Genomic DNA, 57671 nt, shown 5'->3' on the forward strand with positions numbered 1-57671 from the left:
AGCTGATCAGCACGTTCAACCTGGACGCGACCCGCTATTGCGGGACCGAATGCGGCGCGCAGTCCAGCCGCGTGCTCGAAGAAGTCTCGTCCGCTTATGCGATGGCCGCGTTCGATCTGGGCGATCGGCTCGGCGGTATCGGCATTCGCGGCGACGCGGGCGTGCGCTACGTGCATACCGACCAGCTGTCGTCGGGCTTCATCTCCGTCGCGCTCGCGGGCTCGCCAACCGGCGTGACCGGTCGGTTCGCCACTGCGAACAAGCGTTACAGCGACTGGCTGCCATCGGGGAATCTGGTGATCGAGCCGATCGACGACCTGCTGTTCCGCTTCTCGGGGGCCAAGGTGCTCGCCCGTCCTGAGCTGGGCGTGCTCACGCCGACCAGCGGCGTCAATGCGGTCACCCGCAACGGCAGCATCCAGAACCCGCAGCTCGATCCGATCCGCGCCAACACCTTCGATGCGGCGATCGAATGGTATTTCCGGCCCGGCGCGCTGCTGTCTGCCGCGTTCTTCTACAAGGACCTGAAAACCTACGTGCAGAGCGTCAACACGCTCGTACCGTTCAGCGATCTCGGCCTGCCGAACGAACTGCTCGCCGGCACCAACACGCTGCCGAGCGAGCTGTTCACGATCACCCAGCCGCTCAACACGCCGGGCGGCCCGCTAAAGGGTGTCGAGGTCAATGCGCAGGTGCCGTTCACCTTCCTGCCGGGGTTCCTCAAGAACTTCGGCGCGCTGGCGAACTTTACGCACGTCACCTCGCGGATCGATTACGTTCTTGCCAGCGTCAACGGCGTGCCGACCGTCACGACCACCGCCAACCTGATCGGCCTGTCGAAGAACACCGCGTCGGGCACGCTCTATTACGAAGACAGCAAGTTCAGCATTCGCGGCACCGCCAACTTCCGCGACGGCTTCATCCGCGGCATCCCCGCCTCGCCGGGCAGCGATCTGCAGGGCAACGACAGCACGCTGTTCGTCGACGCCTCCGCCTCGTTCGCGGTCACGGACAACGTGAAGCTGATCGTCGAAGGCACCAACCTCACCGACGAGCAGAACCGGCTCTACACCGACAGTAACCGCCAGGACACGCTGTTCCAGACGCGGATCGGGCGGACGGTGACGTTCGGCGTCAACTTCAAGCTCTAGGGGCGCCAGCATAGCGCCCGGGATCGCTGCTGCCCCCCGCTAATTCACTATGCGGCGGGCAGTGATCCTTGAAATCTCAAAGACTTGCACCATCTTCCGGTCATCGTAGCAACAACTGGAAGGAGGTGGTCGAATGTCTCATTGTCTCACGCCGCAGATGGCGAACCTTATGAGTGCGACCCCCATTCGTGGAGCGGTCCAGCTCTAAGGACGAAGCCATGACTGGCTGACAATGGAAAGGCCGCCCGGCGACGGGCGGCCTTTTGCATGTCGCGAATGCAGGCGAGCGCTCTGCACGCCAAAAACGGATCGCCGCGGGCGACGATACGAATCAGGTTCCGTTCAAGGCCAACGCTGCCGATCGCAGCGCGAAGATGCGCTCGCAGGCCTCGGCGGGAAGTTCGCCCCACGAGAACGCGGATCGATGCGCAGCGACGTCGCGCCAGATCCGCGCGGCGAGCGCGGTGAGTTGCCCGTCCGAGGGGGATGCCCCGGTCGACACGCACGTGACCAATTCCTCCGGCACGATAAAATGGTCGTTATTGTCCATCACACACCTCCGATGATCGCACTGCTTTGCACCACGTACGTTTCCGTGCCGTGACACACCGCGACGCTCGTCCCGCATACGCGCGCCTTCGCCGCAGATGTCTCCTCGGTCAGGCCTTCAGGACCGTGATGATCGCCTTGTGCAGGTCGTGCTTGCCGTATGGTTTGCGCACGATCACCGTGCCGGCAAGCTCGGGCGTGAGGCCCGCATCGTCGCCGTACCCGCTGGCGAAGAAGAACGGGATCGACGCCGCACGCAGGCGCATCGCCAGTTCCAGGCTCGTCTCTTCTCCGAGATTGATATCGAGGATGGCAAATTCGACGACCTCACGGTTCATGATCTCGGTCGCGCTGTCGATATGCGACGCGGTCAGAACCTGTAGCGCGCCCAAGTCCTCGAGCAGGTTTTCCACTGTCAGCGCGACGATCATGTTGTCTTCGAGCAAAAGCACGCGGCGGCCGTGCAAGGGCTGCGTGATCGGGTCCGACTGCCCCTCCTCCGGCGACGTGCCATGTTCCGGCGAAGGCGCTGCCGGCCGTGCGGCATAGCCGGCAAGGTGCCGCGCCGGGATGAAGAAGTCGGCCTCGAACCCTTCGGGGGGAAACCGCACGACCGCCGTCCCCCGCAGGTCGAAGGGGATGGTACGCTCGACGATGACCGTCCCGAAGCCCACGCGGGTCGGCGGCGATACCGGCGGCCCCCCGATCTCGCGCCACGTCACGAACAGGCCGTCGCCATCGCGGTGGTCGATCACCACTTCGACCGACCCGCTATCCGACAAAGCACCGTATTTCATGCTGTTGGTGACGAGTTCGTGCACCACCAGCGCCATCGACGAGAACGCGCCGGGTCGCAGCAGGATCGGAGGACCGACGATCCGGAACCGGTCGTGTCGATCGGGCATGAACGCCGCGATCTCGGCCTCGAACAACGTCACGAGCGGGGCCGGCGACCAGTTCTGCAACGTGACCTGGTCGTGCGCGCGAGCCAGCGCCTGAACCCTGCCGCCCAGCGCCTCGACATAGCCAGCGGTGGTGATGCCGGGCGTGTCGGTCTGCGTGATCAGGCCGCGTATCAGCGCCAGGATGTTGCGCACGCGGTGATTGAGTTCGGCGATCAACACTTCCTGTTGCTCGGTCGCTCGGTGTCGCTCGCCGACGGTCTGTTCCGACAGTCGCAGGATCGCCTCGATCAGCGCGGTGCGGATGGTTTCCCCGACGCGGCGATCCCGCGCGGTGAACGGCGCGGAACGGTTGCGGATGGTCTGCTTGAACGTCTCGAAGCTCTTGCGGGGGCCGATCCGTGCGCCGTCTCCGCCGCTGACGGACTTGTCGGGATCACCCCCCAGCCGATCGTCTCGATGCGCTCGCGCCGAAACAGCATGACATAGTCGCGCGGCGTGCGGGAAATCGGGATCGCCATCAGCCCGGCGGACGTGTCGCTCACCCCGTGGCCGCCCGTCTCGATCGAGCTGATCGTGTCGGTGTCGAACACGCGGCTCGCCGGCATCGTGTCGAGGTATCGCGTGATCTCCATCAGGTGCGCGTGATCCGGCGTGACGCCGCCGGCATTTAGTTCGCCGCGAAGATACACCGCGACGCCGTCGCAATCGATCACGTCTCCGATCGTGTCGATCAGCCAGTTCGGGTCGGACAACAGCGCGGCATTGCTGGCGACGGTCAGGATCATCCGGTCGGCAAAACTGCGCGCGCGTTCGTCGTCGGCGACCGCGAGCGTGCGCAACCGGCTTTCCAGCGTGAGCGAGAACATCGCGCCGAACAGTTCGGCTGCACTGCGCATGACGAAGCTCGGGATCCGCGGCGTCTCGTGGTGGCAGGCGATCAGCCCCCATAGCCGGCCCTCGACGATGATCGAGATCGACAGCGAGGCACCGACACCCATGTTGCGCAGATATTCGATGTGCATCGGCGACACCGCGCGCGTGATCGCCAGCGACAGGTCGAGCGGCCGCACCGACGCCCCCCTCGGCAGGATCGCGACGGTCGGCGCGTGCACGTCGGCGATGATCCGAAACGGATTGCGAAGGTACAGCGCCCGCGCCTGCACCGGGATATCGGAGGCGGGATAATGAAGCCCCAGCAACGGGTTTGCCGACGACCGTGCCGCTTCGGCGATCACTTCGCCGACGCCATCGTCGTGAAAGCGGTAGATCATCGCCCGGTCGAATCCGGTGATCGCGCGAACCTGTCGCACGGCATCGCGAAGAAGCGCCGGCATCGTCGCCTGCGCCTGCAACCGTACCATCATCGATCGCACCAGCGTGGCGGCTTCGGTGGGTTGATCCGGCCCGCAGGGTTCTCCCTCGATGATCAGCACGTCGCCCGCGTAATGCAGCGCCAGATCGAACAGACGCCGATCCGTCGTCAGCCTGACGCCGTACAGCCGCTCCGTACCGCTGTCGCCGGTCAGCCCGGCCAGCCGATTGCGCACGTCGTGCAGCGCCGCCTGCGCGATCAACCGATCCGCCGTCATGCCGATCGCGTCGGCAGCCTCGGTCCCGAGAAACGCGCTGAGGTTGGCCGACGCGCGCACGATCGTCCAATCGTTCGCCAGACCGATCAGAAAGCCGAAGCTCTGGATATGATCGAGGAACGCAATCGGTTCGCGCGCGCACTGGTCGAGATCGATCGAAGCGACATTATCGCGCATTGGCATGGCCTTAACCCAAGACAAGGCGTCCACCGGCATGGGCTACCACCGAATGAAAGTAGCGCTACGCTTACTTACTGGTAAATCATAAGCCGCAACGACCTGTCGCATCATTATTATCGGCGCGTCAACTATTCACACGAGGTACTTAATTCTTATTTTACGGTGCCATAGTCTGAATACTGATATACTATATTAATCTATGCGATAACAATTTCGGAACCGAGCCCATTATTCTCCTCCGGAGGACATGGGTGCCGAAAAAAATACCGGGAACAGCGCTTTACCGCGTGCCGCACCACGGATCGCAATTGCGCATCGCCGTCGGTTGCGCCTAGCTTCGCGGCAACGTCTCCGGAGCCATTCCCATGCACATCAAACTCGCTTTACCTGCCGCAATCGCGCTCGCGTCGATCACGCTCGCTACCACCCCAGCATTTGCGCAGGACAAGACCGCGCCGGTCGGTGGCGACATCCCCGCCAAGTTCGTGCCGCCGACGACCGCCCGCGATTATGTGAAGCGCGAGGTGATGATCCCGATGCGCGACGGGACCAAGCTGTACACCGTCATCGTCTATCCCAAGGGCGCGACGAACGCGCCGATCGTCCTGACCCGCACGCCCTATGATGCGAAAAGCCGCGCCAATCGCTCCGACAGTTCGAGCATCCTCGCGACGTTGCCGCTCGCCGACGAGATGTTCGTGAAGGCGGGCTATATCCGCGTCTATCAGGACATTCGCGGCAAATACGGATCCGAAGGCGACTATGTCGTGACCCGGCCCGTCATCGGCCCGCTCAACCCGACCAAGGTCGACCACGTCACCGACGCCTATGACACGATCGACTGGCTGGTGAACAAGGCGAACCTGCCGGAGAGCAATGGCCGCGTCGGCATGATCGGCTCGTCCTACGAAGGCTTTACCGTCGCGATGGCGCTGCTCGCCCCGCACCCTGCGCTGAAGGTCGCCGCGCCCGAGAGCCCGATGATCGACGGCTGGATGGGCGACGACTGGTTCCACTACGGCGCCTTCCGCCTCGCCAACATCGCCTGGCTCGGTAGCCAGACCGGCTACAAGGGCGCGGGCAAGGCCCCGCCGACCGGCGGCTATGACGATTACGACAATTTCCGCGAGGTCGGCTCGGCCGGCGACTGGGCGAAGAAGTCGGGCTACGACCAGCTTCCATACTGGCAGCGGATGGTGTCGCACCCGGCCTATGACGGCTTCTGGCAGGGCCAGGCGCTCGACAAGCTGCTCGCCGCCAACCCGTCGAACGTACCAACGGTCTGGGAACAGGGCCTGTGGGACCAGGAGGACATGTACGGCACGATCACTGCGTGGGAGGCGCTTAAAGCCAAGGGCAAGCTCGGCAACAACCACCTCGTCATGGGTCCATGGCGGCACAGCCAGATCAACCGAGAGGGCCGCAGCCTCGGGCCGTTCCAGTGGAATGGCGACACCGCACAGCAATTCCGCGAGGACATGCTGCTCCCCTATTTCAACCAGTATCTGAAGGATGGCCCGGCCGTCACGCTACCCGCCGCGGCGATCTACAACACTGGCGAGAACCACTGGGACAAGTTCGCGACGTGGCCGCTCGCCTGCGAAACCGGATGCACGTCGCCGTTGAAGCCGATCTACCTGCAGGAAGGTGGTGCGCTCGGCTTCGGCAAGGCGACGACCGGCGGTGACAGCTACGTCTCCGATCCGTCGAAGCCCGTGCCGCATCTGCCGCGCCCGGTGAACTTCGGCGACGGTCGCTGGGGCGACTGGCTGGTCAGCGACCAGCGCGGCGTCGATGGGCGACCCGACGTGATGACCTACACCACCGAAGCGCTGACCACGCCGGTGCGCGTGTCGGGTGCGCCGATCGCCGACATCTTTGCGAAGACGACCGGCACCGACGGCGATTTCGTCGTCAAAGTGATCGACGTCTACCCGGCCGAGAACGCGACCGATCCGAAGATGGGCGGCTACGAGCTGCCGATCAGCCTCGACATCTTCCGCGGCCGCTATCGCCAGAGCTTCGCCAAGCCGACCGCGATCCCGGCGGGCAAGGTGCAGGAATACAAGTTCCGCCTGCCGACCGTGAACCATGTGTTCCAGCCGGGCCACAAGATCATGATCCAGGTCCAGTCGAGCCTGTTCCCGCTCTACGATCGCAACCCACAGACTTTCGTCCCCAACATCTTCCTCGCGAAAAAGGCGGACTATAAGGCGGCGACGGTGACGATCGTTCGCGGCGGCGCGTCGGCAAGCGCGGTGTGGCTGCCAGTCGTCCCGCTTGATCAATCCGCGGCACTGACGAAATAGGGCGGACGTCTACCCCACCGCGAAAAGCACTGCATCCCGTGCTTTTCGCGGTGGGTATGCACGACCGCATGCCTGCCGCCCACGTTCAGGCGCCATCACCCAAACAGCGTAAAAAAGAGGCGGAACCAAGCGCTTACAGCGAAGTTTATGCCTCCGGTCCATTTGCGGCCACCGCTTCGGCGGTCAGGCGTCAACTGGGGCAGAGTATGGAATACGCATTCGCAGTCGCGGGGCCGCGGCGCCGTCGCCGGACGGTATTCTCATGCCAGCTTCACCTTTTAGCGATGGTCGAGACGGTCGGGTTCGCATCGATCGCATCCCTCGTTTCGTGATGGCGCCGACCCATGACGAGAAGCGCGCGCTGCGCATGGCGATCCTTCGTGCCCTGCAGCTTGCCGACCGGCAGAACGATCATCTGGTCGCCGCGCTGTTGGCGCAGGCGCTCGAAGCGGCCGAGCGCGACGTGCCCGCTTGAACCTATCGGCATCAGGGTAGCGGCGTCCGCCAATCCACTGGCTTGGCTGACAGCGCCAAGCCTGCGATGGCGTATCGCATGACGACCGCTAAATCCCTGCTCGAGACCGGCCGCAATTGCTGGCGCATCGAAACCGCCGCCCAAGCGACCGTGATCGTCGACGCCGACGATTATTTCAAAGCCGCACGCGCGGTGATGATGAAAGCCAAGAAGCAGATCCTGCTTGTCGGCTGGGACTTCGATGCGCGTATCCGGTTCGGCGGCGATGTCGACGATGGCGGCCCGGAGCGGGTCGGCGAATTCGTGAGCTGGCTGGCCGAGCGCACGCCCGGTCTGAACATCCATATCCTCCGCTGGGATACTGGCGCGATCAAGACGCTGTTCCACGGCCGGACGCTGTTGCGGATCGCCAAGTGGATCAAGGACCCGCAGGTCCATCTGCGGCTCGACGGCCATCATCCGCCGGCAGGCTCGCATCACCAGAAAGTGGTGGTGATCGACGACGACGTCGCGTTCTGCGGCGGGATCGACATGACCGTCGATCGCTGGGACACGCGCGACCATGCCGATGACGAGCCGCGACGCGTCGAACCCGACGGCTCGCCCTATGGGCCGTGGCACGACGCGACGACCATGCTGCAAGGCCCGGTGGCACGCGCCCTCGGCGACATGTGCCGCGGTCGCTGGCACGTGTCCGGCGGCGATGTACTGGAACCCGTATCCGACGGTGCCGATTGCTGGCCCGATCATGTGATCGCCGATTTCACCGACGTCGAAGTCGGCATCGCGCTGACCATCCCGGAGATGGCCGAGCAGGAGCCGCGGCACGAGATCGAAGCGCTGTACGTCGACCTGATCGCCCGAACGAAGCGTTTCTTCTACGCCGAGAGCCAGTATTTCGCGTCGCGCAAGGTGGCGGAAGCGATCGGCAAGCGGCTGCGGGAGCCGGACGGACCCGAGTTCGTGATCGTCCACCCGACCACCGCCGAGGGCTGGCTGGAACCGATCGCGATGGATTCGGCGCGCGCCCGCCTGGTCGAGGCGCTGCACGAACAGGACCCGCACAAGCGGCTGCGCCTGTATCACCCGTTCACCGCCGGCGGTCAGCCGATCTACGTCCATGCCAAGGTCACGGTGATCGATGACGAGGTGCTGCGCGTCGGATCGTCCAACTTCAACAACCGCTCGCTGCGGCTCGATACCGAGTGCGACGTCGTCATCGATGCCGCCCGGGCGCGTAACGCCGACGCGCGCGGCACGATCGCCAGCATCCGCAATGCGTTGCTGGCGGAGCATCTCGACAGCGACTGCGACACCATCGCGGCGACGATCGCGGAGATCGGATCGATCATCGAGACGATCGAACGGCTGCGCGGCGAGGGCCGGTCGCTTCGGCCCTACGAGGTGCCGGAACTGGATTCGGTGCGCGAGTGGGTCGCGGACAACAAGATTCTCGATCCCGAAGGTCCCGGCGAGATGTTCGAGGGACTGTCGGGTCGCAAGCCGCTCCTGAAGAACCTGCGTCCGCACCTGCACCGCGTGGACGGCACCGTGTCGCCGGTTATGGCCGCGGTCGCCGTCGGCGGTGCGACGGCCGGCATCGCGCTGGTTGCCGCATTGCTGTGGAGCCGCCGAAGCAAGACGTAGCCGGGTTGGATCGCCGGCGCGCTCAGGTCTCGAACGCGCGCACGATCCTCCGGTCGGGGATCAGCCAGAGGGCGATCACGGCGAGGTACAACGCGACCGCCAGCCAGCGGCTGACGAACGCCAGCGGCACCGCCAACGCGTAGAACGCGATGCTGCCCCACCCCTTCCAGTCCGATCCGATCGCGCGCGCGACGGCGGACTGCTTGCCGTTGCAGGCTATGATCGCGCGTTCGGTGAGCGAATACCCGACCGCTGACAGCCCGAGCACGATTCCATAGGCGGCCGTAGCCCCCGCCGCGAACTGGCTGTCGTCGAGCCACCGGATCACGAAGGGTACGAGGCTGAGCCAGAACAACAGGAACAGGTTCGCCCACAAGACTCGCCCGTCGACCCGCTCGACCGCGGAGAACATGTGGTGGTGATTGTTCCAGTACAGTCCCACGTTCACGAAGCTCAGGAGATAGGCGAGCAGGACCGGTGCGCTTCCCGCAAGTCCCTGGAGGTCACCGGTTTGCGGAACTTTCAGTTCCAGGACCATGATCGTGATGATGATCGCGACCACGCCGTCAGTAAACGCTTCGAGTCGTGCCGGTCCGGTTCGACGTCCACTCATATCTACTCCCTGCCTGCCTGAATAGTATGGCTGATGTCCCCGGCATCCGGGAAGACAGGATCAACCGTGTCTTCTCAAGATGATACGGCAGGTCCGTCCGTATATCGGCCTGCACCCTGTCCTATCAGCTATTACCGGCATTCCCAGCCACTGCTTGATGTTGCGGCGCAATATGTCATTCCTGCGCAAGTTTCGTCCTTGTTTGCCAATAATCGCGCAGCACGGAAGCGCAATCGAGAGCGCAAGACGGCCTGAGGGAAGCTATGATATGAACAGGTGGATCGCTTGCGCGACGAGCGTGGCCGCGGTGCTCGTGCCGTTCGTCGGGGTGCAGGCCCAGCAAAAGGCGCCGCGCCCGACGATCGTCCTCGTCCACGGCGCGTTTGCGGAATCGGGTTCGTGGAACGGCGTCATCGCGCGGCTTCGAAGCGATGGCTACACGGTTATCGCAGCGTCGAACCCGCTGCGCGGCGTGGCGAGCGATGCGGCCTCGGTCGCGGGCGTCGTCGGTGCGGTGAAGGCGCCGGTGGTACTGGTCGGCCACTCCTATGGCGGGCCGGTCATCACCGAGGCGGCGGCGCATGCCGGCAACGTCAAGGCGCTGGTCTATGTCGCGGCGTTCGCACCGGATACCGGCGAGAGCGCGATCGACCTGACGGGCAAGTTTCCCGGCGCCACGCTGGGCGCCGCGCTGGCGCCTCCGGTCGTGCTGCCCGACGGCACGAAGGATCTCTACATCGATCGCGACAAGTTCGCCAAGCAGTTCGCCGCCGACGTACCGCCCGCGCAAGCTGCGCTGATGGCCGCGACCCAGCGCCCGGTCGCCGAGGCCGCGCTGAACGAAAAGGCGGTTACGCCGTCGTGGAAGACGATCCCGTCCTGGTTCATCTACGGTAGCGCCGACCTGAACATTCCACCGGCGGTGCAGGCGTTCATGGCAAAGCGCGCCGGCGCGAGGAAGACCATCGTCGTTCCGGGCGCGTCGCATGTCGTGATGACATCCAATCCAAAAGCGGTCGCCGCGCTGATCGAAGAGGCGGCGACCGCGCAATAACCCCGCCCTTCCGACGGCGTCGCACCGGTGCCGCCGCCAACCATCAGGACACCGATATGCCGATCATCACGCGCGAACTGTCCCGGCGAGCCGTCGTCATCGCGTCTGCCGCCGCAGCCGCGACGACGTTGCTGCCGGTCGTGACGTTCGCCTCACCCCTTCCCCCCCACCCAGACGGAGTATCCAGAATGAGCAGCGGTTTCATCACGACCAAGGACGGCGTCGACATCTTCTACAAGGACTGGGGTCGCAAGGATGCCCAGCCGATCGTGTTCCATCACGGCTGGCCGCTGTCGTCGGACGACTGGGATACGCAGATGCTGTTCTTCCTCGGCGAAGGCTACCGCGTCGTCGCGCATGACCGTCGCGGGCATGGCCGCTCGTCGCAGGCGGATACCGGCAACGACATGGATCATTACGCCGCCGATGCGTCGGCCGTGGTCGAGCATCTCGATCTGAAGAACGCGGTGCACATCGGCCACTCGACCGGCGGCGGTGAAGTCGCGCGCTATGTCGCAAAGTTCGGCCAGCCGCAGGGCCGCGTCGCCAAGGTCGTGCTGGTCAGCTCGGTGCCGCCGCTGATGGTCAAGACCGCGAGCAACCCCGGCGGCCTGCCGATGTCGGTGTTCGACGGCCTGCGCAAGGCGCTCGCCGACAACCGCGCGCAATTCTACCTCGATCTCGCCGCGGGGCCATTCTACGGCTTCAACCGTCCGGCCGAAAAGCTCTCGCAGGGGGTGGTCGACAATTGGTGGCGCCAGGGCATGATGGGCGGCGCGCTCGCGCATTACGACGGCATCAAGGCGTTCTCGGAGACCGACCAGACCGCGGATCTGAAGGCGATCACCGTGCCGACGCTCGTCCTGCAGGGCGACGACGACCAGATCGTGCCGTTCGCCAATGCCGCGATCCTGCAAGCCAAGCTGCTCAAGAACGCCACGCTGAAGATCTACAAGGGCTTTCCGCACGGCATGCTGACGACGCACGCGGACGTCATCAACCCGGACCTGCTCGCCTTCGTGAAAACCTGACCGGTCGGTCGATGCGGGCGGGGGGACGCGGTATCCGCCCGCCCGCATCGACGATTACCTGTAAGCGATCCGCGCCGGAATGCTGATCCGGATCTCCGTGCCGCTGCTCGCGTCCGAATGGATCGCCAGCGTGCCGCCGAGCCGGTCCGCGCGCTCGCGCATGCCCACCAGCCCGTAATGTCCGGGGCGGTGTCCCGCTTCCTGAACCTGCGACGGCAGTCCGATCCCGTCATCGGACACGATGATCGCGAGCGTATCGGCGGCCGACCGGATGTCGATGGTGAGATGACGGGCGCTGGCATGACGCACCGCATTGGCCAGCGCTTCGCCGACGATCTGCGCGACCTCGTCGGCGACCGGCGCGCAGATCAGGCGCGCGGGGCCTTGCACGATGATGTCCCAGGTCAACGGCGGCAGGACGACGTTCCGCGCGACCGAGGTCAGCAGGGCCTGCAACGCGACCGGCTCGACATCCTCGCGCAGGACCCTGACCCGCTCCCGACCATCGAGCAGGATATCGTCGGCTCGCTCCAGTGCACTTTCCAGGCTCGCCCGAGCGCGGTCGCCACGCGGGAGCTGCTCGACTACCGACTGGAAGCGGAGCATCAGCCCCTGGAATCCCTGCAACAGCGTGTCGTGGAGCTCGCGGGCGATCCGCTCGCGTTCCGCCAACTGGACCTCGAACCGGTTGCGCGTGCGCTCGGCGAGGACGCGGAGCCGAAGGCGGTACAGCAGCCATAACAGCGCGACGACGACCGCCAGGCAGAACGCCATGAAGACATAGGTCTGGTAGAATCTCGGCGCGATCGTGAACGTCAGCGCGGCGCCCTGCCGGTTCCAGACTCCGTCGTTGTTCGCGGCGAGAACCCTGAACCGGTACGTCCCGGGGCCGAGGTTGGTATACAGCGCCTCGCGCGCGTCGCCGGCCTCGATCCAGTTCGTGTCGACCCCGTCCATGCGGTAGCGGAAGCGGTTGGCGACCGCATCGGTCAGGCTCAACGCGGTGTAGCGGATCTGCACGTTGTTGGTGCCGACCGGCAGTTCGATGCGACCGCGCCGCGTCATCCGCTCGGTGCCGCCGGCGATGAGCGAGTGGATATGGACCGCCGGGGGTACGGCATTGCGCGAGAGGTGGTGCGGATCGATCGTCGCCAGACCGCGGTTGGTGGCGAACCACAGGCGTCCGGCCGCGTCCTGGCCGATGTCGTTCGCTTCGACCAGATTGGACCGGGCGCGAAAATCCTCCTGATAGCCGAACCGTTCATGCGGCAGCGCGAGGCCGGGGTGCGCGAACGCCGCGTCCAGCGCCCGCGTCGACATGCGGAAAATGCCGGTCGCGCCGATCACCCAGCTCGAACCGTCCGCCGTCTGCACGAGCCCGGTCAGCCCGGCGAGAAACGGGTAATGCCGATCAGTCAGCGACGCGAGCCGATGCCCATCGTAGCGCGCCAGCCCCTGGTCGCCGACGACCAGCAGGTCGCGACGGCGTGCCACCAGCGTCAGCGTCCGCCCCACGGCCCGCTGTGCGCTCGACCACAGCAGCGTCTCCACGCCGTCGCGGATCCGCGAGACGCCTTGCCCGATACGGCTGAACACGACGCCCCCGGCATCATCGGCGCGGATCCGCGTCACGGTTGCCCCCGATAAGCCTGCGGGACCACCGACCGGCAGCAACCGGTTGCCGACGACGCGGTAGACGCGGTCCATCCCGGTCCAGAACACGCCCTTCGTATCCACCGCGCACGTCAGGGACAGCGGCCCGGCGATCGGCGTCGACCGGGAGACATTGCCGGCCGGATCGATGTCGAGAAGGTATTTGCCGTGCATCCCGATCGCCAGCACCCGACTGGCATTGCCGCACAGGACGCCGATGTCGGTCTCGGGAAAGATCAACACGGGCTTTCCCGATCGATCGATCCGGTAGACCCCGGACAGTCCGGCGACGAAGATCGTCCCCGACCCCGCATCCCCGACGAAGCCCGACACGATCGCCTCGGTCTGACGCGGCTGGACGATGTTGCTGGGCGAGAACCGGTCGAGACCCGATTCGGTCCCGATCCAGACATTGCCTTCGCGATCCTCCAGCATCGACAGGGTCAGCGATGCGGTCAGGCCCTGCTTCTGGGTGAACAGTTCGAGGCTGCCGGCCGCCTTCGGCCGCTGCAGGGCGGACGCCGATATCCGCCCCAGCCCCGCATCCTGGCCCGTGATCCACAGATTGCTGTCCCGATCGAAGGTCGAACGTTCGAGGACATACGGCGTGGTCACGCTGCCCGTGCTATACGTCCGCCGATCGCGCCCGAGCGACTGGACGCGGTCCCGGTACCACCGCCAGACGCCCCCGCCGCGATCCGTTGCGAGCGACGAATAGCCATCGATCGGCACGCCGGCATCCTCGAACCGCGCGCTGCCGGGCTTCAACCGCAGAAGCCGCGGGCTCGCCGACAGATACAGACCCTCGGGCGTGCCGACGATGTCGCCCACATCGCTCTGCGCCACGCCGTCTTTGACTCCGAACCGCTTCCAGCGCCCCTGCGACATACGATCGAGGAGCAGCTTCCCCTTGGAATCGAACGCGAACCAGACCGCGCCGTCGCGGCCCTCGATGATCCGGACCACCCCACCCGACGGCGCCCAGGGGTTCGCATCCCTGAGCACCCCGCCGCGAAAGACGGAAACGCCACCGAAGTCGTACCCGACCCAGATGTCGCCGTTGCGCGCCGCGAGCAACGCGGTGATCTGTGGGGAGCGGTACTGATGCTGGTCGACCGGCACGATCCGTTCGAAGGTGATGCCGTCGAACCGGTAGAGCCCGGTGGCCGTCCCGAGCCAGAGATACCCGTCGCGGCCCTGCGCGATCGCGCGGATGTTGCCCGGCGCGCCATCCCCCAGCGTCCACCGCGAATGGCGAAGCTGCGCGATCGTCCGCGTCGGATCGAGCGCCGATGCGCCGCCGGCAAAAGTCAGGACGCAGAGAACCGCCAGCAGGAGACGCGTCATCACCCGGGGAACGCCGCCGCGCCTGCCACGTAGAAAGCCGCAATCTGCGATCAAGACGACTTCACCCAGCACCCGCGACGATCGCCGACGTTGCGCTGACGGAACGAAAAAATGCAAGCGCCGAGACGGTTTGCCTCGATCGGCCGGTTTCAGAGCCGGCTGCCTATGATGGCTTCGCGGCCTCGATCGACCAAATGACAAAGGGCACCCGAGTTGCCTCGGATGCCCTTTATCCCCACCGCGGCGCTCGACGAGCGTGCGGCCCTGCGACGTCCGGTATTAGATACCGTTCGCCAGGTTGGTGTCCGGATCGTTGGTCCGCATGTCGTCGGCCTGGTTCTGCCCGGTCGCGCGTACTGCGTCAGCCTTGTTCTCGAGGCTGCTCTCGGCAGCGGGCGTCCCGGCGTTGTCGGCCGCATCCTCGAGATTGTCCGCAACGGCTTCGGTGTTTGCCTCGATGGTATCCGCAGCGTTCTCACGCGGGCTCGAGTTGCAAGCCGACACCGTAGCCAGACCAGCCACCATCGCCAAACCGATCATCTTCTTCATGGTATCACGCCCCTGTTTCATCAGACCCGAAGGCCGAAGTCGATCAATCGTCGGCACTCCACTTTGTTCCGGAAAGCGAATGACCGATGGAAAATGGTAATCAACGACTACATTGCAAAAACATTGGTTCGCTTGGCGTTGCCGTGCCCGCTAAGTTATTTTGAACTCCCCGAGATGCAGTCTATCGAGGGACCACCGCGGGTACCGTTGCCTGCGCTGAGCGTGGTAGCTGCCAACGTAATCTGCCGGCATATTTCGACGCTATCGGCTTACCGGCCGCGTCAACGGCAGGCTTGAACCGCGCGGTCTTTCGCAACTGGTTGCAAGTCTGCTGATCGAGATCGGCCCGGCCGCTCGTCTGCGTAACCCGGCAACCCGTGACCGTGCCGTCTTTCGCGAGCTTTACCTCGAACCCCACCACGCCCTCGGCACGCGCACGCAGGGCGGTTGCGGGGTAATCGAGCTGAACCGAAACCAGCTGCGCCGACGCAACCGTACCGGCAGAGACCATCAGGGCGAATGATAACGTCGCTCGAAACATCGTCATTCTTCGCTTGCCGACACCACCCATCGAGACTCGCCATCCACCTTGCAGGCAACATTACCGAATTGCCGCGCGCTCGCAATCGGGTAGCGCTGGCACGCTCCCCTCGTCTGCGGAAGTGTTCGAACGGTCTTGAACGGCAGCTAGCCGAGACGACAGGCTCGCTGCGCCGTACTAGAAATCGCTGCTTGGTACCAACGGGCGCGAACGCCGCGTTCGTCCAAGTTCGGTCAGCCCTGTCCACGTCGCGGCGGTCCGCTGCGTGATACGCTAAGGTGGTGAGGTCCGTACCGGATCGCGGGGAGAATGGGATGCCGGCGGTTGACGCCCGTGCCAACGACGCAGCGACGATCGGGTCGTGGCACGGTGTTCGGATCGAGATCGCGCCGCGCGATGCGGTCAGCGTCAGCGTGGCGGTGGCTTGCGCTGGCGTCTTCAGCCGCGAAACCGGGCGGGCGGGGCCCGTCGGGGGGCTCGGCAACCTCAATGCGGCGCTCGGCGGCGCGATCGTCCGGCTGCGCGCCGACGGGATCTTTCGTGCCGAATCCTGCGAGGTGCTGACGCTGTCCGCGCCGGCGCCACCGATCCAGGCATCGACGGTGCTCGCGATCGGACTGGGCGACCCGGACGCCTGGACCCCGGCGATCATGCGGAGCGCGGTCGCGGCGGCCGTGCGCGAGACACTGCGGATCGATGCCGCGCCGGCCGCGTTCGCGCCGAGCCTGCTCGACAGCGGGCTCGATCCAGACCGGCTGGCGGGCACGCCCGAGGCGATGCTGGCGGGCCTGTTCGACGCGCTGCCACGCGACCGGCCGCAGCCCGAGGCATTGGCACGCTGGGTGTTCTGCGTCGGCGCGGTGCATTTCGACGCGATGGTGCTGACGTTCCGCGCGGCCTATGATCGGCTGGTCGCAAGCTGATGGATCCCGCCCTTACCCCGTCCGCCGCCTCCTCGTCCGCCAACTCCTTGTCCGGGAACCACGCCACGCGCTATGCCGCCAGCGTCCCGCCAGCCTGTGAGCCCGTCTTGCCGCCATCGTCACGGATCCGCATCATGATCGTCGACGATCACCCGTTCCTGCGCGAAGGGGTGAAGGCGGTCATCGAAACGCAGGCGGACCTGCAGCTGGTCGCGGAGGCCGAGTCCGGCGAGGCGGCGCTGGCGCTCTATCCGACCCATCTGCCCGACATCGTGCTGATGGACCTGCAGATGCCGGGGATCAGCGGCGTGGATACGATCGCCGCGATGCGGAGCACATGGCCGCACGCCCGGATCGTCGTGCTGACCACCTATTCGGGCGATGCGCAGGCGTTGCGGGCGTTGCGCGCAGGGGCGGCCGGCTATCTGCTGAAGAACACGCTGCGCAAGGAACTGCTCGACACGATCCGCTCGGTCCATGCCGGCGGCAAGCACCTGAACGCGCAGGTCGCATCGAGCATCGCCTTCCACGTCATTGAGGATTCGCTCAGCGAGCGCGAGATCGGCGTCCTGGCGCTCGCCGCGACCGGCAACTCCAACAAGCAGATCGCCGCCAAGCTGGCCGTCCGCGAAGAGACCGTCAAAGGCCATATGAAGCTGATCTTCGCGAAACTCGGCGCTTCCGATCGCACGCATGCGGTGACGATCGCGGCCAAGCGCGGCATCATCGAGCTTTAGAGAACGGCCTAACTGGGGGCGTCCCTCCCACTAAAGAGGGGGCAGCCGCCACCCCGGCCGGGGCGCGAACAATCGATACGCATCCGTTATGCTTCGTCTCACAGATTGCGACGGAGATATGAGCGATGCTGCACACTGTTCCCCCCGCCGCTCCCCCCACAGCCGCCCCGCCGCGTGGCTATGCCCCGAGGCGGGCCGCGCACCTTGTGGCGCATGCGGTCGGTGCGCTGGACCGGGATCCGCACGTTGCCCGACATTATCTGGAACAGCTCGCGGCGATGTTCGCGGAGGCCGCCGAACCGGACGCGTCGCCGACGCTCGAGACCGACGCGCCCGACCCGATTCTGATGGCCGCCCCGGTCAAGGGCGGTCTCGCCTCATGGCAGTTGCGGCGGGTGGTGGCACACATCGACGAGCGGCTGGGCGAGACGATCGGCGTGGATGCGCTGGCCGAAGTGGCGCGCCTCAGTTCCGGGCATTTCTGCCGCGCATTCAAGGTCACGACCGGCGAGACGCCGCACGCGTTCCTCATCCGGCAACGTGTCCGGCGGGCGCAGACGCTGATGCTACGGACCGACGATACGCTCAGCCAGATCGCCTATTCCTGCGGCCTGACCGACCAGGCGCACCTGACCCGACTGTTCCGCCGGATCGTCGGCGCGACTCCGCTGATCTGGCGCCGGACCTGGCAACGCGCCTGACGACCCGACGACCACAAGCGGCCTACTCGCAGTCGCCGCCCGCTTTCGGTGGCTGCTGACGCCACAACAGCCACGCGATACCCGCGAGCAACGCCGTTGCGCCGAGCAACACTCCCCAGAGGAGGATGCTTCGAAGCGACACCTCCTCAGGTGCGAGCGGGAGCAGTCGTATCGACGGCTCGGGAACGGACGCGATTTGCGCCGCGCCCGGGCTGTCGCGACCATCGGTGATGTCGCCCTGGTCAAGGAATAGGTCTTTCGCATCGGACCGTCCGGCCGACAGCGTGAAGGGTGCGGTACCGCTCGCAAGGAAGATCAGGCTGCGAGCCGCAAAGCCGATCCGCAACCGGGGCGCGGCAGCGAACCCGGCGGAGCGCGCATCGGCCTCGATCCGGATCTCATGCGGTGTGCCGCCGTCGAGGGCGATGTCCCGCGCGTCGTCGGCGCTCGCAATGCCTCGGCCGAGCAGCGTCCATGGCTGCTCGCGGTCGTCGCGACCCAGGATACGGACTGGAATGATCCCATCGTCGGCGGCCGGCATCACGCGCAGGCTGGCGATCGGCGTCGCGAACGGCACCGCGAAGTCGATGACCCGCGCCCTGCCCGACGTCGGCGCAGGTGCCTGCACGTCGAAAGCCACCGTCTCGCGCGCACCGTCAGGACGGACGTCCAGCGCGACGGTTCGGATCGCGACCGGTGACAGCAACCGCGACCCGGCACTCCAGCTGATCCGCAGATAGTCCCGCGCGATCGTCGCGGCCTGCAACGGCACGACCGATGGTCGCGCGGTGTCGCCCGATCGCCGGTAAAGTGTCGCCTCGCCCAGTCGGCGCCAATCGCGCAGGTCGGTGCTGGCGTCGACCAGCAACGTGACCGGCTGACCGACGGGCAGGTCGGCATCGACCGACAGGCGCGCCGCACCACCCTGCACCGCGCGCGCATCGAGCAATACGCCCAACAGCTCGGGCGCGCCGCCGGCGGCGATCGGCGCGCCGCTCACCTCTGCGACCTGCGCATGGCCCCGGCCGTCCAGCCGCAATGACACGCCGGAGATCTTCAGCGCATCGGGTGCGCCGAGTATCGGCATCGGTGCCAGCGGCACGCGCTGGATTGTCGTCGAAGCGGCACCGCGGGCGATCGGCATGGCCCGGTCGCGCGCATCGAAGACCCGGACGTCATGCCCGTCCTGCGTCTGCAGCGCGGCGAGCACCACCGCCGGCAGGGCGAGGCGCTGCACCCGGTCGCCTGCTGCCACCGTCAGTGGCAGGCGAAGCTGGTATCCCGCCGGGTCGCCATCGGATCCGGCAGGCGCCGCAGCCAGCAAGAGCATCGCGGCCGCCGTTATCGATGCACCCCGAGCGATCACGCGTCCGATCATGCGGCATCCCCTGCGCGCGACGGGTCGGCCCGGTGCGGCTCGGTCTTCGCCTTTGGTGGAAGTGGCGCCAGATAGCCGACCAGCAGCATCAGCATGCCGACCGCGATGAAGGCGATGATCCGCGCGCCGCCGCCGGTTGCGTACAGGTCGACGACGAGCAGCTTCACGACGGTCGCTCCCAACAGACCCGCGCCGGCGAGCCACAGGCTGCGCCAGGCGCGACGATGCGCGATCACCATGACCGTCAGCGCGATCGCCGTCCACAGGATCGCGATCCCGGTCTCGACCAGCGCATTGCCGAGCAGGACATCGGCACGCCAGGGCACACCGGCGAGATGATGCGCGGTCCGCAGCCAGGCGCCGTTCGCCGCGACGAAGCCGAGCGCGGCCGTCGCCACCCTCGCGCCACGGCCCGACAGCAGGACCACCCCCGCCGGAACGTCCTTCGCGGCCAATATCGCGCGGCGCCACAGCAGCAACACGCCGACAGCGAGCGCGACCATCAGGTCGACCGGGTTGAGCAGCGGCACGAACGGCAACGGCGCGGTATCGCCCGACGAGAAGAGCGCCAGCGCGATCGTCCCGCTGAAGATACCCAGCGCGATCGGCACCGCGGCGGTCCAGGCATATTGCCGTGCGTGACGATCGAGCGGCCAGCGCGACCTGTCCCTTCCGGCGTGCAGCGCAGGCCCCGCCCACAGCGCCAGCAGGCCGAGTACCGCGACGGCGCCGGCGAGCAGGACCACCTCGCTCCAGGCGGTCGACCACAGCCCTGCCCGGTCTATGCCGAGCCACAGCATGTTGGCGACCAGCGCGACGCCGAGCCAGACGCCTGCGACATGGCTTGCCACCGACGCCGTGCGCGTGCCGGGTCCGCCGATGTCCTGGTCGCTTCGCAGGAGTAGCCAGCCATGGACGCCGATCGCGACCAGCCAGATCACGCAGCCCGGTGCGTACAACACGAAGTCGCCGCGTCCGGTCTCGGCCAGGAAGCCCAGCCACAGCGCGACGACGCTGACGCGCGCCGGCCACGCCGCGATCGGCCAGTTTCGACGACGCGCCACGGTCTCGAACAGCGCCGCACTGAGGCAATAGGCCAGCACCGCGAGCAGGATCTGGACGCTCGCCTCGAACACCGGCGTCGGCGACAGCGCGCGCTCGGCGGCAGGATAGCGCCGCGTGGCTTCGAGCAGCCAGCCGATCCACCACAACAGGAACCCGGTCAGGAACGCGGGCTTCGCGACCATCGCCTCGCCGCGCGCGTAGATGCGGGCGAGGCGATTCTCGCCCTCGGGCAACGGCTCCCGCGCGAACCAGGCGGTGGCGATCCATCCGAACGCGACCAGGATCGCACCGACGAACGCGGCATTCGCAAACGGCAACGCCGCCACGTTGTCGTCCAGGTTGACGAGATAGAGCAACGTCGCGACGACCTGCAGCGCGAGCCCGAACAGTCGCGGCACCCAGCGCGCCTGTCGCATGCCGATCCAGAAGGCGCCGGCACCTTCCAGCGCCCAGGCCGCGGTCGTCCAGCGTGCGCCGAGCGCGAGCGGGATCGCCATCGTCACGAAGCCGATGCCGATCGCCAGCATCGCCTCGTTCATGACTCGCAGCCCTTCGTGCTGGCGCCGCCGCGAGAACGCCGCCACGCCCAGATACAGCGCCGCGAACCCGAGCGCGGCAAACGCGCTGCCGAACGGTCGGTCGCCGACCAGCGCGACTTCCAGACCGAACCCGGTGAGTGCCGGCCCGAACAACAACGTCGTGTCGACCGCGTTGCCCAGCCTTCCCGGCGTGGCACGCGTATAGAGCATCGCGGTAGCGACGTAGATCAGCACCGAGACGATCAGGAAAATCTGCGCCAGCAGGAACTGGTCGGGACCATAAGCGGTCGCGCCCCAGAGTCCGGCGATCCCGAAGGTCGCGAAGAAGCCGACCAGGTTCAGCACCCGCCACGTCTGCGCGCGCGCGATGACGAGGATCGCGAGATTGAGGATCGTGCCATAGCCGAACAGGCCGAGCGCATTGCCGGTGTCCCCGCCCAGCAGCAGCGGGACGGCGAAACCGCCCGCAAACGCGGTGACGGCCAGTGCCTGCGATCGCTGCAGCAGCGCCAGTGCGCAGCCGAGTGCACAGACCGCGATCATCAGCACGAACGCAGCCGAAAGTGGAACGAGATCGTAGAAGCGCGCGGCACCGAACAGCGTCAGATAGACGACCGCGACCCCGCCGCCCTGCAGCGACACGGCGAAATCGGGCCGTTTGACGCGCGTCCGAAAGCCGATGCCGAGCAGCGCGATACCAAACAGGCCGACCATCGCGAGCCGCAGTTCGATCGGGAACAGCCCGGCCGCCGCGGCGTAGCTGGCAAGGAACGACAGGCCGACGAACAGGATGACGAGGCCGAGGCGGACGATCGTGTTGCCCCCGAACAGCCAGCCACGCGCCGCGGCAATACCGGTCGCAAGCAAGCCTGGTTTCGCCGGTTCGGCAGCAACCGCAGAAGCGTCGCGGGGGCCGCCCGGAGGAGACCGCCACGGCGCGTCCGCCACGGGGGCAGCCTGCGTCGGCGCAGCGGTCAGCGCATCCGAAAGCGGGACATCCAGGCCGAGCGGATCAGTGACGTCGCGTCCTGCCGGGCGCGGCTCGTCCGCCGGTTCGCGCAGGTCGGCGACCGGCGCGCTCCTAGTGCCGGCCGCGCCGACAAACCCCGACCTTGCCGTCAGTATTGCGCGCAGTTCGCCAAGTTCCCGATGCAACGGCGCCGTCGCTGCAACGATTTCGCGTCGCACGCCGCGGCGAAGTCCCCAGCCGACCAGCCCACCCAACAGTCCCCCGCCAAGCAAGCCGACTTCCTCGAAACTTCCGAGCACCCAGCCAAGCACGGCACCGACGATCGCCATCCAGATCAGCATCGATTGCATTGCCCCGCTCGGTTACCGACGTCTTTGCGCGAGCATGGCGCATGCAACGCAGACGGTCGAGCAACATCGCAGAAGAAGGTGCATCCGAAATTTCGAGCGGGATGCCACCGTTTCTCCGTCTCGCCCGTTGATCGGTCGCTCGAAGACATGCGCCTAAAACAATTGGGCCGAGACGACTGGGAGACGTGATGAGGACCATGCGCTGGTGGTAGCGTTGACGACACGCCGTTCGGTCGTGGTCATCAGCGACTGGGTCGATGGCCAGTCGCCGAACGGCTTCGTGCCCGCGCCGCGCGACGTGGCGTCGTGGCGATCACTCGACACCGCAAGCCAGCCATGGACCGGTCCCGCGCATCCGGAAGACCCGGTCGCCGGTGGGTATCTGGAGCGGCTTCCGCTGGCGCTGGTCGCCGCCGGAATCGTCGAGCAGGCTGAAATCTGGCACCATTGGCGCGGCGAAGGTGCCCCCCCGTTCCACCGCGACAGCGCCGTGCTCGCGCGCCGTGCCTTCCGGATCGATGCCGAACACGCGCCGTTCGCCTCATCGGAAATGGTCGACTTCGTCAGGGCGTTCGGCGCGCCGCACGTCCTGGTCGTATTGGGCCTGGGCATCGCGCCGGACTTGCTGGCACTCTGCGCGAACAGCGTCATCCTCTACAATTCGATCGACGCGCCTGCCTTGCGCGTGCCCGCCGACGTCAGCGAACGGTTCGACCTCGTCCTGACCGGGGCGCAGTGGCAGTCCGACGAGGTCGAGGCGCGGCACCCCGGCATGCGGACCGCGATCATGCCGGTCGGTCCCGAATTCGCGGCGATCGACCAGTTCCGTCCGCTCGGCACGGCCAAGGACGTCGACCTGATCTACGTCGCCGCCGCGCAGCCATACAAGCGCCACGACATCCTGTTCGATGCGCTCGCCCGACTGCCGCGCGACGTCCAGGCGCTGTGCGTATTCGGTTACGGCGAGGATGCCGACGCGCTGCGCGACCGGGCACGCGACGAGCAACTCTCGATCGAGTTCGTCGGACCGCCCGGTGTCCCGATCGACGAGGTGAACCGCCTGATGAACCGTGCCAGGTTCGGCGTGGTGTGCGGCGTCGACGACGGCGCACCCGCAATCCTGACCGAATACATGCTCGCCGGCCTCCCCGTGCTCGCCAATGCCGACCTCAAGTGCGGCTTGCAGTTCATCCTGCCCGAGACGGGCATGACGGCTTCGGCGAAGGGGTTTGCTGACGCGATCCTCGAAATGCGCGCGAACGCCGCGGATTTCCGCCCCCGCGAAGCGGCGCTCGCACGCTGGACCTGGCCACACACAATCGCGCGATTGGCGGTAATTATCGAGGAAATACATGATGCAAAGCAATGACAAATACACGGTGCGGCGTGATGACTTGGCCGGAACATGGTTTTAGGTTCGAGCAACAACGCGGATGACCGCGGATTCGCGGATTGGAAGAGCGTGCACGGTATCGGACCTACTGACAGCCTCTCGACATCCGACGATGCCAGTGCCCCGCCGCTGCTCTGTTTCTCGCATCTCCGCTGGGATTTTGTCACCCAGCGCCCGCAGCATCTGATGAAGCGGTTCGCGCAAGACCGGACGGTGTTCTTCTGGGAAGAGCATATCCCCTGCGACCATCCGCTGCCGTTCCTCGAACACCACCCCTTCCCTGCCGACGGCGTGATCGCGCTGCGTCCGCGCCTGCCGCATTGGTGGAACGCCGAGCAAGTCGAAGTCGGCTTGCGGCAACTCCTCGACATGCTGGTCGCGACGAGCATGCGGGCCAAGCCTCTGGTCTGGTTCTACACGCCGATGATGCTTCCGTTCGCCGAGCATCTCGATGCCGGTGCGGTCGTCTACGACTGCATGGACGAACTGTCCGCGTTCCGTTTTGCCGACCCTGCGCTGCTTGACCGCGAAGCCCGGCTGCTCGCCCGCGCCGATCTGGTCTTCACCGGTGGCTATAGCCTGTACGAAGCCAAGCGCGACCGCCACCGCGACGTCCACGCCTTCCCCTCGGCGGTCGACGTCGCGCATTTTGCACAGGCGCGGACGGGCAACATCGAACCCGAAGATCAGCGCCACATCCCCGGGCCGAAGCTCGGTTTCTTCGGGGTGATCGACGAGCGGATCGACCTGGCACTGCTCGACGCGGTCGCCACCCAGCGGCCCGGCTGGTCGTTCGTGATGATCGGCCCGGTCGTGAAGATCGACCCCGCGCATCTGCCACGCCACGCCAACATCCACTGGCTCGGCGGCCGCGGTTACGAGGAACTCCCGGCGTACCTTTCGGGCTGGGACGCCGCGCTGATGCCGTTCGCGATCAACGCCGCGACCCGCTTCATCAGCCCGACCAAGACGCCCGAATACCTCGCCGGCGGCCTGCCCGTCGTCTCGACCCCGATCGTCGACGTGATCCGCCACTATGGCGACGCAGCGGCGGTGACGATCGCGTCCGACGCTCCCGCGTTCATCGCGGCGTGCGAGGCCGCGCTCGCCCTCCCCCGCGAAGGCGGATGGCGCGACGAAGCCGACCGCCTGCTCGCCACGCAATCCTGGGACCGCACGCAAACCGCCATGGCCACCGAAATCGACCGCGTCCTCCAGGCGAAACGCACGTTCCGCCCCGCCCCGAAACGCGAACGCTACGACACGCTGATCGTCGGCGCAGGTTTCGCCGGCGCGGTCCTCGCCGAGCGCTTGGCCAACGACAGCGGCCAGCGCGTGCTGGTCGTCGACCGCCGCCCTCACATCGGCGGCAACGCGTACGATGAACATGACGATGCCGGCGTGCTGATCCACCGCTACGGCCCGCACATCTTCCACACCAACTCCGCCGACGTGTTCGACTATCTGTCGCGCTTCACCGAGTGGCGCGCGTACGAACACCGCGTGCTTGCCAGCGTCGACGACAAGCTCGTGCCGATGCCGATCAACCGCACCACGCTCAACGACCTCTACGGCCTGTCGCTCAAGGACGACGCGGAAGCCGCAGCCTTCCTCGCCAGCCGCGCGGAATCGGTCGAGGACATCCGCACCTCCGAGGACGTCGTCGTCGCCGCGGTCGGTCGCGATCTCTACGAGACGTTCTTCCGCGGCTACACCCGGAAGCAATGGGGCCTCGATCCGTCCGAACTCGACCGCGCCGTCACCGCGCGCGTGCCGACGCGCACCTCGACCGACGACCGCTATTTCACCGATACATTCCAGGCGATGCCCGCAAACGGCTACACCCGGATGTTCGAGGCAATGCTCGATCACCCCGGCATCACGCTCGATCTCGGCGTCGAATATCGCGACGTGATCGACCGCGTCGACGTCGACCACATCGTCTTCACCGGCCCGATCGACGAATATTTCGACTTCCGCTTCGGCAAGCTGCCCTATCGCAGCCTCCAGTTCCGCCACGAGACGCACGACGTCGCGCAGTTCCAGCCGGTCGCGGTCGTCAACTATCCGGACGAAGCCGTGCCGCAGACGCGCATCACCGAATACAAGCACCTCACCGGGCAACTTCACGCGAAGACCAGCATCAGCTACGAGTTCCCAAGCGCGGAGGGTGATCCGTATTACCCGATCCCCCGTCCCGAGAACCAAGCGCTGTTCAAACGCTACGAAGCGCTAGCGGACGCGGAGCAAGGCGTGACCTTCGTCGGCCGGCTCGCGACGTATCGCTACTACAATATGGACCAGGTCGTGGGGCAGGCGCTCGCCACCTACCGCCGGATGGTCGCCAGGATGACCACGCAATCAGCCACGTCGCAGGCGCCAATATTGTCGGCAGCAGAATGAGCCGTATCTGCTTGGTGACCGACAGCCTGGCCCCGTCGGGCGTCGGTGCGCACATGATGATGCTGGCGGACGGCCTTGCCGGCGACGACATCGTGTTTGCGGGACGTCCGGCCACCGGGCTGCTCGAACGCGCCGCCGCCAGGGGCTTTGCGGTGAAGATGCTCGACGACGATGCAGCGTTGACGCGCTGGATGCAGCGGTCGGCACCGGATATCGTCCATGTCCATGCCGGGATCGGCTGGGAAGGCCATGCCGCGGTCCGAGCCGCGCAGGCCGCCGGCATACCCGTCGTCCGCACCGAGCACCTCCCCTATCTGCTGACCGATGCGGCACAGCGCGACGAGCACCGCGATACCGCGTCGGCGCTCGCACGGCTGATCTGCGTCTCGGATGCGGTCGGCGACAGCTATCGTGCCGCGGGCGTCGATCCCGCGCTGGTCGAGACGATCCACAACGGCGTCGGCCCGCACCGGCCGTCCCGATCGCGCGCGGCGTTGCGCGGCGAATGGGGTGTCGGTGACGCCCCGGTATTGCTGATGGTCGCGCGCCTTTCCGAACAAAAGGGCCACGCGCTCCTGCTCGATGCGCTGCCCGCGATCCGTGCCGCGCATCCAGACCTGATCGTGCTGCTTGCCGGCGAAGGCCCCCTCCTCACGCAGACCGCACGCGCCATCGCTGCCAAGGGGCTGGCCGGCACAGTCCGCATGCTCGGCGCCCGCAACGACGTCGCCGACCTGATGACGCTCGCCGACCTGCTCGTTTTGCCCTCCGCATTCGAAGGCCTGCCACTCGTTGCGCTCGAGGCGATGGCGGCCGGGCTTCCGGTCGTCGCCACCGTCGCACCCGGCAATGCCGAAGCGATCGAGGACGGCGTCACCGGTCGCCTGACCGCCGCCGACCCGGCCAGTTTCGCCGACGCGATCGTCACGTTGCTGGCCGATCGCGAAAATATGCAAACAATGGCCAGCGCCGCGATCGAGCGCCAGCAGGACCTGTTCTCGGCCGATCGCATGATTGCCGACACGCGCGCAGTCTACGCCGCCGTGCAAGACCAAAACACAAAGGGAGACGGCGTGGAGCGGACACGGATCGGGTTCATCGGCGCGGGCGGCATCGCCCATCGCCATTTCGGCGTGCTGGAGCAGTTCGACGACGTCGCGATCGTCGCGGTCGCCGACGTCGACATGGCGCGCGCGACCGAAGCCGCAGCCCGCTTCGGCGCCCGCGCGTTCGACGATGCCGCGGCGATGCTGGCCGCGGTCGAACTCGACGCGCTCTACATCTGCGTGCCGCCCTTCGCACACGGCGAACCCGAACGCCTGGCGATCGAGCACAAGCTCCCGTTCTTCGTCGAGAAGCCCGTCGCGCTCGACCTCGGCACCGCGGAGGACGTCGCAGCGGCAGTCGACCGGCTCGGCCTCGTCACCGCGGTCGGTTATCATTGGCGCTATCTCGATACGGTGGACGAAGTGAAGGCGCTGCTCTCGGCGACCCCCGCCCGCCTCCTCTCCGGCTATTGGCTAGACTCCACGCCGCCGCCGCGCTGGTGGTGGAAGAAGGACGCATCGGGCGGCCAGATGCTTGAACAGACGACGCATCTCGTCGATCTCGCGCGCTATCTCGTCGGCGACGTCGTCCGCGTCTACGGCCAGTCGGGCCATATCGACCGCGCCGCCTTCCCCGGCCTCGACATCGCGACGACCAGCACCGCGATGCTCACCTTCGCCAGCGGCGCGATCGCCAATTTCGCGTCGACCTGCCTGCTCAACTGGAACCACCGCGTCGGCCTGCACCTGTTCGGCGAAGGCCTCGCGATCGAACTCACCGACCGCGACGTGATGATCGACATCGGCCGAGGCCGCCCTGTCCGCGGCACCGGCAGCGATCCGGTCGTGCTGGAGGATCGCGACTTCATCGACGCGGTCCGCGGGGGCGAGAACCGGATCCGCTGTCCCTACCCCGCCGCGCTCGAAACGCTCCGCCTCGCGCTGGCGATCGAACGCTCCGCCGTCGAAGGCCGCGCGATCGACGTCCGCGAACGCGAGGTCGCGCATGTCTGAGTGGCGCCACGTCCGCTCGCTCGGCGTCGAACGTCCCGGCCAGGCCTATTTCTTCGGCTATGACGAGACGCCCCCGGGTGACGGCCAGGTCCGTCTCGACCTGCTCTACACCGGGTTCTCCGCCGGCACCGAACTCACCTTCGTCAAGAACAGCAACCCGTATCTCCACTCGCGCTGGGATGCAGGCCGCGGCGTGTTCGTCCCCGGCGAACCGAGCGCGCACTATCCGGTGCCGTTCCTTGGCTACATGGAATGCGCGCGCGTCAGCGACAGCCGGGTCGACGATTTCGCAAACGGCGACGTCGTCGGCACCGTCTTCGGCCACAAGACCGGCCACACCGCGGACCCGTTCAACGATTTGCTGACCAAGCTCCCACCCGAGCTCGATCCGATCCTCGGCATCTATATCGGCCAGATGGGCCCGATCGCCGCCAACGGCATTCTCCACGCGGACGCCGAACTACTCGGCCCCAACGTCGTCAACCTCGGCGACGGCATCCGCGGCCGCCCCGCCTTGGTGATCGGCGCAGGCATCGTCGGCATGTTGACCGCTCTGTTCGCGCAAGCCGCCGGCGCGAGCGAAGTCGTGATCGCCGACCCTTCCCCCTTCCGCCGCCTGCGCGCCGAATGCCTCGGCATCACCGCAATGACCGAGGATCAGGCCTGGGCCTACGCCAAGGCACGCTGGATCCACGGCGGCGACGATCGCGGCGCGGACGTCGTGTTCCAGACCCGCGCCGACGCCGCCAGCCTCCACGCCGCGATGCGCGCGCTGAGGCCGCAAGGCACAGTCATCGACCTCGCCTTCTACCAAGGCGGCGCGGACCGGCTCCGGCTCGGCGAGGAGTTCCACCACAACGGCCTCAACCTCCGCTGCGCCCAGATCAACCGCGTCCCGCGCGGGCTTGGCTTCCAATGGGACCGCCGCCGCCTCGCCAACGAAACGGTGAAGCTCCTCCTCGCCCGCGGCCCCGAGATTCGCGCGCAGCTGATCACGCATGTCGTGCCGTATGACGACGCCCCCGCCTTCATCGCGCGGCTGGTCGGCGAGCGGCCCGAATTCCTCCAGATCGTCTTCAAGGTCGGCGATTGAGCACCGCACTCACTGCCGACGCCCGACCGATCCGCATCCTGTTCGTCTTCGCCTGGCTCGTCGTCGGCGGCGAGGAGACGGAAGTGCGTCTGCTCGCTCAGGCGCTAGACCCGACGCGCTACCGGATCGAGGTGGTCGCGTGCTTCCGAAAAGACGGTATGCCCGAACAGACGCACGCGCAATTGGAAGCGATCGGCGTCCCCGTCGACCGGACGCCCTACGCGCTCGGCTTCGACGAGACCGTCGCCTACCTCGCGAGCAAGCTGCCCGCGTACGACGTCGTCGTCTCGTGCCAGAACGTCGCGGACATCTATCCCGCGCTCGAACGCATGCACCTCCGCCCGCCATTGATCGAGCATGGCGGCCTGGTCTCCGAAGCGCTTGCCGGTCCCAAGCATTTCACCGCGCGCTATGTCGGCGTCTGCGCCTCGATCCGCGACGCCGCCGCCAGCAAGATGCCGGGCCGCGAACACCACGCGGTCGAAATCCCGTCGATGGTCGACACGGGCGCCTTCGATCCCACCCGGCGAGTCCCCGTGCGGGCGGCACTCGGCATCGCCGAAAACGTACCGCTGATCGGCTGGCTAGGCCGTCTTGACCCCAAGAAGCGCGTCGAGGACTTCATCGAAGCCGCCGCGCTCGTCCACGCCCGCCACCCCCGCGCCCGCTTCGTCGTCATCGGCGGACCGGACGCCTTCATCCCCGAATACGCCGCCGCCCTCCGCAACCGCGCGCACGCACTCGGCCTGGATACCGCCCTGACCTTCCTCGGCGACCGCGACGACGTGCCCGATCTGCTCGCCGCATTCGACATCTTCGTCTGGCTCTCGCGCGGTGAAGGCATGCCGCACGTCATCGCCGAAGCCGGTGCCGCACGCCTCCCCGTCATAGCAACGCGAGACAACGGCTCCGAACAACAGATCGTCAACGGGATCAGCGGCCTGTTCGTGCCCCACGAAGACCCCTTCGCGGTCGCCGCGGCGATCACCAGACTGCTCGAAGACCCGGCACTTCGGAACCGCCTCGGCACCGCCCTCCGCGCCAAGGTCGACAGCGAATACGCCGTCGCCGCCGTCGTCCCCCGCTGGGAAGCCCTGTTCACCGAAGTCCTGTCCGACCGACCGCCGCTACCCCGCCCGACAGGACTCTTCCGCAGCTTCCTGCAAGGCGGCTTCGAATCCTCCACCCACCGCCGCGCACACGACCACAAGCGCGTCGACGTCATCGCTGCCAGCCATCACGACACCCTCGCCGCGCATGATTACGGCGAACTCGCCAAGCTCGGCATCCTCACCGTGCGCGACGGCCTGCGCTGGCATCTGATCGAACGCGAACCCGGCTGCTACGACTGGTCCAGCCTCGACCGCCAGCTGGCAGCCGCCAAGGCGATCGGCACCGAAGTCATCTGGGACCTGCTCCATTACGGCTGGCCCGACGACATCGACATCTGGACGCCCACCTTCGTCACCCGCTTCGCCGCCTTCGCCGCTGCAGCCGCGCGCCACATCGGCCCGGCCGCACCCGGCGAGACGCGCTTCTACGCCCCGGTTAACGAAATCTCGTTCTTCGCCTGGGGCGGCGGCGACGCAGCCTATCTCAACCCGTTCGCCCGAGGCCGCGGCTACGAACTCAAGGTCCAACTCGCGCGCGCGTCGATCGCCGCGATGGAAGCGATCCTCGCCGTGGATCCCGCGGCAAGGTTCGTCCACGCCGACCCGGTCATCAACGTCATCACCGACCCCGCCCGCCCCAACGACGCCCCGGCCGCCGAAGGCCACCGCCTCGCGCAATACCAGGCCTGGGACATGATCGCGGGCAAGGCATGGCCCCAGATCGGCGGCCGCGCGCCATTGCTGGATATCGTCGGCGTCAATTTCTACCACAACAACCAGTGGATCCACGGCGGCCCACCGCTGTCATACGACCACCCCCTCAGCCGGCCGCTCCACGCGATCCTAGCCGACGCCTACGCGCGCTACGGCCGCCCGATCTTCATCGCCGAAACCGGTATCGAGGGGAGTGCCCGCCCCGCCTGGCTCCACATGATCCTGCGCGAGGTGAAGATCGCCCAATCGCTCGGCGTGCCGGTCGAGGGAATATGCCTCTACCCGATCCTCGACCACCCCGGCTGGGACGACGACCGCTACTGCCCCAACGGCCTGCTCGCCTGCTCGCCGGCCCTCGCCGAGCGCGTGCCGGACGCATCGCTCGCCGCCGTCATCCGACAGGCATAAGCACCCGATATCCTGCGTTAACTTCGGCTCGGATACTGGTCGAAGTCGGTACGAACGCGCGGACATTTCCGCCGCCACGTCGCGTTGACGGTTGCCACCAAGGCATGCGGAGAGAGATCATATGGCCGTTAAATTTGCAGGAACAATGAACGCGATCAATCGCGGGCTCGACGCGACCAAGCCCACCAAGGGTGCCGACATGGTCGAGGATTGGGAGGCTGCGCTGGCCGAGATCGATACCCCCGGCGCCAAGGGAATCCTTCGCGATCTCGGTTCGCTGCGCAAGCAGCTCGAGCGTGACGAGCCCGATGCCGACCGCGTCCACGCGCTGCTCTACCGCCTCGGCACCGCGACCACCAAGATCGCCGACAAGGCCGACAAGTCGCAGGACAAGCTGAAGGCACTCGGCGAAGCACTGACCGAGGCCGGTGAAGACGCACCGGACGAGGAAGAGGACGTCGCCGCCGCCGCGAGCCCGAAGCGCGCCCGCAAGAAGGCCTGAACGAAAAACGGGCCGGCGATCGCGTGATCGCCGGCCCGTTTTCTTATCAACTTACGAAAAGCTCAGGCGGTGACCGCCTCGGCCTTCGGATTGACCTTCGACGTCGCCATCGCAGTCAGCTTGTCGTCGGTCGCATATTCCTCGTCGAGCGTTTCCTTCAGGATCGCCGCGATCTCGCTGCGACCAAGCTGGTTCGCCCAGGCGATCAGCGTGCCGTAGCGCGTGATCTCGTAATGCTCGACCGCCTGCGCCGACGCGATCAGCGCCGCGTCGAGCACGGCCTTGTCAGCGATCTCGCCTGCGACTTCGTTCGCTTCCTTGATGATCCCGTCGATCGCCGGGCAGGTTACCGCCTTGGCCTTCTCGCCGAGCAGCTCGAAGATCCGCTCCAGGCGCGCGATCTGGCCTTCGGTCTCGCGCAGATGCGTTTCGAAGCCCTTCTTCAATGCCGGCGCCGTTGCCTTCTCCGTCATCTTCGGCAGCGCCTTGGTGATCTGGTTCTCGGCATAATACACGTCCTGCAACTGATGCAGGAACAGGTCTTCGAACGTCGCGATGTCCTTGGAAAACAAGCCCATGATCATATCCTCGCATAGCTGGTGCACGCGAAGCGAAATGCTCCGGTGGTGGCCAAACGTCCTTACCGGGGGGTAAGTTTCGTCGGGCCGGCCACCACCGGATACCGGCAGCTTATGCGGTCAGCTTGGCTGCCGTTTCCGCGATCCGCTTGCCCTGATAGCGCGCGGCATCGAGCTCTTCGGTGTGCGGCATGCGGCTGCCGTCGCCGTCCGAGATCGTCGTCGCGCCATAGGGCGAGCCGCCCTTGACCTTGTCGACGCCCATCTGTGCCTGGAACCCGTAATCGAGCCCGACGATCGTCATGCCATGATGCAGCAGGTTGGTGATGATCGAGAACAAGGTCGTCTCCTGGCCGCCATGCTGGCTCGCGGTCGAGGTGAACGCACCGCCGACCTTGCCGATCAGCGCGCCGGTAAACCACTGGCCACCGGTCGTGTCCCAGAACTGCGCCATCTGCGCGGGCATCCGGCCGAAGCGGGTCGGCGCACCGACGATGATCGCGTCGTACTGCGCGAGCGCATCCGGGCCTTCGATCACGGCGTGCGCGGTGTCGGTCTTGAAGTGCGCAGCCTCGATCACGGCTTGGGGAGCGGTTTCGGCGACGCGCCGGATATCGACCTCGGCACCAGCAGCGCGCGCGCCCTCGGCGACGGCATCCGCCATCTGCTCGATATGGCCGTAGGACGAGTAATAGAGCACGAGAACCTTGGTCATGGGCATTTCCTTCGAGTTCCCCTCCCGCTTGCGGGAGGGGTTAGGGGAGGGCAGTTCCGGGCGGGGTCGAGGAAGGAAGCCCCTCCCCCGACCCCTCCCGCAGGCGGGAGGGGAGTTTTACTCCGAGTCTACCAGAACGATCTCGGCATCGTCTTGAGCCGTGATCGTCACCGTCTGGCCGCCCAGCAGCGCCGCTCCGTCGCGTGCGCCAAAGGCTTGGTCACCGATCGTGATCGCGCCGGTCGCCGGCACCAGATACACGTGCCGTCCCTCGCCGATCGCATAGTCGACGCTGTCGCCGGCCTTGAGCGTCGCCGCCAGCACGCGGGCATTCGCGCGGATCGGCAGCGCATCGCCGTCGTCGGCAAACCCGCTGGCGAGCGTCACGAACTGCCCCGACCGTTCGCCCTTGGGGAAGGGCTTGGCACCCCAGCTCGGCGAGCCGCCTTTACGCGACGGTTCGATCCAGATCTGGAAGATCGTGGTCGTCTCCGGTTCGAGGTTGTATTCCGAATGACGCACGCCCGAGCCCGCGCTCATCACCTGAACGTCACCGGCCTCGGTACGGCCCTTGTTGCCGAGCGAATCCTCATGCGTGATCGCGCCGCTGCGGACATAGGTGATGATCTCCATGTCGTTGTGCGCGTGCGGCGGGAAGCCCGAATTGGCGGCGATCTGGTCGTCGTTCCACACCCGGATCGCGCCCCAGCCCATCCGTGCCGGATCATAATAGCTCGCGAACGAGAAATGATGCCGTGCGTTCAACCAGCCGTGATCGGCATGGCCGAGGCTTTCGAAGGAGCGGCGCTCTACGTTGGTGCGGTCGATGGTGTTCAAGGTCGTGGTTGTCATGATTGGTCTCCACTGGTTGAACCCAAGATAGGCGCTGCGATCATGCCGTAAATAGAAACACTGGAAACCGATCGTTTCGTTGACTAACGTTAGTCCGAAGCAAGGCGAAGAGGCACCTCTGCGGCGAAGGCCGGGAGGGAAATCTACCATGCTCTAGTATCGGAGATCCATATGCGCCTGCCCGATCTCGAAGCCTGGGCGATCTTCGCCAGCGTCGTCGAGCACCGCTCGTTCAGCGCCGCCGCCGACGCGGTCGGTCTCAGCAAGGCGACCGTGTCGAAGGCGATCACGCGGCTCGAGGCGCATCTCGGCCAGTCGCTGTTCCACCGCACGTCGCGCCGCCTCGCGCTCACCGAGGCCGGGAAACCGCTTGCCGAGCACGCCGCACGCATCCTGGCGGAGGCCCGTGCAGCGGAGGAGTCCGCGCACGACGCCGCCAGCGCGCATACCGGCCGAGTCCGGCTCGCCGCGCCGATGAGCTTCGGCATCACCAACGTCGCCCCGATCCTCGCCGAATTCCTCGTCGCGCACCCCGGGATCGAGGTCGATCTGCATCTGTCCGACGCGCGCGTCGACATCGTCGCGGAGGGCTTCGACATCGCGCTCCGCATCGCCGAACTGCCCGACAGTTCGCTTCGCGCACGACGCCTGTGTACGATCCAGACGCATATCGTCACCGCGCCGAGCTATCTCGCCGCCAACGGTACCCCAACGCATCCGGCGCAGCTCGGCGAGCACAAGCTGTTCAGCTATTCGAACGTCATCGGTCCGTGGCGTTTCCACGGCCCCGGCGGCGCGGACGTTTCGGTGCGCGCGCAAGGTCCGCTGACCGCGAACAGCGGCGAGGCGATCGTCCCCGCGCTGATCGCCGGTCTGGGTATCGCGCGCCTGCCGGACTTCATCATCGACGCGCATCTGGCCTCGGGAAAGCTCGTCACGATCCTCGACGATTGGGCACCCGCAAAGATCGGTCTGCACCTCCTCACTCCGCCCAGCCCGCTGAGGCCGGCCCGCGTCGAGGCGCTGATCGACTTCCTCGCGTCGCGGCTTCGCGATCCGAGCGCAGGCCAGGCATAACGCCGGGACGCCCGAACGCGCGACGCTTGGCGGCAAGAATGCCCGCTGGCGTTACCGGCGCCAGATTGCCTTGGAGAGAAGATCGTTCGGCATCTCCCGCGCCTGCCCGGCTCGGCAACGCTAAGTCCTTGGAACGGCGCTGTCCTACCGGCCAGCGATCTGCCACGGTCGATCGATGAGCGATTCGCCCCCCTGCTTCCCAAACCGCCAGCCAGGCCGCGAAATGCCAGCGTCCGGCGACCGGGCGCACGATGTGCACAGCCTCCCAGCGGCTATACTTCCTATACTTCACTTGGTTTTGCCCTGTCCGAGGCCCATCGTGCGAAACGCGTTCGCATGAACCGCCTCGCGCCCGACGCAGACGATTCGCGCTTCATCCGCCGCGTCGTCTTGACCATCGTGATCGTCGCGGTCGTCGCGGCACTCTACAAGGCCGGCGACCTGCTCATCCTTGCCTTCGGATCGATCCTGGGGGCGATCGTCATCCACGCGACCGCCGATCTGTACCGCGACCATCTGCGCGTTCCCCGCAAGCCGGCACTCGGTCTCGGTATCGCCACCGTCCTCGGCGTCATCGCATTCCTCGTCTGGTTGTTCGGCGTGCAGTTCCGCAGCCAGGTCAACGTACTGATCGCCCAGTCGCCAATATTGCTCGATCAACTCGCCGCGTATCTGTCGCAAAGCGCGGTCGGCGCGAAGCTCGTCGATGCCGTGCAGCAGGCCTATGCCGGATCGAAGGTTGCGCAGGACGTCGGCGGACTGGTGACCGGCGCAGGCGAACTCGTGCTCAACTGCCTGTTGCTGCTGATCGGCGCGCTGTTCTTCGCCGCCGATCCGAAGGTGTACGAACGCGGTTTCCTGTTGCTGATCCCACGCTCGAAACGCGCCGCGATCGAAGACGCCTTGTTCGACGTCGGCTCGACCCTGCGGTTGTGGCTACGCGCCGAACTGATCCTGATGGCCTCGATGGGCATCCTGGTCGGCGTCGGGCTCTGGCTTTCGAACGTACCCAGCGCCGCCGCGCTCGGGCTGCTCGCCGGATTGTCCGAGTTCATTCCCTATCTCGGGCCTACCGCGGCGATGATTCCCGCGCTCGGCCTCGCCGCGACGCAAGGCACGTCGTCGATCGTCGGTACGCTCGTCACCTACGCGGTGGTGCGGCTGGTCCAGACCAATTTCATCACGCCGTACGTCCAGAATCGCGTGATCTCGATCCCGCCTGCCATCACGGTCTTCGCGATCATCGGCATCGGCACGATCTTCGGCTTGTTCGGATTGTTCTTTTCCGCGGCGCTGCTGGTGGTCATCTTCACGCTCGTCCGCAGCCTCTATCTGCGTGAGGTCCTGGGTGAGGACATTCCCAAGACGGTCCACCGGACGTTGCTCGGCCCCGACCTGACGCCGCAGTCACCGCGGGAATAATTGTAAGGAATACAACCCGTCAGCGCGCTGTCGCATCGCGAGCGCCGGCAACCTTAGCTCGAAATTAACCTTTTGCCTTCAGATGTTGTGTGGTTAATGAATCGAAGTCGAGCGGCTGGCATGGGGTGTCGGGCGGTCTCGCGAACAGGGGACGACGCATGCGAGTGCTGCTGATCGAGGACGAGCCGACCACGGCTAAGGCTATCGAACTGATGCTGACGACCGAAGGGTTCAACGTCTACATCACCGATCTCGGGGAAGAAGGCCTCGATCTCGGCAAGCTGTATGATTACGACATCATCCTGCTCGACCTGAACCTGCCGGACATGCACGGGTACGACGTGCTGAAGCGCCTGCGAGTCGCGCGGGTCGCGACGCCGGTGCTGATCCTGTCGGGGGTCAACGAGATGGATTCGAAGGTTCGCAGCTTCGGCTTCGGCGCCGACGACTACGTGACCAAGCCGTTCCACCGCGAAGAACTGATCGCGCGCATCCACGCCGTCGTCCGCCGCTCGAAGGGCCATAGCCAGTCGGTCATCCGCACCGGCAAGCTGGCCGTGAACCTCGACGCGAAGACCGTCGAAGTCGATGGCAGCCGCGTCCATCTGACCGGCAAGGAATATGCGATGCTGGAGCTGCTTTCGCTCCGCAAGGGCACGACCCTGACCAAGGAAATGTTCCTCAACCATCTGTATGGCGGGATGGACGAGCCCGAACTGAAGATCATCGACGTGTTCATCTGCAAGCTCCGCAAGAAGCTCAGCCTGGCATGCGATGGCGAGAATTACATCGAGACCGTCTGGGGTCGCGGCTACGTGCTGCGCGAACCCGACGAGGCGGTCGAAACCCAGGTCGCGTAACTCCCCAGTATTTGGGAGCGTGAAGGCCGCGGCATCGGGGGGTGCCGCGGCCTTTCTCATCTACGCCGCAACCGCCGGAACAGGCCGCGCTTGCTGAGCGACTCGAACATTTCGTCCGGCCCTTCGGGATCGAGCACCTCGTTGTCCGCCAGCCACGCTTCGACCGCGGTCAGATCGGGCACCGCGTAACAGCGCAGCGTCTTGCTCACGCCCTCCCCCTCCTGCCGCAGCCGCTCGATCGTCTCGATCAGCGACCGCGTCTCGGCGATCGTCGCGCTGACCACTTCCACCGCGACGCCCAGATGCTCCGCCATCAACCCGTCCCGGATCGCGGCGATGCCCTTCGACGTCGCCGCGTCCTTTGCCCTGATTGCAAGGTCGCACTCGGTATCCAGCCGCAGCGACCGGTTGTTGACGTTCGACGATCCCAGCCGGAACACGTCGTCGTCGGCGATCAGGATCTTGGCGTGGCAATAGATCGGCGCGCCGTCCCTCGTATACGGATGGTACATGCGCAGCCGCTTGTGCGTGTCGCGCCGATGCAGCGCCTGCATCAGTCGAGCCCGCGCCGTATCCATCGCGAGCGGTTCCAGCCAGCCCTGTGCCGTCGTCGGATTGATGATCACGATTTCCGGACCGTCCGTCTCGTCGAGCCGTCTGGCGACCGCCTCGGCGATCTTGCGCGAGGCGAAATACTGGCTCTCGATGTAGAGGTGTTTCTTTACGCGGGCGATCTGACCGAGAAACAACGCCTCGCTCTCATATACCGGCTCCTGATCCGACATCTCGGGCTCGCTCCGCGCGATCGCGACATCGACATCGCGAAAGTCGACCGCGAGCCCATCCGGCCAGCTTTTGCCGCCGGGTCGCCCCGCCGCCATCGGCTTCCCCCCCGCCAGATGCCACCGACGGCGGAACAACTCGCCCAGAGCATGAGCGACGGGGCCCTGTACTGCGCTGATCGCGTCGTGCCAGGGCTTGTACGGCTTGCCTGACGGCTGGACGCGGTGCGGATCGCCATCGCGGTGCTCGCGGGTGTCCCAGCGGTCGCCGGTCATGTCGATGCCGCCGCAGAACGCGAGCGCGTCATCGATGATGACGATCTTCTGGTGATGCGAGGCCGCGGCCGGATGATGGCCGTCCAGCTTGGTATGGATCCGCTTGTGCCGCATCCACTTGAGCATCGTCAGGATCGTCGAACCACGAAAGAGCGACTTGATCGCGCCGGTATCCCAGCGCAGCACGAAGATCTCCAGTTCGGGTTCGCGTTCGACGAGCCAGTGCATGAACGCGCCCAGCGTCTTCGGCTCGCCCGGACGATCGACGCCGGGTTCCAGCGAAATGCGCGCATCGAAGTCCCAGCCGATCAGCAGGATCCGCCGCCTGGCGCCGAGCATCGCGACCCGCGCCGTCCGGAAATAGTCCGCCGCATCTACGATCACCGCCATTTGATCGGCACGTTCGATCCGCCAGCATTCCGTCCCGACTTGCATTGGCATCCCTTCATCAACCGTGGGCAGCAAGCATGCCGGACACGTTTGGTTGCGCGGGTACCCTGTATACCCGCTGGTCTCACGCCTATCTGAAGCCGTGATGCCCGCTCCTCCTAGCCAGCCGCCGGCACCGCGCAAGGTGATCCATGTCGATATGGATGCCTTCTATGCGTCGGTCGAACAGCGCGACGACCCGTCCCTCCGCGGGCGACCGGTTGCGGTGGGCGGCTCACGTGCGCGCGGCGTCGTTGCGGCGGCGAGCTACGAAGCACGGGCATTCGGCGTGCGCAGTGCAATGCCATCGGTCACCGCGATCCGGCGCTGTCCCGACCTGGTGTTCGTGCCGCCGCGGTTCGATGTATACCGCGAAGTGTCCGACCGGATCCGCGCGATCTTCGCCGATTACACGGCCTTGATCGAACCGCTGTCGCTCGACGAAGCCTATCTCGACGTCACGGAGGATATTCGGGGGCTGGGTACCGCAGCGGCGATCGCCGAGGAAATTCGCAGCCGGATCAAGACCGACACCGGGCTGACCGCATCGGCGGGGGTCAGCTACAACAAGTTCATCGCCAAGCTCGCGTCCGATCAGAACAAGCCCGACGGCATATGCATCATCACCCCGAAGCGCGGTGCGGCATTCGTCCAGTCGCTGCCGGTGAAACGCTTCCACGGGGTCGGGCCGGTGACTGCCCAGAAGATGGAACGGCTGGGTATCCTCACGGGTGCGGACCTGTACGATCGGAGCCTTGCCTTCCTTCAGGCTAACTTCGGCAGCTATGCGGACTACCTCTACGGCGCCGCGCGGGGGATCGATCACCGCCCGGTACGCGCCAATCGTGCGGCCAAGTCGGTCGGGGCGGAGCGTACGTTCGAGACCAACCTGACCGCGGAGGACGATCTGCGCGCGGCACTGCACCGCGTTGCGGATGCTGCATGGGTACGGATCGAGCGACACGGCACGCGCGGGCGAACGATAACGCTGAAATTGCGCCATGCCGACTTTCGCACGATCACGCGCGCCAGATCGTCGCAGGTCGCCGTGACCGAGAAGGCCGCGTTTCTCGCGGCAGGGCTGGAATTGCTGATCGCGCAACTGCCGGTGCCCGACGGCGTACGACTTCTCGGCCTCACGCTGTCCGGGATCGTGGCAGATGACGACGACGTCCAACCGAGCCTCCTATAAGCGTCGCCAAGCGATGACCCTGGCGGTCAGTCTGCTTCGTCCTTGAGCGAGGTTGCGGCGGGCAGCGTCAGGAACGCGACCGCGCCGCGCCCCGGCCCGTCGCTCTCCAGTCGCAGCGAGCCCTCCATCGCGGTCACCGAATTCGCGCACCAGTGCAGGCCCAGGCCACCCGACTTGTGCGCCCGCGTGGAGAAACCCCGTTGGAACAGGGTCGCGCCGACGTCCGCGGCAAACCCTTCGCCGTCGTCCCGGATCACGATCGTCACCCGCCCGGCAGCCTCCGTGATCGAAGCCAGGATCGATCCGCTGCCCGTACCGCGTGCGACGATGGATTCGACCGCATTGCCGAACAGATTGCCGATGACCTGGCTCAGGATGATCCGGTTTGCCGACACCATGTTCGGTCCGGCGGGAAAGCTGAACGCGATCGAAGCGTCGGGCGAATATCGGGCGATCGTCGCGTTGCGCGCGATGATGTCGGTGACGTCGCACGGCTCCAGCGCGGGACGTTCATGCGCGGCCCTTTGCTGCTGGCCGATGATCTCAAGGACATGCGCCATCGCTTCGCGACCGACCTCGAGTTCGCGGCGCATCGTTTCGCGATTGGCCGCTTCGGCATCGACGACGGCGGTGACGAAGGCGGCTAGCTTTCGCCGGCGCGTGTCCGAAACGTCGTTTCGTGCGAGTTCGGTAAGCGCGCGATCGAGCGTCGTGCGGTTGATCGGCGGTATCTGGCCAACGCCCTGGCTTAGGATCGTGCTGATCGGGTTCAACGCGTTGCGGACATTGTGCATGACCGCGACGGCACTCTCGCTGCGGCCGAGATCGAACGATTGCAAGCCGATCTGTTCGCGCAGATCCTTCAACTGCCGCAGCATCGCGTTGAAGCTTCGCCCGAGCGAACCGATCTCGTCGCGCCGCTGATCCTCCTCCAGCAGCGCAAGCGAACCCGACACGCGGACGCGCTGCATATGGCTTTCGACGCGGTGAAGCGGGCGAAGCACGAGTCGCGCGATCAACCGGCGCAGCACGACCAGGACCAGCAACAGCAGGACGATCGATCCGGCGATGGCGAGGAGGAGCATCCGGCGACCGAGCAGCGACACGTCGCGGGGCACGCTGAACCGAGCACTGGCGACAGCGCGGCCATCGGCACCGATCAACGGCACTGCGACCGTCCGTGTCGTCGTGTCCCGCGTCCCTGCCGCCACGTCGCTGCGCGTGCTCGGATCCAGTCGGGTCTTCAGGTCCAGCATCTGCGAGATCTGCTCACCGGTGACGACCTGCGCCAGGATCCCGTAGCCCTGCGGCACGCTGCTTCCGTCTCGATCGCCGACACGTGCAACGCCGATCGCCGCGATCGCATCACCGATTCGCGCATAGAATCGCCCCGAACGCCGACCCGTGACGATGCGGGCGAGGTCGGTTCGACCGGCCACCGCGATCAGTCGATCGCGCATCGCGGGACGGTCCAGGCCGGTAACCGGATCGTGCCAGCACGCCATGGTGATGCGACCGTCGCGTGCCACGTAGAGCATACCTTGGACCTGGCGCTCGCGCATCGCGGGTAGCAAGGCACTCCCGGGCTCGAGGCGTACCACCGGGTATCCGGCGCATCCCGCACCATCGGTCCAGCCGGTATGATCGCGGGCCGTCCGTTCGACCCGGGCCGCATAGCCCGACAGGGCGGACCGGGTGCTGGCCACGTGACCGGCGACCGCCTTGTTCTCGAGGTCGGTGAAGCTCGGCATGATGATCGACGCCAGCAACACCGTGATGGCCACGGCGCCGCACAGGCCGACCAGGGTCATGATCAATACGAGCTTCGCACCCAGTGATGCCGGACTGCGTACCTGACCGAATTGTCGCCCGAGCGTGGCCGGAAGGCGCCCCATCCCGGTCGTCGGCATCAGTTGCGCAATCCGTTGCCCAATTGACGCGGAATGACGAGCGCATCGCCCGCGGTATCGTCCTTACCGCCCATGTACCGCGCGTTTGCCATGTCGACCGCGATGGCGGCATCGACCGGACGCGAATAGAAATAGCCCTGGAAATGGCTGGCTCCGGCGAGGCGCAGGGCCTGAACCTGCGCTTCGGTCTCGACCCCTTCGGCAATTACGCCGAGCCCGAGTGCGCGGCCGAGATGGATGATCGAATGGACGATCGCCGCGCTTTCGCGTTCGCGTCCCATGCCGTCGATGAACGAGCGATCGATCTTCAGGCAATCGAGCGCGAACTTGCGGATGTTGTAGAGGCTCGAATACCCCGTGCCAAAATCGTCGAGAGCGATCCGGAAGCCCATCTGGCGCAGCTTGTACAGCGTCTCGGCAGCGCGTTCGGCATCGTCGAAGATCGCGGTCTCGGTGATCTCGATCTGCAATCGCGCAGGCTCGATCCCCGCCCGAAGCACGTTTTCCATGATATGGCCGACGAAGTTGTGGCGACGAAACTGGCGCGGGGAGAAGTTTACCGAGACATACTGGCCCGGCCAATGCTTCAACACGGTCAGGGCTTCGTTGAGCACCCAGTCGCCAAGCTCGTGGATGAGGTTCGATTCCTCTGCGATCGGGATGAATGTCGCAGGGCTCAAGGCGCCGTATTCCTTGGTGTTCCACCGCACCAGCGCCTCGAAACCGACCACCTCAACCGCGTCACGCGATATGATCGGCTGATAGACCAGGCTCAATTCGCCTCTGGCGATTGCCTGCCCGAGACCATTTTCGACCCGGCGGCGAAATCGAATGCCTTCGTCCATGCTCTCGTCGAACAGCCGGACGATGCCACGGCCGCCCCGCTTGGCGTCGTTCAGGGCGAGATCGGAGCGCCGCTGCACGTCGACCGGGTCACCGCCCTGCCCCCCCTCGGTAACGACAAGCCCGGCCGACGCCCCGCCCTGCACCGAATTGCCGAACACCTGGAGGCTGACCGCGCAGGCTGCGACGATGTGGTCGCAGGCCATTACCGCCGCTGCCTCGCCCAGGGTTTCGAACAGGATGCCGAATTCGTCGCCGCCAAGCCGCGCTACCAAGGCGCCTTCCGGGGCGGATCGATGCAGGATCGCGCAGATTTCGCGGATCATCGCATCGCCTGCCAGATGGCCGAGCGTGTCGTTGACCAGTTTGAACCGATCCAGGTCGACCATGACGGTCGCGAACAAGCCTGCGACCTTGGTGCGCTCGGCCAGCGCACGCAGGAACGCGAGTCGATTGGGCGCATCGGTCAGCGAATCATGCGTGGCGATATGGATCGCGCGACTTTCGTTCGCCGCGAGTTCGGCACTTTGTTCTTCGAGCTGCACCACCTGCGCAGCGAGCATCGCCCGCGCGTCCTTCAGCTCGCGATCGATCTCCCACCGCTTGGCGAGCGCAGTCGCGGTCTGGGTTATCTCGGCGACCTCGAACGGCTTGGCGATGTAGAAGATCTTGTCCGCGGGCCCTGCAACCTTGCTGATCTCGGCCGGCGAAAAGTCGGAGAAGCCGGTGACGATGACCAGGTTGATCTCTGGATCGACTGCCCGAATGCGCTGTGCGGTTTCCCGCCCATCGATGCCGGGCGGCATGCGGACGTCGATGAATGCTACCGCGAAAGGCTCGCCATCCGCCAGGGCCTGCTCCACCGCGCCGATCGCATCGAGTCCCTGATCTACGTGCGTCAGGATGAAGTCGGGGCGAGCATTGCCATCGGCGTCGGCATTCCCATCGGCATCGCCTTCGGTCACGTCCTCGCCGAACAGGTCGGCCGCCATCGCGTCGAGCGCATCGCCGGTGTCCGAACGCTGACCGGCGAAGCTGCGTCGATAGCTGTCGTGCGTGGCGGGTTCGTCGTCCACGATGAGAATACGCATAAATACCGCTCCCTGTCAGCCACTGCATGCCGGTGTCGCGGTAACGCCATGGGCCTTTCCCAGCGGGGAGACTGGTACCCGGCCGTAGTTAAGTTGCCGTGAACGATTCCTGCAGTTCGTGGCCCAGTGCTTGAGCGCCCAACACGATCGCGCCGAGCGGGCCGGCGTTGTTCCCCAGCGCAGGCGGAACGATGAAGGTATCCACCAGCGCGACTTCGGGCAGCGTGATATACCCGCCCAGGCTTCGGGTCATTGCTGCACGGACGCGCGGGAACAGATGCGTCGCCCCCATCACGCCACCGCCCATGACGATCCGCCGGGGTATCCCGGTCAGCACGAGCGTGTGGCAAAGCTGTCCGAGCGCATCGGCCACGCCGCCCCATACGGGATGATCGGCAGGCGCCTCGTCCGCAGGAAAGCCGATCCGCGCCGCAATTGCAGGGCCCGCCACCAACCCTTCGATGCAGGCGCCATGAAACGGACAATTACCGACCCAGTCGTCCTGCTGGAAGCGCGCCGGACGGATATGGCCGAGTTCGGAATGGGTCAGTCCATCGACCGGGCGATTGCCCGCGATCAGACCGGCGCCGACGCCCGTGCCGACCGTGACGTAGGCGATGTCGGGAAGGCCCTTAGCCGCACCCCAGAACGCCTCCGCGAGCGCGGCGCCGACGACGTCGCTGTGGAACCCGGTCGGCACGCCGTAGCGGCGCTGCAATCGCCCGGCGACATCCGTACCAGCCCAGCCCGGCTTCGGCGTCGAGGTGATATGCCCATAGTCGCCCGAGTGCCGATCGATCGAAACCGGGCCGAAGCTCGCAATCCCGATCGCGACGAAGCCGCTCCAACGGTCGAGCACGGCTTCGATTGCAGCGAGCGTCTCTTCGGGGCGGGTCGTCGGGATACGCACGGTTTCCTCGATCTGGTCGGGTCCCCGCGCAAGAATGCATATGCACTTCGTGCCACCGAGTTCGATACCTGCGACCAGCGGTGCTTCCGTCATCCCAAACTCCCAACACGTTATTGCCGCCCGCTTCCTTTGCTCAGGTGCCGCCGTCAAGGGGCGACACGCCGCAACGACCCGAATGCGATCACCGTGAGCGAGGATTTCGTCTGCTGTCGATCTGGGCGATCGTGCGTTATGATGACCGAGTTCACCCGAACAGACAGGAATTCCCGATGGCGAAGAAACCCGCAAAGCTGGCTAAGGTCGACACGAACGTATCGAGCGAAGCGCAGCCGCAATACCAGGTCGAGTATCGCGAGATACAGCCTTACGGCACGCTGAAGCGACTGCCGATCGCGCTGGAGGACAATGCGCGCGCGCAGAGCGTATCGATCCTGAACCAGGTGCTCGCCGATACGATGACGCTCCGCGACATGTACAAGAAGCATCACTGGCAGATGTCGGGCGCGACATTCTACCAGCTCCATCTACTGCTGGACAAGCATTACGAGGAGCAGGCTGCGCTGGTCGATCTCGTTGCGGAGCGGATCATGGCGCTGGGCGGCATCAGCATCGCCATGGCACCGGACGTTGCCGAGATGACGACGATCCCGCGCCCGCCAAAGGGTCGCGAAGACGTGCCGACCCAGCTCGCTCGCCTGCTGGAGGCGCACGAGATCATCCTGCGCCAGGCGCATGAAGGCGCGGAAGCGGCGGATGAGTCCGGGGATGATGGCACCAACGACTTGCTGGTCAGCAACATCATCCGCACGCACGAGCCACAAGTGTGGTTCCTGGCCGAACATTTGGCCGCCACCGAACTGGTGCGCGGCGACAAGTAACCGGCACCACCGATCGACGATCCCTCTCCCTCGCGGGAGAGGGACACCGTCTCAACGGGCTTAACGCGTCGCGTTATACTTCAGCTGATCATCCGTGAGCTGGAACCCGACCAACGCCTCGAAGCTGGCGCGCAGAACCGCCTGCCGCACTTCCGGCGTGCTCAACGGATCGACCGCAGCGTCCTGATCGCCAGCCTTGCGCTTGCGAGTCAGCTTTTCGCGGACATCGTCGGGCAAGGTCGCCGCGGAGCGGGCGACGGTCGCCGACGCGGTTGCCGATGCCGAGGCCAGCGCCTGGCCCGCATTGAAGTGCAACGTGACGCGACCGATGCGCTTGGCGACGACCGCACTACCGCCGCGGACCACGGTGATGAAATACGGCAGGGTCACGTCGCGCGCGCTCTCCGTACGGACGCGGCGAGCACGAATGTCGAAGGTCACGCTGGTCGCAACCTGGTCGGTTGCATCGGCGCAGGTCGAGCGGACGTTGGTCATCAGCGCGGTCACGTCGATCGCCGACTGGGCGCGGCTGGCGATCGGATCGAACAGCGTGACGTCACCGGTCGCCGCCGGAATCGCAACCGGCGGGCAGACGGATCGCACCGCGGAAATGCCGCCGGTCGCATCGACTTCACCCTTGGTGGCGCACCCGCCCAAGAGGATCGCACAGGCCGAAACGGCTAGGATGGGGGCTTTCACGGGAACGCGTACCTTCTCGAACGAGCGAAAGGGCCGCCGCGTATCGCATCGGCCCTTGGTCGCCGAGCACCATAGGAACCGGCTATCGTCCAGGCAAGCAATCGCGTAGAGGCAGGCGCATCATGAGCCCAATCGACAAGCCGCCGCTCGAACTGTTGATCGCAGCACCCCGAGGCTTTTGCGCAGGCGTCGACCGCGCGATCAGGATCGTCGAACTGGCGATCGAGAAGCATGGCGCGCCGGTCTATGTCCGCCATGAGATCGTCCACAACAAGTTCGTCGTCGACACGCTGAAGGCGCAAGGCGCAATCTTCATCGAGGAACTGGATCAGGTGCCGGACGGCGCACCGGTCGTTTTCTCCGCGCACGGGGTGCCGAAGTCGGTACCGCTCGATGCGCAGAATCGCGGACTCGAATATCTCGACGCGACGTGCCCGCTGGTGTCGAAGGTACACCGCCAGGCCGAGCGTCTGGTGGCGCAGGGACGCCATATCGTCTTCATCGGCCATGCCGGTCATCCCGAGGTCATCGGTACGTTCGGCCAGGTGCCGTCCGGCGCCATGTCGCTGATCGAGACGGTTGCGGATGCCGAAGTGTTCGCGCCTGCCGATCCGACCAACCTTGCCTTCCTGACGCAGACGACGCTGTCGGTCGACGATACCGCCGCGGTCGTGGCGACGTTGCAGCGACGCTTCCCGCAGATGCTGCCGCCGCGCGGCGAGGACATCTGCTACGCGACCTCGAACCGGCAGACCGCGGTCAAGGCGATTGCGCACAGCGTCGACGCGGTGCTGGTCATCGGCGCGCCCAATTCGTCGAACTCGGTGCGGCTGGTCGAAGTCGCCGAGCGCGAGGGAACGCCGGCGATGCTGATCCAGCGCGCGAGCGACCTCGACTGGAATTTCCTGGCGGGCGTCGGCACGCTGGGGATCACGGCCGGCGCGTCCGCCCCCGAATTGCTGGTACGCGAGCTGGTCGACCGGCTGTCCGAGCGATTCACTGTGTCGGAACGCGAGGTCGAGACGAACCGCGAGACGATCGCCTTCAAACTGCCCCGCGGCCTCGAAGCCGCAGCATAAAGTGGCCGTCTATACGCAGGTTTCGGCGGAGGCGCTGGGCACCTTCCTCGCGCGCTTCGATCACGGCGAACTGCTGTCGGCCAAGGGCATCGCCGAGGGGGTGCAGAACAGCAACTACCTGGTCGAGACGACTGCCGATCGATTCATCCTGACGCTGTACGAGGAGCGGACGTCGACCGACGATTTGCCGTTCTTCCTCGACATGCTCGATCATCTCGCGGCGGACGGCAATCCGGTGCCGCGGGCCCTGCCCGATCGCGGCGGCGTCGCGATCCAGCAATTGGCGGGGCGCTCGGCGTGCCTGATCGAGTTCCTGACCGGCGTGTCGGTCTCGCATCCGACCGCGGCGCAAGCTCATGCGGCGGGTGCGGCGATGGGTCAGATGCACACGAGCCTCGCCGGGTTCGCCCAGACCCGCGCGAATCCGTTAGGCGCGGATACCTGGCGGCCGTTCCTCGATCGCTGTGGCCGCGATATCGACGCGATCGCGCCGGGGCTGTTCGACCGGACCGAGGCGGCGTTGATGTCGGTACTGGCGGATTGGCCGCGCGACCTGCCTGTCGCGGCGATCCATTCGGACCTGTTCCCCGACAACGTGCTGATGCTCGGCGACCGCGTGACCGGCGTGATCGACTTCTACTTCGCCTGCACCGACATCCGCGCCTACGATCTTGCCGTTATGCACACCTCATGGGCATTCGACACCAACGGCCAAAATTACGATCCCGCGATCGGGTCGGCGCTGATCGAGGGCTATGCCAGCCGGTTCCCGCTGTCCGATGCGGAGCGCGCCGCTTTGCCGACTCTCGCGCGGGGAGCGTGCCTGCGCTTCCTGCTGACGCGCGCGTGGGATTGGCTTAACACGCCGGCCGATGCGCTGGTGACGCGCAAGGATCCGCTGGCGTACTGGCGGCGGCTCGAGGCGTATTCCAAGGACGATCTGTTTGCATGACTGACGACGCTGACGTTTCCATCACCAAGGTCGAGATCTTCACCGACGGTGCCTGCAAGGGCAATCCGGGGCCCGGCGGTTGGGGCGCGGTGATCCGCATGGGCGCGCACGAGAAGGAATTGTCGGGCGGCGAGACGCCGACGACCAACAACCGGATGGAGATGACCGCGGCGATCGAAGCGCTCAACGCGCTGACGCGGCCGTGTTCGGTGACGCTGTATACCGACAGCAAATACGTGATGGATGGCCTCACCAAATGGGTGAAGGGCTGGCAACGCAACGGCTGGAAAACCGCCGACAAGAAACCGGTGAAGAACGCGGAACTGTGGCACGCGCTGCTCGCCGCGGTCGGGCGGCACCAGATCGTGTGGCAGTGGGTCAAGGGTCATGCGGGCCACCCTGAGAACGAGCGCGCCGACAAGCTGGCTAGCGATGCTGCGGTGGCTGCGGGGCGCAAATAATCCGCTTCCGGCAAGCCGCCGGACGCCTTCACGTTCGAGCCTGGAACCGCATAGGCGAGTAGCGTTCCGGATCGATCGCCGCGATGACCGGGTCGGGGCTTGTATCGAGCACCATGCTGGCGGCGAGTAGCGCGGCTGCGGGGGCGGTCTGGATGCCGAAACCGCCCTGCCCCGCGCACCAGAAGAAACCTGGCGTGTCTCGATCGAACCCGTAGATCGGCAATCGGTCGGCGGCGAAAGTACGCAGACCCGCCCAACGACGCTCGACCGCAGCGACTCGCCAATCGACGACATGCTCGAACCGGTCGATGGCAATTGCGACGTCGATGTCCTCCGGTGCCGCATCGCACGGATCGGTCGGGCTCTCGTCATGCGGACTGAGCCACAATCGACCACCAGGTTCTGGCTTGAAGTAGAAGCGACCGCCGATGTCGGCAACGTGCGGCATGCCGTCGGGGGCGCCTGGATCCGTGCGAAGCTGGACCATCGTGCGACGATAAGCTTGCAGGCCGAGCGGGCGCACGCCGGCGCGGATCGCTACCCCGTCCGCCCAGGCGCCCGCCGCGTTGACGAGGATGCTGGCATGGAAACGACCAGCCGCCGTCTCGATCGTCCAGACCCCGTCGATGCGCGTGGCGCTGACGAAGGCAGCGTCGGTGACGATGGTTGCGCCGGCGCGGCGGGCGGTGGCGATGCCCTCAGCATGCAGCGCGGCGACGTCGATATACGCGCAGCTCGCTTCCTGCACGCCGACTGTCCAGTCGGCACGCAAGCCGGGGACGAACGCGGCGGGATCGACCCGGTCGAGCACGACCGTGCTATCCGCGAATTCGGCGAGGAACGCGTCGGCGGCAGCCTCGTCCGCCGCACGTCCGATATGTAGCGAACCGAGCGGCGCCAGGTGGCCGCCGGCGCGCAGGAGCGAGCCCGACGCGGTTGTAAGCGGCTGGATGTCCGGCCCGCCATAGGTTTCCGACCAGAATGCCGCGGATCGCCCGGTCGCGTGGTAGCCGGGCATGTCTTCCGCCTCGAGCACGACGGTGCGCGCCCGGTCGCCGATAGCGGCCGCGAGGCTCGTGCCAGCCATGCCGGCACCGACGATCGCGATATCGTACGACGGCGTCATGCGCGAACCGGCGCGCAGGCATCGAGAAACGAATCGATCGCCGAGAGCGCACGATCCCGCACGGGATCCGCTTCGCGCAGGATTTCATGCGCGGACTCGCTCCCGAAACGGATGACCTGCGCGTCCGGCAACCGGGCGGCAAGCCGCAGAGCAGCGCGTGGATCGACCAGCTTGTCCGCCTCTGCGACCAGCAGCAACACCGGCGTCTCGATCGATTCGATCCGCGGATCGGTCGCCAGCGCGACTGCGCCCGCGAACCCCTCAGCGAGCCACGCCCAGCTCGGCGGCCCCAGTACGAGTTCGGGATGCTGGTGCTGCCACCAGCCCTCGTCGGCATAGCGCGACGCATCGTGCGTTAGCAGCGACTGGCGAGACGCGACCGACCCCGGACGCTCATTGCTCCGCCACGCTGCACGCGCCGGCTCGCCGCGGGCCGCCATCCACCGCGCCACACGCGCGCTGAACCCGGAACCAAACGGGGATTTCAGACCGATCATCGGCGCGACCAGGATCGCCGCGTCGGGCCGGATCGCGCGATCCGCGAGCGCGCGGAGGACCATCATGCCGCCCATCGAATGGCCCAGGATCACGTGCGGGATCGCCCCGCCGGCGGTGCTCGTGCCGGTGTCCTCCGTCGTCCAGTCCGCCCAGAATGCCGTGAGATCCGCATCGAACACGGCATAATCCGTCACATGGCCAACATGCGGATCCGTGGACAAGCGACCCGAGCCGCCCTGCCCGCGCCAGTCGAACGCGGTCACCGACCAGCCCGATGCGTGCAGGTGCGCGAGCGTTTCCAGGTATTTTTCGAAGATATCGCCGCGCCCGGTCTGGAACAGCAGGCGGCCACGTGGCGCAGGCGCCGGCCAGTCGAAACGACGCAGCTTCCATCCATCCGGCGCGGTCCAATAGCCGATTCGCGCATCGGTTGGGATCGTGCGACGCACCGCCTGCGGCCCGCCTTTCATCGGCAAACCCGTGGCATCACGCGAAATTCCTCCAGCCGCGGTTACTTTTTCGAAAGCCATGTCCGTTAGGACCTAGCCGATGGGGTGGAACATTTCTCTTCCAATTTTGATCCTGACGCTCGGCGGCCTGCTGGTCTCCGCGGGCATCGAGGACGCGCGGACGCGGGAGATCGCGAACTGGAAGAACGCGGCGATCGCTTTGCTCGCACCGGTCTGGTGGTATGCGAACGGGCTGGATGTCTGGCCGGATATGGCGCTCCAACTGGGCGTGGCGGTGGTGGTCTTCGCGGTCCTGCTGCTCGTCTTCCACTTCGGCCTGATGGGCGGCGGCGACGTGAAATTGATCGTCGCCCTGGCATTGTGGCTGCCGTTGCCGGCGTTCCTGTCCATGCTGATGGTGATGTCGATAGCTGGCGGCGTGGTCACGCTGGCCATGGTAATCGATCGAGCCATCAAGAAGACCCGCGACCAGGTCGAAGTTCCCTACGGCGTCGCCATAGCAATCGCCGGTCTTCTCGCGCTACGCGAACCACTCCTTAACCAGTTTCAGTGATGCTTAATGTCGGAAAACAGTCCCGGCGCCTGAAAGGCACGATGTAGTCATGGATACTCGGAAGATCATATTGCTGGTTGGCGCGCTGATAGTTGCAGCCGTCACGGCATTCTTCGCAAGGACGCTCATCGCCGGAAGTTCGGCGCCGCAAGCCGGCGCCGTCGTCATCGCCGCGCCGGTGGTCGATGGGCCCGAAGTCCTCGTGGCCACTCGCTCGCTGCCGGTCGGCACGATCCTGGACGCGACAGCGCTAAAGTATCAGCCCTGGCCCAAGGAGCTGGTCGACAACGCCTATTACCTGAAGGACAAGACCAACCTGCAGTCGCTGCAGGGCACCGTGGTGCGGAGCATCATCACCGCCGGGCAGCCCGTGACCCAAGGCGCGCTGGTGAAGCCCGGCGACCGTGGCTTTCTGGCGGCGGCGCTCGCGCCGGGGATGCGCGCCGTGACGGTTCCCGTATCGGCGCAGGCGGCCGTCGCAGGCTTCGTGTTCCCGGGCGATCGGATCGATCTCGTGCTGACGCAGACCGTCGCCGGCGGCGGCGACGGCGAACCGCTCAAGGTATCCGAGACGATCATGCGCAATATCCGCGTGCTCGCCACCGATCAGCGTACCGACAACCTGGTGGGCGAAGACGGCAAGACGCAGGTCCGCACCTTCTCCAACGTCACGATCGAGGCGACGCCAAGGATGGCAGAGCAGGTCGCAGTCGCGCAGACGCTCGGTTCGCTATCGCTGTCGCTGCGGTCGATCGCGGACAATTCCGCCGAACTGGAGGAAGCGATCGCGTCGGGCGCGGTGAAGGTGCCCAACGGCAACGATCCGAAGGCAGAGAAGGCAATGATGGTCCGGCTTGCGAGCCAGCCATCCGCCGGCGCCTCGTCCTATCAGACCGGTGCAGACGTATCGCGATATCAGCGCAGCAGCGTGCCCGGCAAGCCGGCCCAGGGCGGCGGCGCGGCGACGCAGGGCGTGCCGGTCGCGCAGTCCAGCGGTGGCGGTGCCGTCGTGGTGCAAGGACCGGTCGTGCGCATTGCGCGCGGTAACGCAATGACCATCGTTCCGGTCGGGGGAAAAATTAAGATGCGTATGCCTGTGACGCCTCGGTCTGCCCCATCGATCGCCTGGCCCGTGGCGGTCGCTCTGGTCGCGGCCAGTGCCGCCCCCTTCGCCCCCGCCCTCGCCCAGCGTGCCGACCAGGCGCGCGCCACCCGGATCGCCGCCGCAGGGGCACCGGTCGTCCAGGTCAATACCGGTCGCGGACGACTGGTGACGCTTTCCCGGCCGATGACCGACCTGTTCGTTGCGGACGAGTCGATCGCCGATGTCCAGGTCCGGTCGCCGACGCAACTGTACCTGTTCGGCAAGAAGACCGGCGAGACCACGATCTCCGCCACCGCGAAAGGCGGCGCCGTCGTCTATGCAGCGACCGTCCGCGTCGGCAACAACCTCGATTCGGTTCAGCAGATGTTGGGCCTTGCCATGCCCGAAGCGCAGGTCGTCGCGACTTCGATGAACGGGCTGATCCTGCTGACTGGTACCGTCGTCGCCCCCGAGGATGCCGCCGAGGCCGAGCGTTTGGTACAGGCGTTCGTCGGCGATTCTACTAAAGTGCTGTCACGACTGAAGACGGCGACGCCGCTGCAGGTCAATCTCCAGGTACGCGTTGCCGAGGTAAGCCGCAGCTTCGTCAAGAATATCGGCGTCAACCTGCTGACGCAGGATCGCGGTGGATCTGGCATCCTGTTCGGCAGCACATCCGGCACGCCCGGCACGATCACGTATAATGCGACGACCGGTGCGAAGACGTCGACCTATGCAACGGGAGCCCAGCGTTCCACGCTGGGTGTTGCCGGCAGCCTGTTGGGCATGGACTTCCTTGCGGCGATCGATCTCGGCGAAACGACCGGGCAGGTGACGACGCTCGCAAACCCGAACCTCACCGCATTGTCGGGCGAGACCGGTACGTTCCTGGCGGGCGGCGAAGTGCCTATTCCGCTGGCGCAAGCGCTCGGGACCGTGTCCGTCGAGTATAAGCAATATGGCATCAGCCTGGCCTATACGCCAACGGTATTGTCGGACGGGCGCATATCGCTACGGGTTCGTCCCGAGGTGTCGCAGCTCGATTACTCGAACGCGGTGACGTTGAGCGGCACGCGGGTTCCCGGGCTGACGACGCGCAGGACCGAGACGACCGTCGAGTTGGGCTCGGGCCAGAGCATGATGATCAGCGGCCTGTTGTCGAACAATCACAACAATTCGTACGACAAGACGCCCGGCCTCTCGAGCTTGCCGATCATTGGCGCGCTGTTCCGCTCGAATGCATTTTCGCGGAATGAGACCGAATTGGTGATCGTCATCACGCCGTATCTGGTGAAGCCGGTGAACAACGCCAGCGACATCGCGCTGCCAACCGACGGCGCCCGTTCGCCGACCGATCTCGATCGCGTGCTGCTCGGGACGCTCGGCGCAAGCGGTGGTGGCAAGCGTCCAGTGCCGACGACCGCGGCGCCAGGCTATCCTCAGCCGGCGATCGGTGCAGTCGCACCGGTCATGGCCGCGCCCCGCAGTGATGTTCGTCGCAGCGAGGACGACGTGGCTCCCGCGTCCAAGACCAAGAAAGGCGAGAAGACCAAGACGGGCCCCGTGCCCGCACCTGGTTTCTCGAACTGAGATGCCTGCGTCGATCAGTCTTCGCGCCCAACGCCCCAAGGATTTCCGATGATCAACAAATCAATCCTAGCGTCCCTCGGCCCCGTGCTGCTGCTCGGCGGTTGCATGGGCACTCAGAACCGCGGCCTCGAATCGGTCCATCAGCCGGTCGTCAGTCGGTCCGATTATGCGCTCGATCTGGGCGTAGCCAACGGTGCGTTGGCGCCCGGTGAGCTACAGCGCTTGGCTGGGTGGATGACGGCGATGCGACTTGGCTACGGCGATCAGGTCGCGATCGACGATCCGGCAGCGGACGGGTTTCGCGCACGCGGTGATGTCGCCGCGGTGATCGCGCGCTACGGGCTGTTATTGAGTGATGCCGCGCCGGTTACCCCCGCTCCCCTCACGCCTGGCTCCATTCGGGTCGTGGTCAGCCGGATGCGCGCCACGGTACCGCATTGCCCAGACTGGTCGCGCGATGCGAGCAACGAGTTCGAGGCGAACACCTCGTCGGACTATGGGTGCGCGACGAACACCAACCTCGCGGCGATGATCGCCAACCCTGCAGACCTGGTGCGCGGCGCGCCGGGATCGGAAACGACCGACACGATGGTGTCGTACAAGGCGATCGACACGTACCGGAAGAAGGCACCGACCGGAGCCGGCGGGCTTACTGCAGCCAGCACGGGAGGTAAGTGATGAACGCACCCTGGAAGCCGTCGGGCATCGCGCACCGCGACCCTTTCACTGCCTATGTCTGCGACGAGACGACAGCCGAAGCGTTGCGTCCGATTGCCAGCGAGCTAGGCTGGGCGGTCGAGAAAATTCATAAGGGGGGGCTACGCAACGCGATCCAGTCGCTCTCGGTATCGGCATCGCCGCAGATTCTGTTCGTCGACCTTGCCGAGTCCGGCGACCCTTTGAACGACATTCACGCGCTGGCCGAAGTCTGCGAGCCGGGCACCGTGGTGATCGCCGCTGGCCAGGTGAACGATGTCCGGCTGTACCGCGACCTCGTCGCAAGCGGGATCCAGGATTACCTGTTGAAGCCCCTGCATCCGGACATGCTGCGCGAGGCGTTCGTGAATGCGCAGATGATCCTGAATACGCCTAAACATGTCGAGGCCGTGCCCGAACGGGCACACTGTTCGGTCGGCGTGGTCGGCACACGCGGCGGCGTCGGCGCATCGACCATCGCGACATCGATCGCGTGGTTGCTGGCGGACAAGGAAAACCGCACCACCGCGCTTCTCGATCTCGACGTCCATTTCGGTACGGGCGCGCTCAGCCTCGATCTCGAGCCGGGCCGTGGCCTGACCGACGCGATTGAGAATCCGAGCCGGATCGACGGGCTTTTCATCGAGCGCGCGATGGTCAAGGCGTCGGAGAAATTGTCGGTATTGAGCGCGGAAGCGCCGATCAGCACGCCGTTGATTACCGACGGTTCGGCCTTCTACCAGTTGCAGGAGGAAATGCGCGCCGCGTTCGAATGCACTGTCGTCGATCTGCCTCGCGCGATGCTGATCCAGCATCCGCATCTGATCAGCGACGTGAAGCTCGCGGTGATCGTCACCGATCTGACGCTGGCGGCGGCACGCGACACGATCCGGATCCTGTCCTGGATGAAAAGCAATGCCCCGCAGACCGAATTGTTCGTGGTCGCCAACCGGGTCCATGTCGGTGGACAGCTCGAGATCAACCGCAAGGACTTCGAGGGCTCGATCGAGCGCAAGGTCGATTATCTTGTGCCGTTCGACCAGAAAACGGCGGCGCAGGCTGCCAAGCTCGGCAAGCCGTTGGTCGAGGCGGGCAAGAACACCAAGACGGTCGCGCCAATCATCGCCTTGGCCAGCGCACTCGCGGCAGCGGTCGCAGACTGCGGCGTCGACGGTATGAAGGCATCGCGCAGCAAATCCCTCATGGGCAAGTTCGGCGAACTGAAGGGCCTCATGCCCAAGCGGTCGCCGAAGTCGGCACGCGTGAAATGATCGTCCGCGGCGCGACAGAGTTTTTAGCCGGCGGATCAGCGACCCAGGCACCGGGGAGTATCAGGCCGTGACGGACATGCTGCCGCTGCTGCTCGTCATGATCGGTTCCTTCATCGTCCTGGGCATGCTGGTGTTCGCGTTCTCCGGCCCTTCCAGCGGCCGCGCCAAATCGCGCCGTCTCGCATCGCTTCGCGAGCGCCACGGGGACGCGCTCGTCATCGCTGAGGCGCAGATGCGCCGCATTTCGAACAACCGCGATACCAAGATGGATATCGCGTTCGGTCGGATCCTGCCGAATCCCGTCCTGCTCGCCAAGCGGCTGGCGATGACCGGCAAGGACTGGACGGTGGGCCAATATGGCATGGCGACTGCCGGCCTAGCGCTGGTCGTCGCGATGCTGATGTTGTTTAGGGGCATGCCGATCCTGCTGGCCTTGCTGTTCGGCGTGTTCGTCGGCGTCGGATTGCCGCACCTCGTGGTCGGCAAGACGATCCAGCGGCGGATCGGCAAGTTCACCACGAAGTTTCCCGATGCGATCGAACTGCTCGTCCGCGGACTGCGCTCCGGCCTGCCGATCAGCGAAACGATCGGTGTCGTCGGCCAGGAGCTCGACGGGCCGGTCGGCGAAGAATTTCGCTCGGTCAGCGACAAGATGAAGATCGGCCGGACAATGGACGCGGCACTGCAGGAGACCGCGGACCGGCTCGGCACGCCGGAATTCCAGTTCTTTGTGATCACGATCGCGATCCAGCGAGAGACCGGCGGCAACCTGGCAGAGACGTTGGCCAACCTCGCCAACGTGCTGCGAATGCGTGGGCAGATGAAGCTGAAGATCAAGGCGATGTCGTCGGAATCGAAGGCGTCGGCGTATATCATCGGCGCGCTGCCGTTTATCGTGTTCGCGCTGATCTGGTTCATCAACGGCACGTACATGCAGCGGTTCTTCGTCGACGAGCGACTGATGGTGATCGGCATGGGCGGCATGGTGTGGATGGCGATCGGCGCCTTCATCATGGCCAAGATGATCAATTTCGAGATCTGAGGACGATTGCGATGGGCGAGACCGCCGGACCTACCCTGCTCGGATTCGACGTCCTGTGGATAGCGACGATCCTGTCGGGCGTCGCCGCGTTCGCGGTATTGATCGCGATCTACGCCGTGACGACCGTCAACGACCCGATGGCCAAGCGCGTCAAGGCGCTCAACGATCGGCGCGAGCAATTGAAGGCGGGCATCACCGCTTCCACGAAACGGCGCGCCAAGCTGGTGCAGCGCAACGACACCGCAGACCGGATGCGCGGCATATTGTCGTCGATGAAGGTGTTGCAGGACAGCCAGGTCAAGGCTGTCCAGGTCAAGCTGATGCAGGCCGGCATCCGGTCGAAGGAATGGGCGCCGGCGGTAATCTTCGGGCGGCTGGTGCTGCCGATCGTGCT

At 66.0% G+C, this 57671-nt stretch carries 47 protein-coding genes and 2 pseudogenes (2 of these 49 cut by a window edge); 30 read left to right on the top strand and 19 right to left on the bottom strand.

Annotation, left to right across the window (positions count from 1 at the left end):
* Nucleotides 1–1151 carry the 3' end of a TonB-dependent receptor gene (locus SJY41_RS11125; RefSeq protein ID WP_380781695.1) on the top strand. It extends 1819 nt beyond the left edge of the window, so only the last 1151 of its 2970 coding nucleotides appear in the window; its start codon lies off the left edge, out of view; its stop codon occupies nucleotides 1149–1151.
* A gap of 331 nt (nucleotides 1152–1482) precedes the next feature.
* On the opposite strand, the gene SJY41_RS11130 is transcribed toward SJY41_RS11125, so the two are convergent.
* The 3 genes and pseudogenes from SJY41_RS11130 to SJY41_RS11140 all read right to left on the bottom strand — a co-directional run.
* Nucleotides 1483–1701 (bottom strand): hypothetical protein, encoded by a 219-nt coding sequence (locus SJY41_RS11130; RefSeq protein ID WP_380781697.1) that lies wholly within the window; start codon nucleotides 1699–1701, stop codon nucleotides 1483–1485.
* A 109-nt stretch (nucleotides 1702–1810) separates the two neighbouring features.
* Nucleotides 1811–2824 (bottom strand): HWE histidine kinase domain-containing protein, encoded by a 1014-nt coding sequence (locus SJY41_RS11135; RefSeq protein ID WP_380784117.1) that lies wholly within the window; start codon nucleotides 2822–2824, stop codon nucleotides 1811–1813.
* Between the two features lie 111 nt (nucleotides 2825–2935).
* Nucleotides 2936–4410: pseudogene (locus SJY41_RS11140) on the bottom strand (GAF domain-containing protein); the annotation flags it as partial.
* 329 nt (nucleotides 4411–4739) lie between these two features.
* Between SJY41_RS11140 and SJY41_RS11145 the strand changes: the two are divergent.
* The 3 genes from SJY41_RS11145 (at nucleotide 4740) to SJY41_RS11155 (ending at nucleotide 8805) form a co-directional block, all read left to right on the top strand.
* A complete protein-coding gene (locus SJY41_RS11145; protein WP_380781699.1) occupies nucleotides 4740–6683 on the top strand; it encodes a CocE/NonD family hydrolase in 1944 nt (647 codons plus the stop codon).
* A 331-nt stretch (nucleotides 6684–7014) separates the two neighbouring features.
* Nucleotides 7015–7158, top strand: a complete 144-nt coding sequence (locus tag SJY41_RS11150; protein WP_380781701.1) for a hypothetical protein — start codon at nucleotides 7015–7017, stop codon at nucleotides 7156–7158.
* Between the two features lie 78 nt (nucleotides 7159–7236).
* Nucleotides 7237–8805, top strand: coding sequence for a phospholipase D-like domain-containing protein (locus SJY41_RS11155; RefSeq protein WP_380781702.1), 1569 nt, complete (start codon nucleotides 7237–7239; stop codon nucleotides 8803–8805).
* A 22-nt stretch (nucleotides 8806–8827) separates the two neighbouring features.
* Here SJY41_RS11155 and SJY41_RS11160 read toward each other — a convergent pair whose 3' ends face one another.
* Nucleotides 8828–9418 carry a TMEM175 family protein gene (locus SJY41_RS11160; RefSeq protein ID WP_380781704.1) on the bottom strand — a complete coding sequence of 197 codons (591 nt, stop codon included), beginning with the start codon at nucleotides 9416–9418 and terminating at the stop codon, nucleotides 8828–8830.
* A gap of 268 nt (nucleotides 9419–9686) precedes the next feature.
* Between SJY41_RS11160 and SJY41_RS11165 the strand changes: the two genes are divergently transcribed.
* The gene (locus SJY41_RS11165) at nucleotides 9687–10472 is read left to right on the top strand and encodes an alpha/beta fold hydrolase (protein ID WP_380781706.1); all 786 of its coding nucleotides are present in this window, start codon (nucleotides 9687–9689) and stop codon (nucleotides 10470–10472) included.
* 188 nt (nucleotides 10473–10660) lie between these two features.
* Entirely contained in the window at nucleotides 10661–11503 is an 843-nt protein-coding gene (locus SJY41_RS11170; protein ID WP_380784118.1) for an alpha/beta fold hydrolase, read from the top strand.
* 54 nt (nucleotides 11504–11557) lie between these two features.
* On the opposite strand, the gene SJY41_RS11175 is transcribed toward SJY41_RS11170, so the two are convergent.
* The 3 genes from SJY41_RS11175 to SJY41_RS11185 form a co-directional block, all read right to left on the bottom strand.
* Complete coding sequence (locus tag SJY41_RS11175) at nucleotides 11558–14503, bottom strand: two-component regulator propeller domain-containing protein (RefSeq protein WP_380781708.1); 2946 nt, start codon at nucleotides 14501–14503, stop codon at nucleotides 11558–11560.
* Between the two features lie 279 nt (nucleotides 14504–14782).
* The gene (locus SJY41_RS11180; protein WP_380781710.1) at nucleotides 14783–15052 is read right to left on the bottom strand and encodes a hypothetical protein; all 270 of its coding nucleotides are present in this window, start codon (nucleotides 15050–15052) and stop codon (nucleotides 14783–14785) included.
* A 181-nt stretch (nucleotides 15053–15233) separates the two neighbouring features.
* Nucleotides 15234–15623 carry an energy transducer TonB gene (locus tag SJY41_RS11185; protein WP_380781712.1) on the bottom strand — a complete coding sequence of 130 codons (390 nt, stop codon included), beginning with the start codon at nucleotides 15621–15623 and terminating at the stop codon, nucleotides 15234–15236.
* Nucleotides 15624–15907: 284 nt separating this feature from the next.
* Between SJY41_RS11185 and SJY41_RS11190 the strand changes: the two genes are divergently transcribed.
* From SJY41_RS11190 to SJY41_RS11200, 3 genes are all read left to right on the top strand, one after another.
* Nucleotides 15908–16516, top strand: a complete 609-nt coding sequence (locus SJY41_RS11190) for a M17 family peptidase N-terminal domain-containing protein (protein WP_380781713.1) — start codon at nucleotides 15908–15910, stop codon at nucleotides 16514–16516.
* A 134-nt stretch (nucleotides 16517–16650) separates the two neighbouring features.
* The gene (locus SJY41_RS11195) at nucleotides 16651–17253 is read left to right on the top strand and encodes a response regulator (RefSeq protein ID WP_380781715.1); all 603 of its coding nucleotides are present in this window, start codon (nucleotides 16651–16653) and stop codon (nucleotides 17251–17253) included.
* Nucleotides 17254–17378: 125 nt separating this feature from the next.
* On the top strand, nucleotides 17379–17954 hold the full coding sequence (locus SJY41_RS11200; RefSeq protein WP_380781717.1) for a helix-turn-helix domain-containing protein: 576 nt from the start codon (nucleotides 17379–17381) through the stop codon (nucleotides 17952–17954).
* A 22-nt stretch (nucleotides 17955–17976) separates the two neighbouring features.
* Here SJY41_RS11200 and SJY41_RS11205 read toward each other — a convergent pair whose 3' ends face one another.
* On the bottom strand, nucleotides 17977–19332 hold the full coding sequence (locus SJY41_RS11205) for a DUF3999 family protein (protein WP_380781719.1): 1356 nt from the start codon (nucleotides 19330–19332) through the stop codon (nucleotides 17977–17979).
* Complete coding sequence (locus SJY41_RS11210) at nucleotides 19329–22256, bottom strand: DUF2339 domain-containing protein (protein ID WP_380781721.1); 2928 nt, start codon at nucleotides 22254–22256, stop codon at nucleotides 19329–19331. The genes SJY41_RS11205 and SJY41_RS11210 overlap by 4 nt, the downstream gene beginning before the upstream one ends.
* 214 nt (nucleotides 22257–22470) lie before the next feature.
* Here SJY41_RS11210 and SJY41_RS11215 point away from each other — a divergent pair, with 214 nt between their 5' ends.
* The 6 genes from SJY41_RS11215 (at nucleotide 22471) to SJY41_RS11240 (ending at nucleotide 31941) form a co-directional block, all read left to right on the top strand.
* A complete protein-coding gene (locus tag SJY41_RS11215) occupies nucleotides 22471–23625 on the top strand; it encodes a glycosyltransferase family 4 protein (RefSeq protein WP_380781722.1) in 1155 nt (384 codons plus the stop codon).
* Nucleotides 23626–23835: 210 nt separating this feature from the next.
* Entirely contained in the window at nucleotides 23836–26052 is a 2217-nt protein-coding gene (gene glf / locus SJY41_RS11220) for a UDP-galactopyranose mutase (protein ID WP_380784119.1), read from the top strand.
* Nucleotides 26049–28112, top strand: coding sequence for a glycosyltransferase (locus tag SJY41_RS11225; protein ID WP_380781724.1), 2064 nt, complete (start codon nucleotides 26049–26051; stop codon nucleotides 28110–28112). The genes glf and SJY41_RS11225 overlap by 4 nt, the downstream gene beginning before the upstream one ends.
* Nucleotides 28105–29205, top strand: a complete 1101-nt coding sequence (locus tag SJY41_RS11230; RefSeq protein ID WP_380781726.1) for a zinc-binding alcohol dehydrogenase — start codon at nucleotides 28105–28107, stop codon at nucleotides 29203–29205. The genes SJY41_RS11225 and SJY41_RS11230 overlap by 8 nt, the downstream gene beginning before the upstream one ends.
* Nucleotides 29202–31439, top strand: coding sequence for a glycosyltransferase family 4 protein (locus tag SJY41_RS11235; RefSeq protein ID WP_380781728.1), 2238 nt, complete (start codon nucleotides 29202–29204; stop codon nucleotides 31437–31439). Before SJY41_RS11230 ends, SJY41_RS11235 begins: the two co-directional genes overlap by 4 nt.
* Before the next feature lie 145 nt (nucleotides 31440–31584).
* On the top strand, nucleotides 31585–31941 hold the full coding sequence (locus SJY41_RS11240) for a hypothetical protein (RefSeq protein WP_380781730.1): 357 nt from the start codon (nucleotides 31585–31587) through the stop codon (nucleotides 31939–31941).
* A gap of 62 nt (nucleotides 31942–32003) precedes the next feature.
* Here the strand turns inward: SJY41_RS11240 and SJY41_RS11245 are convergent, their stop codons facing one another.
* The 3 genes from SJY41_RS11245 to SJY41_RS11255 form a co-directional block, all read right to left on the bottom strand.
* Entirely contained in the window at nucleotides 32004–32519 is a 516-nt protein-coding gene (locus tag SJY41_RS11245; protein ID WP_380781732.1) for a ferritin-like domain-containing protein, read from the bottom strand.
* A 112-nt stretch (nucleotides 32520–32631) separates the two neighbouring features.
* Nucleotides 32632–33234: an NAD(P)H:quinone oxidoreductase gene (gene wrbA / locus SJY41_RS11250; RefSeq protein ID WP_133020557.1), complete on the bottom strand. Its 603-nt coding sequence runs from the start codon at nucleotides 33232–33234 to the stop codon at nucleotides 32632–32634.
* Between the two features lie 117 nt (nucleotides 33235–33351).
* A complete protein-coding gene (locus SJY41_RS11255) occupies nucleotides 33352–34086 on the bottom strand; it encodes a pirin family protein (protein ID WP_380781734.1) in 735 nt (244 codons plus the stop codon).
* Between the two features lie 171 nt (nucleotides 34087–34257).
* Between SJY41_RS11255 and SJY41_RS11260 the strand changes: the two genes are divergently transcribed.
* The 3 genes from SJY41_RS11260 to ctrA all read left to right on the top strand — a co-directional run bounded on the left by SJY41_RS11260 (nucleotide 34258) and on the right by ctrA (nucleotide 37445).
* Nucleotides 34258–35163, top strand: a complete 906-nt coding sequence (locus tag SJY41_RS11260; RefSeq protein WP_380781736.1) for a LysR family transcriptional regulator — start codon at nucleotides 34258–34260, stop codon at nucleotides 35161–35163.
* A gap of 336 nt (nucleotides 35164–35499) precedes the next feature.
* A complete protein-coding gene (locus SJY41_RS11265) occupies nucleotides 35500–36585 on the top strand; it encodes an AI-2E family transporter (protein WP_380781738.1) in 1086 nt (361 codons plus the stop codon).
* 158 nt (nucleotides 36586–36743) lie between these two features.
* Nucleotides 36744–37445: a response regulator transcription factor CtrA gene (ctrA, locus tag SJY41_RS11270; RefSeq protein ID WP_380781740.1), complete on the top strand. Its 702-nt coding sequence runs from the start codon at nucleotides 36744–36746 to the stop codon at nucleotides 37443–37445.
* Between the two features lie 56 nt (nucleotides 37446–37501).
* Here ctrA and SJY41_RS11275 read toward each other — a convergent pair whose 3' ends face one another.
* On the bottom strand, nucleotides 37502–38893 hold the full coding sequence (locus tag SJY41_RS11275; RefSeq protein ID WP_380781742.1) for a phospholipase D-like domain-containing protein: 1392 nt from the start codon (nucleotides 38891–38893) through the stop codon (nucleotides 37502–37504).
* Between the two features lie 145 nt (nucleotides 38894–39038).
* Here SJY41_RS11275 and dinB point away from each other — a divergent pair, with 145 nt between their 5' ends.
* Complete coding sequence (gene dinB / locus SJY41_RS11280; RefSeq protein WP_380781744.1) at nucleotides 39039–40124, top strand: DNA polymerase IV; 1086 nt, start codon at nucleotides 39039–39041, stop codon at nucleotides 40122–40124.
* A 26-nt stretch (nucleotides 40125–40150) separates the two neighbouring features.
* On the opposite strand, the gene SJY41_RS11285 is transcribed toward dinB, so the two are convergent.
* From SJY41_RS11285 to SJY41_RS11295, 3 genes are all read right to left on the bottom strand, one after another.
* Entirely contained in the window at nucleotides 40151–42034 is a 1884-nt protein-coding gene (locus SJY41_RS11285; RefSeq protein WP_380781746.1) for an ATP-binding protein, read from the bottom strand.
* Complete coding sequence (locus SJY41_RS11290; RefSeq protein ID WP_380781748.1) at nucleotides 42034–43968, bottom strand: putative bifunctional diguanylate cyclase/phosphodiesterase; 1935 nt, start codon at nucleotides 43966–43968, stop codon at nucleotides 42034–42036. Before SJY41_RS11290 ends, SJY41_RS11285 begins: the two co-directional genes overlap by 1 nt.
* Nucleotides 43969–44056: 88 nt before the next feature.
* The gene (locus SJY41_RS11295) at nucleotides 44057–44971 is read right to left on the bottom strand and encodes an ROK family protein (protein ID WP_380781750.1); all 915 of its coding nucleotides are present in this window, start codon (nucleotides 44969–44971) and stop codon (nucleotides 44057–44059) included.
* A 176-nt stretch (nucleotides 44972–45147) separates the two neighbouring features.
* Between SJY41_RS11295 and SJY41_RS11300 the strand changes: the two genes are divergently transcribed.
* Nucleotides 45148–45756 carry a Dps family protein gene (locus tag SJY41_RS11300; protein WP_380781751.1) on the top strand — a complete coding sequence of 203 codons (609 nt, stop codon included), beginning with the start codon at nucleotides 45148–45150 and terminating at the stop codon, nucleotides 45754–45756.
* Between the two features lie 60 nt (nucleotides 45757–45816).
* On the opposite strand, the gene SJY41_RS11305 is transcribed toward SJY41_RS11300, so the two are convergent.
* Nucleotides 45817–46455, bottom strand: a complete 639-nt coding sequence (locus SJY41_RS11305) for a hypothetical protein (RefSeq protein ID WP_380781753.1) — start codon at nucleotides 46453–46455, stop codon at nucleotides 45817–45819.
* Nucleotides 46456–46577: 122 nt separating this feature from the next.
* Here SJY41_RS11305 and ispH point away from each other — a divergent pair, with 122 nt between their 5' ends.
* Genes ispH through rnhA form a run of 3 tightly spaced genes read left to right on the top strand, consistent with a single transcriptional unit; the run spans nucleotide 46578 to nucleotide 48947 of the window.
* Nucleotides 46578–47534 carry a 4-hydroxy-3-methylbut-2-enyl diphosphate reductase gene (gene ispH / locus SJY41_RS11310; protein WP_380781755.1) on the top strand — a complete coding sequence of 319 codons (957 nt, stop codon included), beginning with the start codon at nucleotides 46578–46580 and terminating at the stop codon, nucleotides 47532–47534.
* 1 nt (nucleotide 47535) lies between these two features.
* Nucleotides 47536–48486, top strand: coding sequence for a homoserine kinase (gene thrB / locus SJY41_RS11315; protein WP_380781757.1), 951 nt, complete (start codon nucleotides 47536–47538; stop codon nucleotides 48484–48486).
* On the top strand, nucleotides 48483–48947 hold the full coding sequence (gene rnhA / locus SJY41_RS11320) for a ribonuclease HI (protein ID WP_380781759.1): 465 nt from the start codon (nucleotides 48483–48485) through the stop codon (nucleotides 48945–48947). The genes thrB and rnhA overlap by 4 nt, the downstream gene beginning before the upstream one ends.
* 28 nt (nucleotides 48948–48975) lie before the next feature.
* Here the strand turns inward: rnhA and SJY41_RS11325 are convergent, their stop codons facing one another.
* Both SJY41_RS11325 and SJY41_RS11330 read right to left on the bottom strand, forming a co-directional pair.
* Nucleotides 48976–50073: an NAD(P)/FAD-dependent oxidoreductase gene (locus SJY41_RS11325; protein ID WP_380781761.1), complete on the bottom strand. Its 1098-nt coding sequence runs from the start codon at nucleotides 50071–50073 to the stop codon at nucleotides 48976–48978.
* Nucleotides 50070–51041: an alpha/beta fold hydrolase gene (locus tag SJY41_RS11330; RefSeq protein ID WP_380781763.1), complete on the bottom strand. Its 972-nt coding sequence runs from the start codon at nucleotides 51039–51041 to the stop codon at nucleotides 50070–50072. The genes SJY41_RS11325 and SJY41_RS11330 overlap by 4 nt, the downstream gene beginning before the upstream one ends.
* 79 nt (nucleotides 51042–51120) lie before the next feature.
* Between SJY41_RS11330 and SJY41_RS11335 the strand changes: the two genes are divergently transcribed.
* The 7 genes and pseudogenes from SJY41_RS11335 to SJY41_RS11365 all read left to right on the top strand — a co-directional run.
* Nucleotides 51121–51594 (top strand): prepilin peptidase, encoded by a 474-nt coding sequence (locus tag SJY41_RS11335; protein WP_380781765.1) that lies wholly within the window; start codon nucleotides 51121–51123, stop codon nucleotides 51592–51594.
* 49 nt (nucleotides 51595–51643) lie between these two features.
* Nucleotides 51644–52672, top strand: a pseudogene (gene cpaB, locus SJY41_RS11340) (Flp pilus assembly protein CpaB); the annotation flags it as partial.
* Nucleotides 52673–52678: 6 nt separating this feature from the next.
* Nucleotides 52679–54268: a type II and III secretion system protein family protein gene (locus tag SJY41_RS11345; protein WP_380784120.1), complete on the top strand. Its 1590-nt coding sequence runs from the start codon at nucleotides 52679–52681 to the stop codon at nucleotides 54266–54268.
* A gap of 48 nt (nucleotides 54269–54316) precedes the next feature.
* On the top strand, nucleotides 54317–54946 hold the full coding sequence (locus SJY41_RS11350) for a CpaD family pilus assembly protein (protein ID WP_380781766.1): 630 nt from the start codon (nucleotides 54317–54319) through the stop codon (nucleotides 54944–54946).
* A complete protein-coding gene (locus SJY41_RS11355) occupies nucleotides 54946–56235 on the top strand; it encodes a CpaE family protein (RefSeq protein WP_380781768.1) in 1290 nt (429 codons plus the stop codon). The genes SJY41_RS11350 and SJY41_RS11355 overlap by 1 nt, the downstream gene beginning before the upstream one ends.
* A 76-nt stretch (nucleotides 56236–56311) precedes the next feature.
* The gene (locus tag SJY41_RS11360; protein WP_380784121.1) at nucleotides 56312–57277 is read left to right on the top strand and encodes a type II secretion system F family protein; all 966 of its coding nucleotides are present in this window, start codon (nucleotides 56312–56314) and stop codon (nucleotides 57275–57277) included.
* An 11-nt stretch (nucleotides 57278–57288) separates the two neighbouring features.
* Nucleotides 57289–57671: the start of a type II secretion system F family protein gene (locus SJY41_RS11365; RefSeq protein ID WP_380781770.1), read on the top strand. Its footprint extends 610 nt past the window's final position; only the first 383 of its 993 coding nucleotides appear in the window; it begins with the start codon at nucleotides 57289–57291; its stop codon lies beyond the right edge, outside the window.

This window comes from Sphingomonas sp. R86520 (genome assembly GCF_042466285.1).
Lineage (GTDB): Bacteria > Pseudomonadota > Alphaproteobacteria > Sphingomonadales > Sphingomonadaceae > Sphingomonas.

Excerpts from the sequence above, each read along its gene's own strand:
- SJY41_RS11130 (WP_380781697.1), bottom strand. The coding sequence starts at position 1,701 with ATGGACAATAACGACCATTTTATCGTGCCGGAGGAATTGGTCACGTGC.
- SJY41_RS11145 (WP_380781699.1), top strand. The coding sequence starts at position 4,740 with ATGCACATCAAACTCGCTTTACCTGCCGCAATCGCGCTCGCGTCGATC.
- SJY41_RS11150 (WP_380781701.1), top strand. The coding sequence starts at position 7,015 with ATGGCGCCGACCCATGACGAGAAGCGCGCGCTGCGCATGGCGATCCTT.
- SJY41_RS11155 (WP_380781702.1), top strand. The coding sequence starts at position 7,237 with ATGACGACCGCTAAATCCCTGCTCGAGACCGGCCGCAATTGCTGGCGC.
- SJY41_RS11160 (WP_380781704.1), bottom strand. The coding sequence starts at position 9,418 with ATGAGTGGACGTCGAACCGGACCGGCACGACTCGAAGCGTTTACTGAC.
- SJY41_RS11165 (WP_380781706.1), top strand. The coding sequence starts at position 9,687 with ATGAACAGGTGGATCGCTTGCGCGACGAGCGTGGCCGCGGTGCTCGTG.
- SJY41_RS11170 (WP_380784118.1), top strand. The coding sequence starts at position 10,661 with ATGAGCAGCGGTTTCATCACGACCAAGGACGGCGTCGACATCTTCTAC.
- SJY41_RS11175 (WP_380781708.1), bottom strand. The coding sequence starts at position 14,503 with ATGACGCGTCTCCTGCTGGCGGTTCTCTGCGTCCTGACTTTTGCCGGC.
- SJY41_RS11180 (WP_380781710.1), bottom strand. The coding sequence starts at position 15,052 with ATGAAGAAGATGATCGGTTTGGCGATGGTGGCTGGTCTGGCTACGGTG.
- SJY41_RS11185 (WP_380781712.1), bottom strand. The coding sequence starts at position 15,623 with ATGGGTGGTGTCGGCAAGCGAAGAATGACGATGTTTCGAGCGACGTTA.
- SJY41_RS11190 (WP_380781713.1), top strand. The coding sequence starts at position 15,908 with ATGCCGGCGGTTGACGCCCGTGCCAACGACGCAGCGACGATCGGGTCG.
- SJY41_RS11195 (WP_380781715.1), top strand. The coding sequence starts at position 16,651 with ATGATCGTCGACGATCACCCGTTCCTGCGCGAAGGGGTGAAGGCGGTC.
- SJY41_RS11200 (WP_380781717.1), top strand. The coding sequence starts at position 17,379 with ATGCTGCACACTGTTCCCCCCGCCGCTCCCCCCACAGCCGCCCCGCCG.
- SJY41_RS11205 (WP_380781719.1), bottom strand. The coding sequence starts at position 19,332 with ATGATCGGACGCGTGATCGCTCGGGGTGCATCGATAACGGCGGCCGCG.
- SJY41_RS11210 (WP_380781721.1), bottom strand. The coding sequence starts at position 22,256 with ATGCAATCGATGCTGATCTGGATGGCGATCGTCGGTGCCGTGCTTGGC.
- glf (WP_380784119.1), top strand. The coding sequence starts at position 23,836 with ATGAAGCGGTTCGCGCAAGACCGGACGGTGTTCTTCTGGGAAGAGCAT.
- SJY41_RS11225 (WP_380781724.1), top strand. The coding sequence starts at position 26,049 with ATGAGCCGTATCTGCTTGGTGACCGACAGCCTGGCCCCGTCGGGCGTC.
- SJY41_RS11230 (WP_380781726.1), top strand. The coding sequence starts at position 28,105 with ATGTCTGAGTGGCGCCACGTCCGCTCGCTCGGCGTCGAACGTCCCGGC.
- SJY41_RS11240 (WP_380781730.1), top strand. The coding sequence starts at position 31,585 with ATGAACGCGATCAATCGCGGGCTCGACGCGACCAAGCCCACCAAGGGT.
- SJY41_RS11245 (WP_380781732.1), bottom strand. The coding sequence starts at position 32,519 with ATGGGCTTGTTTTCCAAGGACATCGCGACGTTCGAAGACCTGTTCCTG.
- wrbA (WP_133020557.1), bottom strand. The coding sequence starts at position 33,234 with ATGACCAAGGTTCTCGTGCTCTATTACTCGTCCTACGGCCATATCGAG.
- SJY41_RS11255 (WP_380781734.1), bottom strand. The coding sequence starts at position 34,086 with ATGACAACCACGACCTTGAACACCATCGACCGCACCAACGTAGAGCGC.
- SJY41_RS11260 (WP_380781736.1), top strand. The coding sequence starts at position 34,258 with ATGCGCCTGCCCGATCTCGAAGCCTGGGCGATCTTCGCCAGCGTCGTC.
- SJY41_RS11265 (WP_380781738.1), top strand. The coding sequence starts at position 35,500 with ATGAACCGCCTCGCGCCCGACGCAGACGATTCGCGCTTCATCCGCCGC.
- ctrA (WP_380781740.1), top strand. The coding sequence starts at position 36,744 with ATGCGAGTGCTGCTGATCGAGGACGAGCCGACCACGGCTAAGGCTATC.
- SJY41_RS11275 (WP_380781742.1), bottom strand. The coding sequence starts at position 38,893 with ATGGCGGTGATCGTAGATGCGGCGGACTATTTCCGGACGGCGCGGGTC.
- dinB (WP_380781744.1), top strand. The coding sequence starts at position 39,039 with ATGCCCGCTCCTCCTAGCCAGCCGCCGGCACCGCGCAAGGTGATCCAT.
- SJY41_RS11285 (WP_380781746.1), bottom strand. The coding sequence starts at position 42,034 with ATGCCGACGACCGGGATGGGGCGCCTTCCGGCCACGCTCGGGCGACAA.
- SJY41_RS11290 (WP_380781748.1), bottom strand. The coding sequence starts at position 43,968 with ATGCGTATTCTCATCGTGGACGACGAACCCGCCACGCACGACAGCTAT.
- SJY41_RS11295 (WP_380781750.1), bottom strand. The coding sequence starts at position 44,971 with ATGACGGAAGCACCGCTGGTCGCAGGTATCGAACTCGGTGGCACGAAG.
- SJY41_RS11300 (WP_380781751.1), top strand. The coding sequence starts at position 45,148 with ATGGCGAAGAAACCCGCAAAGCTGGCTAAGGTCGACACGAACGTATCG.
- ispH (WP_380781755.1), top strand. The coding sequence starts at position 46,578 with ATGAGCCCAATCGACAAGCCGCCGCTCGAACTGTTGATCGCAGCACCC.
- rnhA (WP_380781759.1), top strand. The coding sequence starts at position 48,483 with ATGACTGACGACGCTGACGTTTCCATCACCAAGGTCGAGATCTTCACC.
- SJY41_RS11325 (WP_380781761.1), bottom strand. The coding sequence starts at position 50,073 with ATGACGCCGTCGTACGATATCGCGATCGTCGGTGCCGGCATGGCTGGC.
- SJY41_RS11330 (WP_380781763.1), bottom strand. The coding sequence starts at position 51,041 with ATGAAAGGCGGGCCGCAGGCGGTGCGTCGCACGATCCCAACCGATGCG.
- SJY41_RS11335 (WP_380781765.1), top strand. The coding sequence starts at position 51,121 with ATGGGGTGGAACATTTCTCTTCCAATTTTGATCCTGACGCTCGGCGGC.
- SJY41_RS11345 (WP_380784120.1), top strand. The coding sequence starts at position 52,679 with ATGCGTATGCCTGTGACGCCTCGGTCTGCCCCATCGATCGCCTGGCCC.
- SJY41_RS11350 (WP_380781766.1), top strand. The coding sequence starts at position 54,317 with ATGATCAACAAATCAATCCTAGCGTCCCTCGGCCCCGTGCTGCTGCTC.
- SJY41_RS11355 (WP_380781768.1), top strand. The coding sequence starts at position 54,946 with ATGAACGCACCCTGGAAGCCGTCGGGCATCGCGCACCGCGACCCTTTC.
- SJY41_RS11360 (WP_380784121.1), top strand. The coding sequence starts at position 56,312 with ATGCTGCCGCTGCTGCTCGTCATGATCGGTTCCTTCATCGTCCTGGGC.